This is a genomic window from Paenibacillus chitinolyticus NBRC 15660 (genome assembly GCF_000739915.1).
Taxonomy (GTDB): domain Bacteria; phylum Bacillota; class Bacilli; order Paenibacillales; family NBRC-103111; genus Paenibacillus_F; species Paenibacillus_F chitinolyticus.
Map to the genome: position 1 here is coordinate 345844 of NZ_BBJT01000007.1, position 42560 is coordinate 388403.

The following is a 42560-nucleotide window of genomic DNA, read 5'->3' on the forward strand; positions in this document are numbered from 1 at the left end:
GGACACACCCTGAGCTAGGGTAAAACCTCGCGCTTTCACCATAATCGAGGCGATTTGCTGCATTTCCTCGGCCGTGTAATCGGGAAATTCGATCTGTAGCGGGAAGCGCGAGGACAGACCCGGATTGACTTGAACAAACCTCTGCATATCTTCTGTGTATCCCGCCAAAATGACAACCAGATTGTCTTTATGAAGCTCGATAAGACGAACCAGTGAATCGATCGCTTCCTTACCGAAGCCCCCGCCCTGCACGCCATCCTGCGCAAGCGCATAGGCTTCGTCAATGAAAAGCACGCCTCCAAGAGCAGATTCGACAACCAGCTTGGTCTTGTTGGCCGTCTGGCCGACGTACTCCGCTACCAGATCAGATCGATCCACCTCAACGAGATGTCCTTTTTTCAAATAGCCCATGGACCGGAGCATCCCCGCCACCAGCCGTGCCATCGTTGTCTTGCCCGTACCGGGATTGCCCGAAAAAATCATGTTGAGAGTCTGGCCGGTATCGACATGAATCCCGGCTTCCTTCCGCCTTCGATCAACAATAAGCTGTTTCTCCAGCGTTCGGACGAATAGTTTGACTTTCTCCAATCCGACAATTCCGGCGAGCTCATTTTCGATATTAAATGCTTCCTTCTCTCCGATCCCAAAGTCTACCCCTGTCAATAACTGCAAGTCTGTATCTGCAGTTGCCCCTGACATCAGCCCTCTAAGCCGAGTCGCTTGCTTGCGGACAGCCTCCTCGAACAAATTGCGGACAAGCCGGCCGTTGCCGCTGTCATTGCGGCCAGGAATTTGCCGTTGATCGAACAGCTCGATCAAACCCTCATAAGCATCCGTTTCTATCCGGAAACCATTCTTGTTCGCCATCTGAATCATAATGTCCAGCATATCTGCCGCTTTGTAATCGGGGAATTCCACGATGAATGGAAATCTTGAACGCAAACCTGGATTCGATCGCAAAAAAGTCTCCATCTCCTGGGTATACCCCGCCAGCACAACAACCAGATGATCTCGATGATCCTCCATCGCCTTAACAATCGTGTCGATCGCTTCGATGCCGAACGTATCGTGATCGTGACGAGCGAGCGTATAGGCCTCGTCGATGAACAATACGCCTCCCAAGGCCTCATTGACTTGTGCCATCGTTTTCGGAGCGGTAGAGCCCACATATTGTCCTACAAGATCCTGTCTCGTCACTTCGATCAATTGACCTTGCGGCAGCAATCCGAGCGCCTTCAGAATACGGCCGATTAAGCGGGCGACCGTCGTTTTGCCGGTTCCGGGATTCCCGGCGAATACCATGTGAAGCGACATCGCCACAGAGCCTCCGCTTTCCCTGGCCCTCAGCTTGTTAACCTGAACCGTCTCCATGAGCTCATAGACAAACTTTTTCACGGGTTCCAGACCCGTTAACGCATTTAATTCTTTCAGAACATCGTCAATCGACTCCTGACGAACGAAAGATAGTGCTCTGATCGGAATTTCAAGAGAATTCGACTCCACAAAAAAAGAATCGTTCTTGAAACGGATACGCACGCTCTCGTTGCCACGAATCTCATTACGGGCCCGCAAACCGGACAATACGACAGTAAGCTCCTTATCAATCCAGTGCTGCACTGCCTCGCCGAACGTTTTGTTTGCTGCGGCTATATCGGCCAACGCCTCATACGTGGAAGGATGGACGGTAATCTCTGTTTGCATATCCCTTGACAGATCGTCTATCGCTTTCCCCAGCAAGATCTCGGCGATCTGCCGCATCGTCTCCTGCTCTAACGGTGAAGATATTGCCGCCGCAAGGATGGTTTGCAAGATAGAGGTAGGGAGATGCCTTGCCAGCACGGACGGAACTTGGCCATATTCGCTTTCTCTCTCTGCATGTTCATCGATATAGAAGATGATGAAATAATCGTCGGCGCTTATGCGAACTCCTTCTTTGGTTCGGAAGCTGCCTTCCGCGGCAAGCTTAGCGACCAGGCTGATAATAGCCGGGTCAGCCCCTTTGATCCCCTGAAATAACACCGTACCCTCGGAGTGCTGGAAAGCCTCCGCCATATCACTAATAAAATTTCCTGATAGTTCATCCGCCTCATAACGCTGTAAATCAATTTCTGCAAGTTGTGGCCTGGAGATTAGCCGGCGTGCATGCATCTCCCGAACCAGCCATTCCAAGGCTGTTTTTTTGCCCGTACCAGGGGCCCCAGCCAGTAAGATCACATTCCTTGGCTTATTATTCTGGCGCCCATTCATATATCCCTGTTTATATCCCGCAATCAAATCGTCTACGAAGAATGCCTGTCCGATCACTTGACTATTTACGTTCTTTTCCACTTCTCGGAACAGTTTATCCAATTGCTTGGGAGATAGAGCGCTCTGCGCTTCATTCCGGCCTTCTTCCTGCGACGTATGTGCTCGATTCTGAACAGGTCGGGAAGTCGATGAAGAAATGTTCTGCCCTGCGGCTGCCTGCTCGGAATAGCTCGGACCTGCACTTCTGGCTCCCGATCCTGCATGATATTGTTGCGTCGGCTGCTCTCGCCTCGTTGGAGCTGGAGGTTCTTCTTTTTTGGCGATAAATCCTTTTTCCCGAACCAATTCAACGAGTTGATACTCAGGAAAAAGAAATTTGAGCGCTTTCAACATACTTCTTCGGTTGATTCTCATACTTCCCGTTACCCCCTGCGGCCTGCTGTTCTTTCTTTTTTTCCTATATTATACTATGGCTCCGCTACTTTTGCTTTCAGCAGATCAGGAAAAGGTGAATGTATGGCGAATTAACACAGTCGCTTCAACTTAGAGGCTTTCCCCATTTTTCGCACAAAAAGCCACCGTAGTAATCGGCGGCTTTCTATCGATGATTCAACTATCGTTCCTCGTTAGCATATCTATTTGTCCATTGCATCATTTTTGTGCGTTTCCACTGAATGATTCGTACCGTATAACTCATTTAAATGCTCGACATGGGCTACTCCCCAATCGTTTAACGCCTGCAAAATGGTTGCCATACCTTTACCGTATTCTGTGATGGAGTATTCCACCTTGGGGGGAATTTGGCGATAGATCTCACGGTGAACAATATCGTGATACTCCAATTCCCGTAATTGTTGGGTCAGCATTTTTTTAGTTATATCCGGTATCGCTTTTTGAAGTTCGCTAAATCTCATGGTTCCGTTTGAAAAAAGGCGAAGCAGAATAACCGGCTTCCATTTCCCGACAAGGATCTCCAACGCCGTCTCGAATTTACAAAAGGTAGACATGAATATACCCTCCACTTCCCTACTCGCCTTAGGTTTCTTTTTGTATACTACGTTTATTTTAAGTAACTACTTCCTAAAGCGATTTCTATAGATTATTATGCACCTAGAGCTCAATAGACACAAGAGGAGGCGACTGAAGAAATAACAGGTTGGATTATCGTTAGTTAGGTTGGGATATCAATAGATGAAAGTGATAAGGAGTTGGCGCAATTCATGAATGTCGTTTTATGGATCGTACAAGGGATATTAGCATTAGGATTTATTTATTCCGGTTGGTTGAAGGCGTTTCAGTATGAAGCAGCAAAAGTGTCTTGGACATGGGTGAGTGACGTTCCAAAAGCTCTCGTTTTCTTTATTGGTTTAGTGGAATTGCTTGGAGTGATAGGTTTAATTTTGCCTCAAGCCACAAAAATCGTCCCTGTTTTGACGCCGACTGCCGCGGCCGGACTTGCTGCAATCGTTCTCTTCGGTGCCGTATTCCATATTATGCGAGGCGAATATAGGCAAATTGGCGTGAACATCATTTTCTTAGCCTTTGCCCTATTTGTTGCGATTGGTCGTTTAAAGTGGATGTAGCCGTAACTCGATAAATGCGGACTTATTGGCCTTAAATCAACCGCAGTTTACGCCCTTCTATCGATAACGGCCTCTCCGTCAACTAACCATAAACCGTCAGGTTTTATCATATAAGTATTAGAATGATTCGAAAATCGAAAGCAGCGGCATCCTTGGACCGGAAAATTACGTCCTAGATTGCCGCTGCTTTAACACTTCCAACATCCTATTACACCAGAGGATAATTGCCTCCTCGAAGTTTATCCCATGTGTACGCCCATTCATTTATTCTTTAACGCCTCGGCAAGTTCATACAAAACATGGGATTGTTTAATCCGATAGCTCCGCCCCTCCTTTTGCAAGTAATTATTTTCACAAAATTTTGTGAGGACATGCAATAAGTGCCGATAAGATACACCTAAATAATCACAAACCGTTACATGCTTCTCCTTATAAATCCCTTCATCGGCAGTTTGCAAAATAAAATCCGCAAGCCGGTTTTCAAGCGGGAAAGCTAGGCTTTGTGAATACTTTGCTGCCATAAATGTAGCTTTTACACTTAAAAATTTGGTCAATTCCCGCAGAAATTTTGCATCATCCAGTAACTGTGTACAATATCTGTGAACCGGAAGCGCGAAACAAATGGTTTTCGTTAATGCTTGAATCCCCTTTGTGTAATACACGTCATTTAATAACTCCATTTCCCCAATAAAATCATTAGCATTAATAAAATTAATTAGAGATACTTTCCCGTTTTGATGACTTACATATATTTTTGCTTTTCCTTCCATTACATAGAATAAGAAATCAGGTCTCATTCCTTCTCTAATAATCCATTCATCCCGCTGGTATTCGTGCACTTCCATAAAGTCTTCAACTTGGAAGGAAAATAGAGGTGCTATTGAGTTCTTCTCCAGATATAATCTTTTTTTCTCACCTTTGTAAACTTCCATATTTCACCCCCAAAATACGAGATATCTCCTATTCTCCTTATTTCACACGATGATATCATACACATAACGAGGAGGATAATAATGAACGCACACCGCTGGATGAGTACACGTTTCTTTAGTTTTTTTATGACATGGGGCATTTTCCTGCCATTTTGGTCAGGGTGGATGATTTATACAAAAGGAATTACCGTCTCACAAGCCAGCTTGATCATGAGCTTCGGTTTAATTGCAAGAGGCCTGTCCACCTTATTCGCATTTCCTTATTTATCAGCAAGGCTTAGCAGTAAAGTCCTATTAAATGTGGCCGGAATCGGCGCACTGTCTGCCATTCTATGTTATATTCCGGCAAACTCCTTTACCGGTTTACTCACAGTAACGATCCTGTTCCACCTATTTTATCCCATTTTGATGCCTGCTTTAGATAGTACGGCCAGTGTCCTTGTGCAAAGCAAACAATTAAGACACTATGGAAGAAGTCGTCAATGGGGCTCCATTGGGTTTGTCTCCATCGGCATGATTCTAACCGTTTTTACAGGAAGATTTGGAGACGAAGTGATTTATTGGGCGTTATTGCTTGGACTCATTGTGTTTGTAGGTCTCAGTTTTATGAGGGCACCTGATAGCTTAACTGAAAAGCGACAAGTAGACCAAACAAAAAAAGCAGGCATGCTGCATTTATTCCGTATTAAACACTTTGGCTTGGTCCTGCTGATTGTTATTCTGCTTCAGGCAGCCCATGCCGCTTATTACAATTATGGCTATATTTATCTGCAACATATCCATGCTCCAGTCTATCTGATTGGTCTCATTATTAATATTTCCGTAATTGCCGAAATCATCTTTTTCTCTATTGCGGATAAGAGCTTTAACAAATTCTCAGTAGGCGCTTTACTGACCCTATCAGCCATCGGTTCTTCCGTTCGTTGGATCTTAGTATTTGTTTTTCCAAATGTAATTATGTTCAGTCTCGCGCAGACTTTACATGCATTCTCGTTTGCAATGGGACATTATGCCTTTATGAAATACTTGATCAAACACATTCCACAAGATCAGATACCGAAAGCACAAGGCATATATTCAGCGCTTGCCCTTAGCTGGAGCACAGCCGTGTTTACCATGTTCGGGGGCTATTTATACGAGATTGAACCTAGATATGCCTTTATCGGAATGCTTGTTTGTACCTTGCCGGCCATGCTGATTGCGCTTGTATATCAAAAGCTTGAACGTAGAAAGAAAGCTTTACTACCTAGTTGAAGCATATAAGCTTCACTCCTTATTTGGCCAAACGCTTCCCCATCTTCTTCTTTAGCGCAAAAAAGGCAGCCGATCTTTATTCATGATGATCGACTGCCTTTATTTGTCGTCTTCGTATGCCGCCAGCATAAGCTGATATATTTTTCGTGTCGTATTTAAATTTCTGATTGTCATCTGTCGGTACAACTCCGTACCAACCAACTTTGTAAGGCTGCCTTTGTTCACGTTTATTTTGTCAATCGCCCATATAATCGCGCCTGGAGCATATTTCACCGTTTCGATCTCAGGTTTGAAGATCAGCTTATCGAGAATGGATTCGTCATTGATAGCTTTCCATAAAAAAAGGACGTCGCATCTCAATTTATCATTATTCATCCATGATTCCGGGAGGACGGATATTACTTTTTTCATGTCTTCTAAATGAAGTACCAGCACCTTGATTTGCAAAGCGAAGGTATCCATAATCGCCTTTTCGAGAATTTGCGCTAACTCATTTTTGGAGCGGCTGGTGGTTGAAAAAATGATATTACCCGAATTGATATAGGTAACGACGTTTTTCATACCCGCCTGCTCGAATGATTTTTTAAGTGTTTTCATATCTACTTTGTTGTTTCCGCCGACATTGATCCCGCGAAGCAGAGCCGTATAGACCATACCAACTTAGTCCTTACCTTCAATGACTGCAATTCCGTCTATCTCAAGAAGGCAAGAAGGACGCGATGTAAATTCCGAAACGAACAGCACGGTGACCAGTGGGGGATTATCCAATGAACCGGTCATCTCTTGGAATGCTTTGTAACCAACAAGCGGGTCGCTTCCGCTGACTAAATAGATATTGAGTTTGACCAGATCGGCGAAACTCGCATTTTCAGCAGCTAAAATGGTTTTGATATTATGAAGCGCCTGTTTTGTCTGCAACTCCAAATCACCAACCCCAATCAGCTCACCTTTTGAATTAATAGCATTCTGCCCGCCAATATAAATGGTTTTTGCCCTTCCTGTGACGGTAATCGCTTGACTAAATGCTTCTGATCTGAATAAACCTTCCGGGTTTATATGCCCCATTGTAAAAGTTGACATCGGTTTGGTTTCCTCCTTCATGATTTGATTTATGTTCTATATCTTAATAATAAACAACTTCACTGACAGTTACCGTCAGTGAAGTTTAATCGGTTCCGATATCGTAATGTTGTGCGATTGCCGCTGCCATCTCCTGGACCCGACGCTTCAGTGCAAGCGGCTCCCGAATGCGAATGGCCGTGCCGAACGTCATCAGATACATCGGAAGGTACTTGTTCATCGTCGGGACGTCGAGCAGAAACCACGCCTCCCGATCGGTTCGTTCCGTCAAATAGTGGCGCATATGCCAGTGGCCGCAAACCGCGTTCAGTGTGTCGGGCTCTCCCTCGATGCGGATGACCGTCAGCGGTCCGTCCGCCTCCCGTCCCCGCGCGGACTGGTCGCGGAAATAGGCGGACGCGGAGAAACGCTCCGGCTTTTCAAACCGTGCTTCGGTCGGCTCCAATCGCGCGATGCGATCTACGCGGAACGTCCGTACTGCCTGCGACCGATGACAGAACGCGACAGCGTACCATTCATTTCGGTCATAAGCGAGTCCGTACGGATCGACATCACGTTCATCGGCCTGCTCCGCATTCGCTTTGCGATAATCGATGCGCACCGTTCGCCCGTCATTAACCGCCTGCTCCAGGTCCCTTAGCAGCGGAACAACGGAAGGCGGACGCGCCGGGGAAATCACATCCAAGCCTCCCGTCCGGCGGGACAGATCATCGCGCTGCTCTTCGTGCAGCCCGTTCTCCACCTTCTTCAGCGCGCTTTCCAGCTCCTCCGTATACGGATAGCCCGCGCCTTGCGCAAACTTATACGCGTCCACAAGCGCTTTCAGCTCTACAGAGTTGAAGAATAAGGGTGCCTCCTGGAAGCTTTCTAGAATACGAATGCCGCCGTCATGGCCTGATTCCGCGACGACCGGCACGCCGCTGGCACATAATGCGTCAATATACCGGTACACGGTGCGGACGCTAATTTCCAAACTGTCTGCGATCTGCGCAGCAGTGAGCTTCCTTCCGGCTCGCAGCATCCAAATCATGGATAGCATGTTATCCCATTTTGCCATCTGAAATGCCCTCTTTTACTTATGAAATGAGACTGATTTTAGTGGTCACCGTATCTTTTGTAGAGCGAAATTTAAAGGGCACCAGGAGAGTAGCCGCGAATTCGATTCGCATTACGTGTATCAGTTCATAGACTCTGCCGAAATCGTCTCACACCCGTTGAATAACGCAAATTTTTGGAAACAACTGTTCAAGGCTGTCCGCAATTGCGCTGTTTGCTTCACACCGTTCTCGTACCAGATGTTTTTAACAACGAGCGTTCCGGTTTTTCGCTCCACGATTATTTCGGCTCGCCCAATGAAGCTCTCTCCATATAATAGAGGCAGCACATAATAGCCGAATTTTCGTTTGATTGCAGGCGTGTAAATCTCCCAGGTGTAATCGAAGCCAAACAATTCGTTGATGAGTTTTCTGTCCCATATTAAATTATCTAGAGGGGCAATAAGCTCGCAACGTAATTTCGGCTCCTGATTTTGCAGAACGGTCTCAATAAGCAGTAAATCCTCCGCGAGGCAGTACAGCATATCCTTTATTTGTTCCACGGCAACAGCAACAATGCGACCTTCGTACAATAGCTGGCGAAAAACCTCGTTGCGCTGCGCTGCTTTCAACCCCCATATATTCAGCCATGCATCTGACGCACGATTCCATAAGAGGCCAACAGAGCCGATTCGACGCAATACCCTCCACTTGTGATGCTCAAGCTCATCCTCCAGCGGCTCTGATGCATTCAGCAGATTTGGCTGTATGTACTTCTTGGCTATATCGTAATATTTACGCGTTCCTTTTTTATGATGAATAATCAACTCACCCGTCGAATACATCTGTTCCAGCACCGATCGAGATGAATTGTTTCCACCGCTCCAGTGGATGGCCGATCGCCAAGAGAAATCTCCATCCAATTTTAAATCATCCGAACTTAGTGCACCGTGATTTTGGATATGAGCCCGTACTTGCGTTGTCAACGCTTCCATTTCGGGATAGCGCTTGGCATGTTGTCGGGCGGCTTGCCTGTATCGCTCAAAATATGGCCAGTCCTCGACAGAGATAATGGCCAGGTTCTTGTCGGGATAATCGACAAGGCTTCTATCCTCATACAGCAGCTCGGCGAGCATTCCCTTGGTAAATCCCTTGATTCGCGACTGTAACACCAATTCGGCGTTTTTCCCACAAACATCGATGGGGTCGTATTGAATGCAACTGACCTGCCGAGCGAAGTCCAATACGCCCTGCTTCCCACTAAATTTATATTCGCCCAGAAGTCCATGCTTCAACAACAGAAATTGCCGTGCCTGGCGGTTTGTTAACTGGATCATGTTCGCACCTACCTCTAGTTTAGTACAGTATAAAAACGAAGGCGTGAAGGCGAATTTGTCCACGTACCCGCTGAGGTGTGATGGACGGCTTCGCCGACCCTATTCACCCCTACTCAAATTATTCTTTGTCAAAATAATCATCCGGCAAATTTAATTCCTTCAAACAACCCATAAATTTTTCCCTGAAATTATTATTGTTTTTATATTCCGGCCACTCAGCCTTATAATAAGGCAATAACTTCTCATGAGGGATAATGCCCCAATATATAATAGTGTTTTTCACAACTTCTTTGTCGCCACCCATTAACATCTGTTCAATGGTTTCCCAACTTTCCGATTTGTTAGTGCAATTGCGTGTGGCATAGATAGCGGCAGTTTGTATATTCGGGTCGTTGTGGCACAAAAAGGGCGCAAAGTTTTGGAGTGTAATCGCGCCGGAGGATTCTAAAACATACCCCACATGACGTAACGTTTCCGGGTCGTGAACCCTGTCAAGACTTCGCAATATCACTTGTATGAATTCCGCTAAATCAACAGATTTACCGTGCCAGTTCACAATGTTTAAAGCTTGTAAAAAATCCTCATTTCTTTCTGAATGCAACAGCTCGAGAAGAAAGTCTCTTCCCGCGTCAACAGAGGTTTTGCAGATTAGCTGAATGGCTGTAGTGCGATCATTTTGTCTTTGCTCCGCAACGCTTTTTAAAAAATCAATGGTTAGCTGCGAGGTTTTCTTAAACTTGAACATTCCCTCAAGCGCTTTTGTTTTGATTTCTTCGTTTGGGGCGTTTTGATAAACCTGTATCAACGCATTTTCATCGCCCGGCATTCTACTACCAAACCACCCGATATCATAATCCAGAATAATTTCGTCCAGCCAGCGCTCATACCAGTCCAGAAAGTTATCTTCATAGACAAAGAAAAAGGGACGATCCGGATAAAAATCCGAAGTGTAAACGATTTTTCCCCTGTTTTCCCCTTCAAGTACGAGATACATATCGTATTCGCAGCCTTGTGTGCCAATGCACAACATTCCGCCCATCACCCTATCACGGGCCGCGTCGTATTCCAGGTCGGAGATGTCCTCATCATTGATCAGGGGCTTGGTCAAATGGTTCCATTCCTCTTTTGTCATTCTGGGGTGCAGAACGCATTTTGTAGTGAGTGCACTATCGGTATAGGAAGTTGCCTTTTCAATCGAATAAATCCCGTAATACGGCCCGGCACCTCCATTTCCGACTTTCGTTAAAAACTGCGCATAAGGCTCCGGGAGTGTGACCTGATTCTTTGCTTGCCAGTCCGTAAGCTCTTTTGCTGTAAGCTTTTCATCAACCTTGTATTTGTGTGAGGATGCTCCGAACACCAAAAAAGCCGTATCTTTGCGCATGGCTTTTTCGAGTTTGTATTTTATTCGATCCAGTTGCGTTTCTTTCTTCCAAAACAACATATTGAATCCCCCTGTTGAATTATAGCCGGGCTTCCTTCGTTTGCTTATCCAGCAATTTCAGCAGATGTGGAAATCGATATTCTCCGTACATACTCTGTATATGCTCGGCAGCGACTGCTAGCTCCATGCCGATAGAGGTTATATACAAAGGCTTGGAGCTGTTGCCTCGGTAAATCTTTTTGACAAAAGCCTCATTGTCGTGAAAGGCACTTTTTGCAACACCGATCACTGGAATTTTCCCTGAAAAAGCTGTGTAAACATAATGTCCGAGCCCGGGCTTTTTCTCATTGTTTAAGTACACATAGCCATCCACAACAATGGTGTGTATTTGGTTTAGATCAGTAAGTTTCAACAGTTCCCGTATGCAAGGGAGCTCTCGTTTATAGAAAAAACCTGGTTCGTATTCGTGAGGGTTTTCCGTATAAGACACGATGACGTCGAGTGGTTTGGAATCTTCCCAGCTTTGAAAAATAACCCCCACTGATTTCGCTTGATTTTCCTCATAATACACATCGACAGCGATGATCATTAATAGCGATTCCTTCCTTTAAGTTCATTTTAAGCTGTAGATTATTTCCATTATACCACATAGTATTTTTTCCGCCGCAGGCGCAGCACAGAAGAAACCTCCACCCTTAAACCCTTGGCCGGATGAGTTTTTGCCATGCATTTCGCCGTCAGCTTAACGTCTCCATCGACGAAAAATGTGAAAGGAACTGCCGCAGCGCATCGTTACCGACAAGCCGAAAAGGAGAACACCTTGATGGTCGTTCTCCTTGAAAATTTGTCCGGGATGAGCATATTCGGTTAGAGATGCCAGCCTTACACCTAATATGAATATATTTTAATCATCCATCACTCAGGGTTTTCCAGCACTACATTGTAAATGTGCCAAGTAAAGACGGCCATACCGAGATTCTTTCACGACAGGACGGACATACGGTTTCCCCCGCTAAATAATGCAGATGCCCAGCCAATGTTCGCTCTCCAATCGCTGCCGCCCGCTCCGCTAGTGCGCGTACTTCTTCATCTGCAAATGACGCTGCCGGAACGATTGGTTGTGATTCCTGGCCAGTGTGAAAAACGGGATCATCTTCATAGGCTTGAAGAATTTCTGCATGATCTTCATTAGGCCATATGTACACATCTTCCTCGCAGGCCGGACACACGGCCACATACTCATCACCGTTACTAAACGTCATCAACATGTTGGCAGGGCGATATGAGCCCCGATAAGCAGCATCCGCAACAAGAATGTAACGCTTCTCTAGCTCATCTATGGGATGTTGGGCTGTAAAGGCGAATACTTCCTTTGTAAGCACCCTGAGCTTGCCAATTGCCTCTACATATTCACGATACAATTCCGTACAAACGGAGCTTCCTACATCCTCAGCTAGTTCTGCCCAAGATGCCGGGAATGGCGCCTCATCTCGCCCATCGCGGCTTGCCTCGATGATACCGCAATTGATAAACAGTTCTTTGCGCACTTCCTCATCCGATGTGGAACATGCTAGCTGCGCCAAAAACGGCATCACCGCGTAGGTAGCCGTATAGATCGTATTTTGATGGAACAAAAACTCCTGAAAGAGTTCGTCAAAAACCTCCTGGCTATATTCCTGCATGAGCTGCTGCAATAACACAGGTACGTTGTCCGCAGAACTGTACGGCCCTGTCAGCTTTCCCCATACATCGCTATTCCACTTAAGCAAGCTTTCCCTCCGTTCCTAATCGCCTATCATTTTTCAAATATAATTCAATAATGCTTTCATAGCTAAGTTTAGATTTCCTCGTATAATGGTCTTTTATCATTTTTTCGGTTCCATTACCAGCTTCGATGTAGTTAATTTCTTTAAGAAATTCATCACGAGCTACTAGGGGTTCCCCGCGCTATCTGTAACGGCAAGTTTTCCACATAACACTAACTTTCGAAGTGCTCTTGATTTTTTTGACCAATCGTACTAAAATTCAACCATTGGTACTAAATGTAAAGCGAAAGGATAAAAACCAAAATGAACAGCCAAAAAAAGTTGTCGTTCATCGAAGAAGCAAGGCGGAACCAAATCATGGCATGCGCAATCGAGATTATTTCCACGAAAGGTTATGCACAAGCCTCTTTGGCACAAATCGCCAAAGAAGCTGGGATCAGCAAAGGGGTGATTTCCTACCATTTCTCCAGCAAAGACGATCTAATCGAACAGATTGTGTCCGACTTATACGAATCCGGCTCTACGTTCATGACACCTTATCTTGCGGCGCAGACGACAGCATTGGATTGGATTAACACATATATCGAGAAGAATGTGTTGTTCATGAAATCGCATCGGAGGCATGTTATTGCCGTAACGGAAATTATATTTCATGCAAGGGACGAGGAGGGAAAGCCTCGCCATTTCAGGAACATCGATACGGATGCCACGATCAATGTGCTTGTGAAGATGTTGCACAGGGGCACTATGGAAGGGGATTTCCGGGAATTTACTGATTTCTCCGCTCGTGTCTTAGCCGCCACGATCCGATCAGCCATTGATGGACTCAGCTTTCAGTTAGCAGCGAGTCTTGATCTTGACCTGGACGCTTATGCTAAAGAGCTCGTTACTATATTTCAAGTAGCTGCGCGCAAGGTTTGAACCGCTTTATCCATTACCATTAAGCAAAGGGGTTGGTGAGGTTGATTAAAACATTTGTAGGCGGTATCGTCTTGATCTTGATAGGGATCGCGTGGGGTCTGCTATTGGACGAGATCGGAATGCGCGAATGGTTATTGTTGCTGTCAGGAATCGTCCTAGGGATTATTGCAGGTCTCGTTCAACGCTGGGCAGTCGCCAGACAAAGACTCGGGCTCATCACACCAGGCAAGAAGAGACTATGGATTATCGGCGTCATTGTTGTTCTTGTCACTGTAAAAGTTGCCATAAACGTCTTCATCCCATCTTATCTTGCGACGAATAATAGTGGCATCTACCTGTCCATCGTCTATGCCATCGGGGGCCTCCTCCTCGGTCATGCATTGTATCTCAGATTCAAACCCATGCCTCAGCCAGCAAAGCTAAGGGCTAATCGAACGTGATTCGCATTTCCTTTGCACGTAGCCTACACACATATCAACCCCATACGCCATAAGTAATTCCGCAAAAGACTTGCCGTCACTTATGGTACGGTTCAGCTTACACCCTATAACGGCTAAATTAAGAGGCAGCCATTAATGGGTGCCTCTTAACCTTCTAAACAATACACTATTAGACTGAAAACTTTGGAATACTTTCCTAAAGCTCTTTAGCCTGCTCAGATGCTACGTCTCCTGCCTCTAAAAATGCAACCGTATCTCTACCCATACCCGTTATCGCTAACATTTGTAAAAACCCGGGAGTAAAAACTTCCCCACCAATGATACTCAACTTCCGTTTGTTATAGATAATGAAGTTTCTATATTAATACATATTTCAATAGGCTAAATCCTATCGTGGCTGATTATCCGGGCAATCGATATAGTTGCGGACACCACTCCACCTCCAGTCCAATCTCTTATACACCATATGAAGGTAGAATAGATTTCTCGCCCGCCCTAATGCTAGCAGACCCTGCTATTCATCGGATATGCCAATCGCTTTGTTCCGTTCTTTAAACCTCTCGTTATGCGACGATACATAAGCCATTCTCGGCGCCTCGGGATCCATGTACCGTTTGGCGCTGTTAAGCGCTAAAGCCGCATCCGTGAACGCCCCTGCAATGAGGTTGAGCTTGCTTTCGTAATTGACGAAGTCGCCAGCCCCGAAGATGCCCGGCAAGTTCGTCTCAAGTCTCGGGCTGACGAATATGTTCCAGTCGTCCATATCCAGTCCCCAATCCTTGATACCTGTAAAATCGGACTTCAGCCCGTGGTTAACGATAACCTCGTCTATTTCTAGCTCGCGCGAGTCCCCTGATTCGATATGGGTAATCGTCACCCGTTCAATCGTCTTTCCGTTACCGCTGTATAACTGCGTGACTTCATATGGCGTAAGCACATCGGCAGAAGACTCCTTCATTCGAACAATGTTTTTCTCATGTCCGCCGAAGCGGTCGCGCCTATGCACGACTGTGACCTGAGCAGCGATGGGAACCAGCTCGTTCGCCCAATCGACAGCGGAATTTCCCCCACCCGAAATAAGGACTCGTTTCCCCCTAAAAGGCTCCAGTTCCTGCACCGTATAGTGCAGATTGGACACCTCATAGCGCTCAGCCCCTTCCAACTCCAGCTTTGCCATTCGCAGAATGCCGCGGCCGATAGCCAGAATGACCGTGCGTGTCCAGTGCTTCTCCCCCGTTGCCGCCTCCAGGATGTACGTCGAATCCGCTTGTTTCTCCAATCCGATAATGTGCTGGCCGAATACAATTGCCGGGTCGAACGTCTTCGCTTGCTCCGACAATTGTGCGATTAACTTCTCGCATAGGATTGGCGGAACCCCTCCAACATCCCAAATCATTTTCTCGGGATAAATAAGCATCCGCCCGCCCAGCTCGTCTTTCGCTTCTATTAGTTTCGTCTTTAAATCGCGCATTCCACTATAAAAAGCAGTATACATTCCCGCAGGACCACCGCCGATAATCGTCACATCGTATAATTCAAGCTGCTCAGTCAATTGATGTCCTCCTCCAGCCGGCTCATGTAACATTCATGCTATGATAATCATTATCAACATCATTGTAGTTTCGGCAGCGTGACAATAACAATGAACAAAATCGACGGTTGCTTTGTATAAAATGGAGGATGCAGACCTTTCAGTCGCAAGCAAAACCAAATCAAGCTAACGATCGCAGTATATCATCGATTTTTTTGCCGTTGGAAATAATTCCGTTATTCATCCAAGTTAGAAAATCAACCTCGTAAACGCGGTTATTTCGTACAGCGGGCAGATCACGCCACTCTGGCTGCTCCAGCAGTTCCCTCTCCTTTCCTTCTGCCTGGCTATGCCACTTATCGAAAGTAATGAACAGATGATCCGCGGTTAACGTACGCAGGTCCTCTACAGAGAGATTGAACATGCCCGGCCTATTCGCTTTTGAAGCTACACCTACTGCGGAGTAGGAGCGCAAGCCAACATCGCCATAGAGAACAGTCGAAACAAAGCCTTGCCCTTCTTCCGTATATTGGATGATGTGGTCCGCCGAGATACGCAAAAAAGCGACCGTTTCACCTTTCATAACCTGACTCAGCTTATGACTCGCGCTCCGTGCTTTGAAATCATATTTTGCGATAGCATCGTCGGCCAACTCCGTCCGACCGAAATAATCGGCGACGGTACGCAGCAGCGTACGCCAATTATTGGTCTGCCCACGCAGGATGCAAGTGTTGGATATGCGTCGGCACTCAGAATATTGCTGTTGCTCGTAACGATCCATAAGCAATATCAAATCCGGCTCATAACCGGAAAGTGCGTCAAAGTTGCCGTCGTTCTCGTCGAACGTCGGAATATGGTTTAAGCCTAGATAGTCTTGTTTTCCCCATTTCGCATGCCAATACTGGGCAATAGGCTGCATATCCAGCGCGACTATGAAATCCTCCAAATACGGCGCTACTACTCTAAGCTGTCCCTTGCGGCTGCGACGGTATTGTCCGGGCGATATGCCTACCGTCTGCTTGAAACGACGATTGAAATAATATTCATTGTTGAAACCCGCATTCAGCGCAATATCGAGCAACTTGTCATCGGCGCTTGCCAGCCACTTCTTGGCTTGATTAATCCGTACTTCATTCAAGTACTGGAGCGGTACTTGACCCGTAGCCTCTTTGAACAGACGGGTATACTTCCAGCGTTCAATGCCTGCGAGGGAGGCCAGCTCCTCAACGGTCAGAAGCTCACGGTAATACTGATGAATATGCCGTATGCTAAGCTCTACCCCATGCCGCTCGATATCCGTTCCCTTATCCTCGGCTGCAGGTGCATTTTGGCGGAATAAAAAGAGCAGCAGCTCTTGAAATCTCACAAATCGTTGGAACAGCTCGAGCTCGTCGCTCGCCCCGCGGAGTCCATATAACTCATCAAGCAGCTCCATCGTCTTCGCGAAGGGTACGCAAGCAAGCTCTTGCTTATGCGGCAGCAAGCTCGAGGCTGCATCATAGCCGCTCGTTACGAAGCACACTCGGTAATAGCTGCCGCCCATCATCTCTTGATCAACGGATAAAGATCTTCCAGGCCCCTGCAAATAGCATTTTCCTTGTCCCGTCCCGCTCATTATAATGAGCAGTTCAAAGCTTTCCTTATCGTTTCTATCGCTGCCTTCCAAATCCCTCATTTCCGCTTGCTCGCCCGCAACGATTAAGCGGATCGATCGCAGCACATATTGGACTGAAGGAGCAGCCCCAGCTTGTTTGCGCTGTTCAATATCCATCGTTACTTTCAACCGCCTTCTAATTGATATTCATTCTCAATGAATATAGTGTAAATCAAAAGGAGCCGCCCATCAACCTTCGTTGAAAAGCGGCTCTTTCCCAATTATGGCGATGAGTCCCGCCAATGAACTTAATCACTCTTCTTTCCTGCTAAGGAGCCAGCAATCGAAGTAAATCATCCATCTTCAATCCGTTAGCCGTAATGGCTCCCGTCTGCCAATACGATCTCTCTACAGGGTATACATGGCCGTTTTTAAATGCAGGAACGGTCTTCCATAACGGATTTGCCTTCATTTCCTCAAGTGCTTTTGCGTTGCCCTCTTCCTCCCACGTCCCGTTGGACGGAAGCAAAATAATATGGTCCGCGTCAAGCTTCGGAATGACCTCCTTCGACAAAACGATATTGCCCTCCGTCATCGCCTTGGCGAACCCCGGTGCATTCAGCCCAAGATCCTCATACAGGATTTGTCCGACAAATGTGTTATGAATGCCGAAAATATTAATCGATTTGTCTACGACGTTCATCCGCAGAACAACAAGCTTCTCATCGCCGATCGCCGCGTTCAGCTTCGCCTTCACATCGGCAATACGGGCTTCGTAATCGGCAAGAACCTGCTCCGCCTTGCCGCTGATACCAAGCAAATCGGCGATTAAGGTCAATGTTTTGCGCGAATCCGCAAGTACGTCGTCCGGCAAGCGGAATGTCGGCGCAACCTTGGAATAGAGCTCGTATTGTGCTGCATCGACCTCTCCGGTGCCGATGATCAAGTCCGGCTCGGACACAAGCAAAGCCTCGATGCTGCCGGTCACGTCGAACAACGGCACTTCCAGCTTCAAATAATCCTGCTTCCCCCACATCGGGTTATAATATTGCACAATAGGCGTTACCCCAAGCGCAACCAAATAATCTTCACGATAAAGAGCTGAGACTCGCTTCGGTTTTGTCGGAATCTTTACCTCTCCGAAGCCATCGGTTACGACGCGCGTTCCTGTCTGAGGCGGAGCTCCGCTTGGAGCTGCCGTTGCCTGTGCAGGCTGATCGGTAGTCACCGTGGCCGCAGCTTGATCGCCTGTCGAGCCGCAACCTGTCACCGTAACCATAGCTGCCGTTATAAGCGATATCCATCCTGTTTTCATAAATCCCGATCTTGCCATGATTAAATTCACTCCCATAAGTAGTATGTTTTGTAGCAAACAATTCGTTTATTTGTAATGATAATCATTATCATTTAGCTTGAGTAGATCTTACCCCATATTGGATTGCATGATCAATATACATTCTCTACGACCGGCTTTATACAAACTCGTCACTTCCGTACTAACGAAAAACAATAAAAACATTCATGACCGTCGACCGGGTCACAGGCCATAATGAAAATTATCATAGCTACTCTTACATCAAGCAACGCCGGGAGGCGATTGTAAACGAGTCCACTATAGAAATTCTACACGCGAAGGCAGACCCACTCAAAAAGGAGCTGGCAGATCAATACAGCCTGAAACGCATCCAACACGATCTGGAACTACTGGACGAAGTAATTCAAAAGGGCTTCAATACGTTGAGCAAGATGGAAGTGATTAGCCCTGTCACCGCCATCAAAGCGATGAAGATGAAACACAAGCTCATCAATGGCAGTACAGGCGGCGATACGCACTATGGGCTGAGGGAAATCAAGCTACGTGAGGCTGCGCGGGAACAGGCCATCACAGCGGCGATTCTACAGTTGTCCCGGTAGAGCAGCATGATGCTGTGATCGAGCTTATGGAATGGTGACGCGGGAGTATTACGAATCCATTGGCTTGAGTGAAACCTATGCGCAGCAATAGCAAGAGAGGCAATAGAAGATCACGCGGTACGAAAAGGAGAACGCCTGTGATGGGCGTTCTCCTTTGTTTTGACATGGTTGAGCGTATGGGGCTGTGATGACGGATGGATCATGTGTGTTTTAGTTACGTCTTTTTATTGATTAAAATCATACCACCGCGATGAGCAGTGTGACGTTATTAATTTAAGTTCTTACATCTTTATGACGCAGACTTAAAACGACTGCATTTTGCTTAACCTCACTAAGAGTGCCTCGGTCTAACCCAAGCAGTATTTCTACCTCATCTTTAATCATACTCACATTATTTTTAGAAAGTTGATGCATAAACTGATCCCCAGAAAGAACCCCGTTACTTTGTATGACATCTACAGCCTTCCTCAGAACGGTCGGTTTGGATACTTGAATAACATCATCTAATGGTTCTTTAGTACGCCAGCCCTTCTTCGATATTTGCCTCATTAAGTACTGGTACTGATTATAGTTGATTGCCTTTAACTGATAAGCCCGCACTATCATTGCAGATATTGATACTTTCCATTTCTTTTTTAACTCTATATAAAAATCTAAATTATTTGGTAAGACTAGATCCTTCAAAAAAGCTTCTTTTGGCAGTAAAAATGAAGCTGCAAACTGATGCGCTTCATTTTCCATCTGACGAAACTCTTCACGAGATACAAGTTCCAGATCAGCATTCCAATCATGCAGCATTATGTGCCCCAGCTCGTGGGCTGCATCAAATTGTCTTCTTGCTGCCGAACTCTTGTCACTTCCAAGAACAATAAATAAATATTCTTCTCCATCAACTTCTTGTCGTTGACTAAAAGCGTCAATGTTCGCATTATCTGTGCCAAATGAGGTTACAATGAATCCATTCTTTTCAAGAATGTAAACCATATTAGGTATTGGGTCAGTACCCAACTTCCAATAATCGCGCGTAGCTTGAGCAACCTTTTCAATGTCATTTATCCCTTCCCGTATTGGGGGGATATTTATTTTTGGAAATTGAACAAATTGATTTAAAGTGTGATATATCTTTGCTAGGATTTTTGTTTTCTCTTCTTGTGAAAGACGATCTTTTTTATTGGTAGATAGAAGTGCTCTAAAGTAAGTAGTACCTACTTTGATACTCTTATCGTCCTTTTCATAAAAATAATCCCTTGGAAACCCAAGGGCGCTAATTAATTTTAGTAGTGTTTCCAAACTAGGATTGGCTTTCCCATTCTCGTATTGTGAAATTGACTGTTTGCTAACTTGTACCTCATCAGCCAATTCGGCAATAGTCTTACCTCTGTAAATTCTTGCAGCCTTTAACCTGTCCCCGTTAAAAACTCTTACAACTGACATTCTTATTCCTCCTAAAGAGAAAGAATTTTAACCTTCCTTCTCCATCTCATCATTTCTAAGTTGTACAAGATCATCATGCTGATGAGAAACGACCCCTTCTCGAAGACCAACAAAAATTTCTTCCTCATGTTCAGAAGTAGTTCCTTGCAATTCAAATGCTGTGCTAAAATCGGCTGTAATAAACTCGTTCCAGTTTTCTTCGTAGGCTATTTCCAATTCAGCATTAGGCATAATGGCATTAACCGATGCTATCTCACCTTTATCTGTAGAAAAGGTAACAAGAACAAATCGCGTAACTTCACCCTCAAGCAGATGTAACATAAGCTTCAACTCATATTCAACCTGTTCATTCCAGTCAACATTTTCAGTATCAAAAAGATAAATTTGCTTGGCTGGGTTAAGATCTACGTCAGCTTCCAAGTCATTATTTTTTGAAGAAAGGGCATCTATGTAGTGCACTGTTTCTTTATAAAGTCGTTCACTCAATTGGCGAAATCTTTTTTCTTGCATAGCCGCATATAAATACTTTGTTTCTTTATCATAAATCAAGACAAGTTCCCACAAAGGACCTCTCTTAACTTTTACACATTGGAACTGATCTGACGGAAGCGTCCGAATTATATTAGTGTTGATGAAATCCCATTTCAAAAAGTGGACACTATTGAATGTCTCGACCTTTCTTTCCATTCTAAATTCCATTATGTCCTTTTTATTTGCATTCCTAATCGCATCAATAATTATAGTTTTATAATTATCAGCCATTGGTATAGATAAGGTATTATTATCCATGTGATCACCACGCTTTTGATTTTATAAAATAATTTTACCAAAAACGTTTTATTTGTCAATCAAAACTCAGTTTTATCATAAAAACCATAATAAAAATGTCGCTTGACGAGATTTATTTCAATTTTAAATTCAAATGGTTACTTTACCTCACTTGTGATACGGTTCTCCTTCAACACCATATCTACACACCAATTTTTCGCCGTCACTTATGATAAGGTTCAGCTTAACGGGTCTTTCGGCGGAAAATCCGCCGCGGCGCATAATCGCCAGCCTTTTACTCGATTCAAGGACTTCGTCTAATGAGCACGAGGTCTGCTTTTCTAAGACGCTCTCTCTTTCTCGTCGTTGACTGAAAAGATATGAAGTGGTCGATTCGGCGGAATATCGACCTCAAGGGGAATGTTCAGCTTCCTTGCGGCTATATGCAAATTTTGCAGCAGCGTGAACCATTCTGCGTCCGAGCATGCATAATTTTTCGTTTTGATGGTAAAGTTCCTGCCATTCTGCTGCCAGAATGTGATCTTTCTGCCTCCGATATTTTCCAAACTTGCATTGCAATCTACGACGATTTTCCTGATTTGGTCTGCGGGCAGTTGATTTCTTTCGGAAAAAATAATTCGGTTTTGCTCAGAATCTACGACGATCCGCTGGGTCTTTATTGTACTGTAAGTAAGTGTTAATCGAGTCGCGGGGGATATGGAAGAATCTGTACTTGCTTGTAACTGCGCCGTTGCTTCAAGTGCCTCCAATTTCCGATTATTCAGCTGTTCATTTCTTTGCAACAACCGATCCTCCACTTTATAACGGCCCTCGATAGATCTAATAGGCAGTTTGATGACCTGCTCGGGCGTATAAAGAATGTATTCTTGCAGCCAGAAAAAACTAAAACGTGCGATTCTGAATTTTTGCTCGACCCCGATCAGTTCCTCGAATGCCACATCGTAGCGGCGGCCCCATTTCGAGAATTGAATCCGATCATGCGACATTACGATGGAATACGGTGGCCGCAAGTAGCCGGATAGCGCTGTTCCGCTTATGAATAAAAAAATGCCCAGACACACAGCTGAGCCATTGATCGCCAGCATTTTCAGATCTTCCGACAGAAAGGACAACCATCCCATACGGGGAAATTTGACCGAAAGGATCAGAACCGAAAATATTCCAACTAAAAGAAGGGACACAAAAAGCGATACCACTGCAGCAAATCCAAGAGATTTAAACAACGATTCCCGCCTCAGTATTTCAGTTGGCGCTTTGTTCTCTTGCCCCCATTGCTTCTGTTTACGCTGATGTTTCGTGTTTATTTGTTTATTCATAGTTAAACTGTAACACTTCCTCTAGTACATATTAGACACATGCGCGGCGTTTAACCGCCAACCTTCTTAGCTCATTACTGAAACTGTCGTGGCCGGATGTTATTACATAGAAGGACCCACCCGAGAGCAAAACTGTAGATCCGGGGCTTAGTAGTAATCGAGCTTTTCTTGTATTGTAAAATAATGATAAAATGTTTTATAAACCTCATACACCTGAAAGGATTACCTTTGTCGAATCACCCCGAAAATAAAGGAGAAGACGAAATATGGGAATCATGGCCTGTTTCTTATCATTAAACGATGCTTTAGCGGATGAAGTTGCCCAGTTAGACAATGCCCATATCGTCGAGAAGGTCGAGGAACTTATGGGAAAACAACGCTGTCCAGTATATGAGATGGATAAATTATGGGACGGATTGCATTATCTGCTAACCGGAAACTCTGCCTCACAGCCGATCGAGGATCACCCATTAAGCGAGGCTATTGTAGGAGTCCACGTGCTGGATACGGAAGAATTCGTAAGTGCCATTGGTTCGGATGAGCTTCCCCGCATTCTCAAAGCCCTTCATTCTGTGGACAGGACCGTCTTGAAGCAACATTTCAACCCTGCCGATTTTAGATCAAAACAGATTTACCCGGATATTTGGGCGGACGATGAAGCTGAGGAACGTTTCACAGAGCTCATAACGGAACTCAACCAATTAACTCATTTTTATGAACAAAGCCTTGCCCAAGGTCATGATATATTGATCAGCATTTATTAAAACTGCCGCATGCCGCGGCGCATAGTTGCCAACCTTTCAATACCCGATCCAGGGGCCATGATCAAGCCTACATAACATGCACGGAAGGCCATCTAGACGTATCAAAATCATATCACGAATTTGGAAAACATTGTCGTGTCTGGTCACAAAAATCGCCCTAAGTGTGCCGCAGCACATGATTGCCTACGATTTTGCTCATTACATTTAAAAAGCTCAATTCAAGATAATGATCGAAATTTCATAAATACATTCAAAAGGCCACCGATGTAATTGGCGGCCTTATTATCGATGATTCATCTATTGTATCCGTTCTCTTACGCCTTCTGAACAGGGGGCGAGTAAAATACGTCACAATGCATATGCTGAATTTTATCCCAGTTGCCGGGATTGGTCGTGTCTGGGGAGCGTTGCTCCAGAATGGCCTGATATAAAGCGGTTTTTTGCTCCAAATGGGCAACGTGCTGTTTGGCTTCTTCAAGCTTAACGAGCGCCGCTTCTTTATGCTCCATCATTATTGCCCAGCGTTGCGGAATGGTCGAATCCCCTTCGAGACAGAGATCGACGTACATTTTAATGACTTCAATCGGCATCCCGGATTGCTTGAGGCATTTGACTCCATGCAGCCAGTTGATCGACTCTTCGTCGAACATCCGGATGTTGTTTTGATTGCGCTGTACGCTTGGCACCAGGCCTTTATCCGTGTAAAAGCGTACGGCGTGCTCGGTGAGTCCCGTTATCAAAGCGGCTTCTTTGACCGTATGCATTTGAAATCCTCCTTGGAAAATAAATTGTTGAAAACGGCTTGACTTCGTGTAACACGAAGGTAATAAGCTTACTGTAACGCAAATCAGCCGTGAAGGGAATCCCCGCTGCGATGCCCGATTCCCGGGATGCGTGCCGGTTGCCATTTTACATTTGAACAATGGGAGGAATTACAATGCAAACCGTAACATTGAACAACGGTGTGAAAATGCCGATCATCGGCTTCGGTGTCTACCAAGTTCCCGATGCTGAAGAATGCGAGAACGCAGTATATGAAGCGTTGATGGCCGGTTACCGCCTGATCGACACCGCTGCCGGTTATCTGAACGAGGAAGCGGTCGGACGCGCGATTAAGCGCAGTGGCGTACCGCGTGAGGAGCTGTTCATCACGACCAAGCTCTGGGTTCAGGATGCCGGCTACGAGAGTGCCAAGCTGGCGTTTGCCAAATCCTTGAAGAAGCTGCAGCTCGACTATCTCGATCTGTACCTTATTCACCAGCCGTTTGGCGATTACTACGGCGCTTGGCGTGCGATGGAAGATCTGTACCGCGAAGGCAAGATCAGGGTGATCGGTGTAAGCAACTTCCTGCCCGACCGTCTGATGGACCTCATCGTGCATAACGAAATCGTGCCCGCCGTCAACCAGATCGAAACGCACCCGTTCTACCAGCAGATCGAGAGTGCCGCTTTTATGAAAGAGCAGGGAGTGCAGCACCAGTCGTGGGCGCCGTTCGCTGAAGGACTCAACAACATGTTCGGGAACGAAGTGCTGGACTCGATCGCAGACAAACACAACAAGTCCGTCGCCCAGGTCGTGTTGCGCTGGCTTGTTCAGCGCGAAGTCGTCGTCATTCCAAAATCGGTGCGCAAAGAGCGGATCATAGAAAACTTCGATATTTTCGACTTTGAGTTAAGCGCGGACGATATGGAACAAATTTCGACCCTTGATACGCGGGAAAGTCTCTTCTTATCGTACCGCGATCCGGAAGTCGCCAAGATGATGGGCAACTGGAGAGTCGATCTGTAAACCTTAATCGAACCGAAAACTCATCACGCGTTTATCCTCATCTAGTAAGAAAGGACAGGGCGGTCGCCCCTGTCCTTCTTTACTTGAATAGCAAACGATTGCCCTATGTACCTTTCTAGCGTTTCCTTGACCCGAAACCTACCCAAAAAAACTTGCCCTTATTTAGGGTACGGTTCAGCTTAACGGGTCTATCGGCGGAAAGTGCGAAAAGCGCATGCCGCAGTGCGTATTGGCCAACCTTTCAAGAGGGCATAATCAAACCTGCTTATTAATACACGGAAGGCCACCGAAGTAATCGGCGGCCTGAACGAACTTGATTTAACTATCTTCTCCCGTTATGGAAAACCTTGTACGGCACGGCTATTTCTCCAACTCATAGCGGGCCGCGATAATGCCCGACTTGAGCGTTCGGCTGGCCAGCAGCTTGAGCCTGATTTTCTCACCGCCGCCGTCGAATACCGATTTTCCGCCGCCCAGGATGACCGGACAAATCGTCAGCATGAATTCGTCGATCAGGCCGAACTCAAGTAGCGTCTTCGCTGCCCCTGGGCTGCCGAAGATAACGAGATTTTTGCCAGGCTGCTCCTTGAGCGCCTTGATTTCCTCTGCGATATTGTCCTTGATCAGCATCGTATTGTTCCATTCAGCCTTGTCCATCGAGCCGGAAATGACGATCTTCTTAACATCCTGCACCCATTTGGCATGCTCCATATCGTGCCTCGACGCATTCGGATTTTCCAGCACCGTGGGCCAGTAGCTCTCCATCATTCGATACGTCGTGCGTCCGTATACGGGAGAGCCGACTTCGGCCACAACCTCCTCGGCGTATTTCTCTAATTCCTCGTTGTACGGAATCCAACCCAGTCCTCCGTTCGAATCCGACGCATACCCGTCCAGCGACACATGCATGAACAATACGAGTTTTCTCATGTTTGTTTCTCCCCCGATTTCGAAGTTTATTTGCTCGATTATTTTGGCCGTTGGCCCGTGTTTCATCCCGCTGTTACGTTCACTATAAATCATTACGTTACGTAACGTTCAAGTAGAAATCTGAATTTTTTTGAAGACATTAATGTTGCCAATCCTGCCCGTTAGCTTAACACAATGTATTTGAGGCGCTATGAGATTAACGCGACTGTGATGGTAAGACGAAAAAAAGGGGACGTAATTAAACGTCCCCTCAGCCTGTAGACAAAACTCCGTTCGGAGCAGGGGCAGCAGGCCGAGACACCCTGATTGGGTGTCCTTTATTGTAGTGACAAGGGTTATATCTACTGGGCAAATTGCTCAATCAGACCATCCAAGTATGCAAAACAAATTGGAAACCCAGCCATCCTGAACACGGTTTTACTCTTCATCAATCACATGAATTTGCACAAGAAATCATGTTCTCATTCATTAGTTCTTACTTGTAGCAAGCCCTAGATCCAAGTATCGTGGGCTGCTGTTATTTCGGTCTCAGGACCGCCAGTGTTTACAACGCTTTTAGGCTCCACCAACATGAGATGGCATTCTTTTTCGGCGGAAGGCTTCATCTCTATTCCCCTTGGGACAATAAACATCTCACCCTTGGAAATTTTCACTTGGCCATCACGAAAATCAAGGATCATTTCCCCTTCGAGTGCGATAAATACCTTATCGGTATCTTGATGAACATGCCATTCGTAATCCCCGGCAATCTTAATAAGCTTAAATTGATAGTCATTCATTTCACCAATGACTTTCAGAGACCAATAGTCGTTGAATTGGGATAGCTTCTCATTCAGATTAATAGCTTGGTATTGGATATTAACCCCTCCTTATTTCTACAGTGAACAGGCCTTTAATCTGTTGCATATGAAATTTCTCCAACCTAATATCTTCTTTGATTTGACACTATTATAGTAAAGTAATTTTTAAAATAGAATGGATGTTTGCTGAAATCAGCATGGATTATTGATGAACTTCTCTCGATATTTAGTGGGAGAAATACCAAATTGTTTCTTGAACACTCTACTAAAATAAAAGGGGTCGGCAATTCCGACAGCTTGCGCAATTTGTTGTACAGGCACATCACTTGTAAATAACATTCTTTGCGCCATGTTTAGACGATATTTTAATAAATACTCTGCTGGTCCCATACCTGCATGTGTTCTAAATACATAAGAAAGTCGATTTCGATTAACGTTATTTTGTTCTGCAAGCGATGCTATTGTAAGGCTTTGATCATAGTATTCTTGCATGTAATTAGATACCCGTTCGAATAATGTATGGGTTTCACAACTATTTTGCCTATTATCGACACATAATAAGGCTTCATTCAGTACATCGCGAAACAACATCTCGGTCTGAAACATCGAAATGCCTCCACGCTGATTATAAACATGCCAAAGACGCATAATTAGCTCAAGAAGACGAGGAGATTGCCCTGTTAATAATTCAAAATGCTGATGCAAAAAGCTTGACTCTTTTAGTTCTGAGTTACATATCCGGTATAAAACAAGGATGTATTCCCAGTCAGTTTTACCAAACACTTTTTGAGATAGTTTCATTTTTGCACCCCCATGTACAACTTTCCCTGGCGTAAAAATATAGGGGGTTCCATTAAATTGAAATTGTATTTTTCCTGTAAGAGGAAACACAAATCCGGGAAAAGAATCTGTATAGTCGGCGTGAGGCACACCTGGATTTCTAGCGTATCGATATACTCCTTGTACTTGAAAAGGAGTCTGTGCCAGATACTCTGCTAGCTGATTAACGTCGATTTTCACATTGCATACCCCCTTTTCAATGATTATTGACCGATACTCCCGAGATCATTCGTTGTACATCCTGTGCAGCTCTTTTCAAGGATGAACCCATTGGCATCAAGAACCTATTTTAAGGTCCGTTTCCCACCGCGTAATGTTTCCCATAAGTCAATTCTAGTAGAAGGCTGTTGCAATCTGCCGCCACCCTCCTTAATTACCTGTTTAATCCTCAGTTTATATACTTCCAATTTTCATTAAGCGTAGAAAGGCAGCCGATCGTTATCCATCATGATCGACTGCCTTTAAATTAAACTGTTATCATCCATGTCCTTCAGACACCGCGTAATTGCGTACATGCTGCGCGAGCAGACGTTGCGTCCAGACCTCATAAGAGTATCCCGGTTCTTTTGGTTTTTGGTAAGCTAGCGAAATGACCCAGACTTTAGCTTCAGGCGTTACAATGGCGGGCCTGTCCGAAGCTTGCTCTTAGCCAGTAAAGGCCTCGTTCCCGAGTGCTGACGCCTTGTCTACGCAACGGTTGAAACTGGGGACGGTTGTCCCAAACACTTTAGCAATTTACAGAGAGTACGCAATATTTCACTAATAATATAGTTACACTATTGAAGGGTTGGTCAACTAGAACGAATCTGCGGATTGTTGATGGAATAGAGATATTCCCGTTGTTCGATCATCTATATTTTGGGAAATTACCGACTTGCTGTTTCGATGATCCAGTCGGTCAATTCCTTGATTTGTCTTTTCACGGCGATCGGGTCGCGGTACCAGGATTGGTTCTCCGTCCATAAAAATACCCGATTGTTGCGAATCGGCTCTAGCGACCCCCAGATCGGATCAGCCTGCAGCGATTTCAAGCTGGCTTCCGTCGTCAGAATCAAATAATCACCCATGTACTCCGGAAGTTTCTCCAGGGAAAATTTGTAGTAGGATTCCTTCAGCATATATTCGGGAACTGCCGTCGGCGGCTTCAGCCCCATTATCTCATACATCAACCGGCCGCCCCGCCCCGACTTCGGACCAAAAAGGCTCACGTTTTTATCGTACTCTTGCATAATCGAAAGCGTCTTTCCTTCGGGAACGGTTTGTTGGACTTTCTTCCGAATGTCTGCAATTTCCTTCTCGAATTGTTCGTTCCACCTCTCCGCTTCCTTGCGTCTATCCAGCAAGTCGCCGAAATACAGCATTTCTTCCTGAATGGATGCAAACTGATTGTAAGGAACAGATACCGTAGGTGCGATCTTCTGATATTTTTCGACTATCTCAGGCCGTGGATTATGCGTTATGATTAAATCCGGATTCAATTCCAGCAGCTTCTCGAACGAGTCGCCTACATCCGTCACGACGTTCAGCATTCCCTCTAGATATGGACTCGACATCAAGAACGATTCGGATGCGATCGGCTGGACATCCAGCGCAAGCACGGTGCCGAGATAAGAAATTGCCGCTACACGCTTAGGATGTGCAGGAACCTCGACATCGCCAAAAGCAGTCGTGACGATCTTGGTCCCCGAAGATGCCGAAGCCTCTGACTCTTGGGGGATCGCGGTTGGAGAAGCGCTGACGGCAACTTGGCTGTGCGTTGCTCCCCCGTTGTTCGCCAGCCCACCGCAAGCCGTTAACATCACGGTTAAGCATAACAGCATCGCTGCATAAAAACTTCTGTTGGCTCTAGTCATTTTATTCGCCCCATCCTGTTGAGATTGATAATCAATATCACTTACATGAAAAGGATAGCGCAATGACCGGCTTGGAACAACGGACGATTGTGACGTATTTCTTGCATAATCTGAAACGGACTGGCCGTATCGTTTACGATATTGACCCGGCGTCATGCCGGTATACTTTTTGAACATACGGCTGAAATAAATGAGGTCGGGGTAACCCACATGCGATGCTATTTCCTGTTGCGTTGCCATCGTGCCGGCCAGCAGAGCCTTCGCATCTTCCATTCGGAAACGAATGACGTAGTCCAGCGGACTGAGCCCCGTCTGTTCTTTACATTTTCTCGAAATGTATTGTTGGCTATAATTCAATTGCCGCGCAAGCTCCTCAAACGAGATCGGCTGGCGGTAATTCCTGGACAAATACCGAATAACTTGCTCGGATAAGGATAGCTCGCCGGCTCCGAACAGGCGCTCCCTCAGAACAGCATGGACGAAGCGGAGAAAATCTCCCTTGGCCGACAGTCGGGTCAATCCGTCGTCGGATTTAAGCCAGCCGTCCCGTATCGTTTCAAGCAGCTCGAGCATGCCCAGGGGCTCGCCAGGCGGGAACCCCCAGCTTTCCAGAAACGGATCGGATTCCCGCATCATCATATGAAATTCGCGCGAGGCCGAGGCGGGGAGAGATGCTTTGTAGAGTACGATATATACGTTCAGCGCTCCTCGGCTCCGAACCGCCACCTGCGAGCCTTTGCCGGCGTGCAGTACATAAAAACGATCGCATAGCCACACCTCATCGTTAACCCACAACTCACCTTGTCCTTGGAAAGCGAATAAAAACGCGCTTGCGGGCAATCGGTATTGATTCAAATCATCGTCGATTCCCGCCTGCTTCAGCCGCACGTCCAGCACGCGCACCATCACCTGATTCCATATTCGTATAAGTCTCAGAACGTCCATAGCTGATTCGCAAGCTCCCTCTAAATCATCTAAAAGATAATCATTCTCAATTGAATCATGTTTCTAAACACAATAACGAATACGGCTGACACTGTCAACAAGGTGTTGCCGATGGGCAGGCCCAATAGATGCGTTCAGCCATTAAAATGAAAGAAGCTGCCCCAGAAGACATCGAAGATGACAAGGGGTGGCTCGTGCTTGCGAATAATTTCGCCGTCACTTATGGTACGGTTCAGCTTAACGGGGGCATCGGCGAAAAATACTAAAGGAGCTGTCGTGACAGCTCCTTTAGTTGCTTTAATATAGACCGTAAACGCTGTACCGGGCCTCATAGGCTATTTTGATCATTCCGCCAGATCTCCAGTTAACTGTAGTCGAGATCCATGCTTTCCTTATTCTTGTTCTACAACAATGTCTGCGCAGCGAATAATGAGTTCAGGCATCCCTTCGCCCGAAAACAGGATATGGACTTCATAGCCGCAATCCGTACGATACAGCTCATTATAAATCCAGTAGCTGCCCAATATGTGCTCGTCTTGTCTGATGATTTCGTCGACTGCATCAAATGTAACCTTATTGCTGTTCGTAAATCCGCCTTGCGTGTCTAGTCTCATGACAATCTGCTTGCCGGACGTAAGCTCCGTCACTCTGCAATCGTGAAAACGGAATTGGCTGCGGATATGTTCGGGAATGTTCTCCGCTTGTTGTGCCTGCCCATATTCATCCATGACCAACATCATGCGCTTTTTATTTTCTTTGCTAAGTTGCTTCAGCTCGCGCAATACCTCTCTCGTACAGTAACCCAGCGCAAATACCCGCATATCCGCAATACGTGAGGACAGCTCGTCCGGAAGTTTATGAAATGCCTCCTTATATCCCCATTCTTGAATCTCGCTGAATTCTTCCTTACATTTCACTTCGTCAAAAGGAGGCCGGGCATCGTAGGCGGCAATTAATTGTTGTATTCGATCCCTTTCTTCAGAAGAAATGTGATAGACCATTGTATCCTCTTCACTGATCTCATCCCCGTCCAAAGACCATTTATCAAGAGCCACCAATTGCACGCCATCCTGTTCCAGCATAAACCGGGGATCGACGTCGTAAATCCCGCGCCTCTGTCTAACTAATTCCTTTTCCTTCCTTTTGTAGAGCCGCAAATATAGTGCTTCGTCACGTACATAGGCGCTCTTGTGCACCCTCATGCCAAAATGAAGTCCTGTCCACTGGCATAATTCATACCATTCTTTTGTCAAATATTTCACAAAGCCCCTCCTTCATAGCCTCGATCGGCTCGGTAGCTTAGCGCCAATGGGTTAGCATTCGGGTAGAGTTGGAATGAAGTATAGATTTCGGGAAGCAGACAGGGTTTTCTGATTTGAATCATTTACTTGTAGGTGGTCGATTCGAAGTCACAATTATTTTATAATCATTATGTAGAACAATTATATTAGGGTGAAAAATTTATGAAGAGTCAATTAAGAAATATTACCATTGATAGTCAGGCATTTGTTTATTGGTACTCGGGTGGGAAAAGTTTCACATTAAATATTTCTCCAAAGGAAAACAAAAATATCAAAATCACACTTATTTTCGAATCCAATCCACCAGATGAAGATCCTCTTACATTCTGGGCTTTTTACAATATTACAGCACAAAAAAATGATTTAGAAACAACAATACACCTAGGCAAGCCAAAACATATAGCTGAGATTATTTCATATCTAATGAAACAAAGAAAAGAATTATTTACAAAAGGACAGCCTCATATTTTAAATAATGCATGGGATTTATTAATGGAAATGGGATATTCAAATTTTAATCCGGTTTGGGTTGGCGAATGGTAGTACATCGTCAGGAACGATGGTTTTTTAGGGGTCTGTCAATTATTTTCTGTAAACTCGTTTATCTTTTATGAACACCTCGCAAATGACCCCTTCAAATAATAGTTACAACTGCAATATCCTTTCCCGCCCAAAGATTAAAGCTATAGCCTGTTTTGAGCAATTTCCAAGGTGCTTCGTCAACTATAAAAGCAACGTCTGCATAAGTATCCCACGTTCCTTCAATATGTCTTGTTATCCTTACTAACACAGTCCATGTATCCCCATAAAATGTCTTATCCTTGATTTCGCCATAGTTTACAACTATATCACGCATCCATTCGCTTACTGGAAATTGGCTGGGATCTTTTTCCCATTTAATAAAGGCTTTTATAAACCTTCTGTTGTCCACGGCAATCCCCCCTGTTTAGACTTGCTACACTCTATCATTAACAAGGTCACTGTAAACCTCGGAAATAATCCCGGCGAAAATTATGAAAGGAGCTGGTCGCGACAGCTCAGCTTAAGCTATTCGTTAATCATGACAAGTTTAGCTTGCGATGACTTCTCTGGGCAACATATTTCCATGATACAATATATGAAAACTTGTATTTCACATGGAAAGAAGAAACTTCAGTCGGGAGCGTGATGAAATGCCAAGAGGAAACAAGAAAGTAATAACTAAATCGGTTACTTTATTCCCCGCCAAAATTAAGCAGCGTATCAGGATAGTAGCCAATGCGATATGATCTTAAAAGCGCAAGAGAGTTTGCTATTCACGTGTGTGTTGCCGCTGGTGCGAGCAAAGCAGTAGCCCTCTCTCTCGCTGAGGCAACTGTCGCTGCGGAATGTTCCGGTAGGAGTTCGGTTGGATTTGCTCATCTTCCCGACTATCTGGAAGGCTTTTTGTGTGGCCGCATTGCTGGCACAGAAGAACCTGCGCTCTGCTTTCCAGCCCCTGCTCTTATTCAAGTCGATGCTAAAGGAGGGATCGCTCAACTTGGCTTTGATCGTGCATTCGAAGAATTGCTAACACGGGTAAGCGCGTATGGTGTAACCGTATTTTCGTTACAAAACAGCTATACGGCTGGAGAGTTGGGCTATTACGTAAGGCGGCTTGCCCGTAAAGGATTGGTAGCGCTGGCTGCGACCAATGGATCCGCTTTAATGGCTGCGGGACAGAGCAGCGAGGCTGTTTATGGCACTAACCCGTTCGCATTCGCCGCGCCTGTCGACAACAGGGCACCCTTAGTTATCGACCAAGCATCTAGTGCCACGGCGTTTGTCAATATTCGGCAGGCGGCAGAACAGGGGGAGACGATCCCAGAAGGCTGGGCCATCGATGAAAAGGGACACAACACAACAGATTCGCGTGAAGCGATCAAGGGAGCTTTACTTGCATTTGGGGGTGCTCGTGGTGCCAATATCGCACTCATGGTTGAAATACTCGCGGCAGGTACGACAGGTGCGAACTGGTCACTTGATGCTCCATCCTTTGACGATGGGAGTCACTCGCCTGGTGTAGGCCTGTTCATTGTGGCCCTGAATCCCCAACTACTCGTTCCCGATTTTTCCGCTCGAATGGCATCACAGATCGAACGACTGTCCTCCAAAGGTATTCATATCCCCGGAGACAGCTATACTGAGGATAAAATTGAAATCGACCTTTCGTCTTCACTTGTTGCGACCCTTGAGAAGTATTGTTCGCATTAACGAATATTTAATTTGTCATAACGGCAGGGCTATTGGCGAAAAATCCGCCGCAATGTATTGTGTTATCAACATTTTACCCGATTCAAGGACTATGACCAAACTTTCATGACAAACTGGTACTACCCGTTAGCTCAACAAGGCTGCCGTTACATGCCGGCAACCTCGTCCGGATGACTCACGGGCTTCTCGTAGACGACCGCATTGGCTTTGGCCTTTGTCACGATGTGCATACGGGCAGCGCCCGAACGGTTCCCTTCGGCTAGCTGCTGCATGGATACGGCCTTTTCGGCCGGGAGCGGGGACGTTTATGCCGGAGCGGCGGCCATGTCCGGGAAAATAAAGGCATTAAAAATGAGCTAGCGGAAACGTACCGCCAGCTCATTTTTGTGCCGTAGATTTATTCTCGGTCTCCTGCCACATATTCGCCCGGGCTGACGTCCATCACTTCTCTGGAAGGCTGGATCAGCGCCATTTCGAACCTGCAAGGCCAATGCGCGTCCGGTGCCATCTCCCCGTTCAGCAAACCGGCGATCGTCTCACCGTCGCTTACGGGCACATCCGCTTCAAACAAGTAGGCTGCGACATTGAATGCATGCCGTGACACGTCGTTCGGATCTAATGTATGAAAGTGGTACTGGACATCCGGAAGTCCAATCGCAAAGAGTCCGAGTGAATCGATCAAGCTGTCTTCGGTCCCATGAATGGTAAAATAGCGGATATTCATGCCGAACTGCAAGAACCGCGCGGCTCCTTCGTACGGATTATCCACAATTTCGGCCGTATGCAGCAATTTCCCGCTCGATGGAATCCAGATCGCTTTGCAGGTCGGGAACAGGCTTACAGCAGTCTCCAGCCAATCCGCCAATAAGGCGCTGCGCGATTTATAGTCCAGCCCCGCTGCCATGAAGTCGCTGATCAGCAGCTTATAGCGGCATTTTTGCAGAACTTCCTCCGCATCCGGCATCGTCCAAAACTGGGTGCGCTCCAAGTCGGTAATTGTCTCCGGTTGAAAAGGAGTAACGTCTGCCATCACCACCTGAGCCGGCAGTTCCCCTTCCTGGTAGGCTACTTTATAAGCCTCTACGGCAAACGACGACAATGCGTCGGCTGCCGACACGGTATCCGTTTTCCCGCATCGGGTTACTAACGCGTTCCGAACGGCTTCCGCATTCGGCCGTTCCGCTTTCTCCTCAAACAACAGATACATTTGAAACAACCGCTGAAACTCACTTTTTTCATCTAAATTTTGCTGAAGCACGCGTTCGCTCTCCATTCTCCCCTACCACTCCGTTCGTATGTCGTTCCTTTGAAATAATTCAACAACAACTCTTCAATTCATTAACTGAAACTTTGTTTTGGGCTGTAAGAATACTTCTTGCAGCTATTACACAGGAATCACTTAAACCACCGAACCCAGAAACCGCTATGCCAACACCTTTATGAAGTTTCTGAATTTTGAGCGCCTTGTCACCCAAGGAAGTAAAAGTATGGCCAATCGTAATACGAGTACTAATCTTCTGGCATTTGCCAACCCGTTTCCTCATCCCAAATGGCATCCGTATCATCTAGATGCACATGCCAATCCCCATTAGAAATACTTCTTCTAATATCCGTCAAACAGGTCAACCAATAAAACAGCGCATGCAATGTATCTTCAAAATCATCTGAAGAGGGTAGCTTTGTTGAACCTGCAAAGATCACTGTTGGTTCATCCCGATCATAGTCATAAACACAAAATGTTTCTCCAATATCCTTCAGTTCAAAACCCGCATTGTATTTATCAATGATGGCCGTTATCTCTTGCTCCTCACTGTTGGTAAGATTATGGTTTCTCATACAAGTGTAATAAACAGAAACTCCCATGCTACATTTCTCCTTTTTCTCAGTATATCAGAACTAATGTTCTCGTGTATAATTAATCCGATGCTCACTTTTTTGATCCCGTACTATTCTACTTACATTTCATTGCTAATGCCTAACACTCACACTCCGTCACTCTTCGTCAGCGTATGCTCGACCGGATGTATTCGGCGCGGTTTTCGATGCTGCAACGCGGAAGTTCAACTAATTCGTATCCAAGAATTCTTGTTCCTCACTTATAGGAATTATCATTGTGGTACTAAATGCAATTCCTATTTTGTTTGATTGGAATTGCTTATGAGTGATGCATTCATAATCTTGGTTTTTATAAGAGGTTAGAAGCTTTAATCGTAAAAAATTATATTGTTCAAGCATGTCTTCTAATTCATTTCTATTAGATTCAATATAAGATTTAAATTCTTCGGTTGATGCACCTGTTAATTTGCAGTAATCTTCGAACTCTTTTGAATTGATATTGTTATACAATACTTTCATCCGCTTAAAATCTTCGTGCCGCTTAGTATACTCATCAGCAAATGACCTTAGAGTGATTAGAAATATATATTCCTCCATGCTACAATTCTGTTTACTATTCTCAATTGGGGCAAATACACTTGTATCGTGGTGAAGGCAGAAAACAGGACACTTGCTTGCACTCTCGATGCTTACAGGTTTAAATTTTATTTTGTATGGTTCAGAAAAATTTCTACGGAACATTATTACATGATTATTGATTGCTATTTTACTTAGAACACCATTTTGTTGAAGTAAATGCGATCCTATAGGTTTGCTATTATTAGAACATTTATCATCATTAAAGAAACACACACTATTAGCTTCAAGTTGATTTGAAATCATATTGTAAATCTTATTCTCTAGATTAAATACTTCTTTTCTAAAGTGCTTAGGATACTTTTCCTTTATTAATTGCTCTAATTTAACGTGTAACTCTAAGTTATTCATCATCATTACCCCAACCTATTTAGTACTTGACGTTATTTTTCTTATCTAAAGCGAACCACTGGTATTCAAAACCCAAACCCATTTTTCGCCGTCACTTATAATACGGTTCAGTTTAACGATACTATCGGCGAAAAATGCGAAAGGAACAGCTGCTGCACGGTGATCTGCTTGTTTCGTTCAACTAGCGTATCTGTTAGTTACTCACGCCATATTGAAATGCATGTCGACTTGGGGGTATTTACAGCGGGCAGCCTTATAGTGGTAAAATATAGATAAGAAATATTGGGGGTGTGGTGTGTATGGCTGAGTACAAAGATAATAGGAAGTTGAATTTTCTATTACGGCACCTAGAATATCATTATACCTACAATAAAACGTTCAATAATGAGGAAGAAAAGGAGAAGAAGCTCCTCCATTTTATAGTTGATCATCCTGGCCGCGTCGCGGGGAATCCCCCTTCGCCGCTCAGGGTGCGAGTAGCTTTCTCGGGAGGGCGATGCCAATGAGGGATGCTGCGGAGGGTCAGCAGAAGCACGGACAGCAAGAACATTTCGAGACGCTGCCGCTGTTCTCCACCACGGATAAGAACGGACGGATGACTATGCTCCGGCCGGGACATCGCGTCGGACGCGCGGCTCCATTGATGCCGTGGCTGCTCACAGCTGCTGCACTGTGGTCGCTGACAGGCTCCGTGCCGTTCGGCGCACTGCTCGGCATGGCGCCGACACCAGCGATCAGCATGCTCCTCGGTCATCCGGTCACAGTCGGCGTCGCCGTTTTGCTGCTGTTCGTCGCGATAGGTACGACCGGCGGAGTGTACTCGCGATCGATTGAGCAGTTCGGACAGACCAGGGTGGCCGGCCTGTTCGCGACGCTATCGATAGCAGGAGGGCTCGCAGCAGTCGCGGGAATCCTCCTGTTCTGGACACTGACAAGCGACGTGTCTCGCCCCTTTGACCTCGAGGCCATAGCGACATCGCCGACGGTCCCGCCAGAGCTCGGCGCCGTCGTCGGAGCTAGCTTCGCCCTATGGGCCGCCATTGCGTTCCTGCGGTTGCCCGGCTCTATCGCCCATGCCCGGCGGCGTCAGGCGGACATCGAGCGCCTCCGCGAGGAGGGTTTGTCATGCACCGGGACGTTGACCGCCTTGAATTTTACTAACAGTTGGCTCTTTAATTTCCCGATTTTCACGGTTGAGGTAAATTATATTGTTGACGGTGCTCCTCGTGTCGTGTCAGCACACATGCGCACCAGCGCCGACCGCGTTCCCGTCGTCGGGTCGATACTGATCGTGCTGACCGACAATCGCGGAACCACCCACGTGGAGCTGGACCTAGAGAGTGGAGCGACATTCGAGCCGGACGTGGGGAAGTACGCCCCGTCTGACGGTTGATTTGGCGGTCCTGAAGCAACATGGTTATAAGGAGTTCAATTCAACACGGAGCTAAGGCTTTTATTTTTTGCCGTCACTTATGGTACGGTTCAGCTTAAAGGGTCTATCGGCGAAAATCACGAAAAGAGCATGCCGCGGCAGCTCCTTCGGTTGTGTGTATAGAACTCTTTAACAAACTTTAAAAAATGCAATTCATTTGGCAATCGATGGGGTCATTTTGTAAACCGTAAACAGACTCATCATATTACGCTCAATCGAATAGATTTAATTATATCATGGACCTGTAGAGACATCCCGCCGTCAGACCCCAGATCGAATCTATATATCTAACTCGCTTGATGAAAATTAGTAATGCGAAACCTCACTATATTTGAATTTGATATTTCCGTGCATCTCCCCAAAATCCTCGATTTCTTTCGCCGTTTGCGTCCCGATCAAAATATCGGCCATCATGCCGTTGGAACGGAACCAGCCTAGTCTGCGTTCCCGTTCGTTATAGAAAAGAGCGCAAAACGGATGGTAATACGTGTCCAATGCCCGGAACGTATCGCTAAATTGTTGTTCCGCCAGCTTTCTCGCTTGCAACGAAGTAACCAACTCGCCCTTTAACCGGCCTTTGGCGGACTGCTTCATGTGGCTGATGGCAAAAATCGCCGCTGTAATCATGACGTTTTCACAATAAGATTCCATATTGCGTTCCCAATACCATGCTTCATCGTCCCTGAACATCATTTGTCTTTTGACCGCCGATAACGCAAAAGGTTCTTTTTTTCTCATCCGGTAGACGATATTTCCGTCCGAAACATGGATCTCGTCAAGCGGCAAGTAGCGGTCTTTCTTTTTCGAATTTCTGTCAGTCGTCAGCAGTGGATCGTTGCCGACAGTACAATAATATATGCGCAACTCGGCCGGCAATGAGACTCCTAACCTATTTTCCGCGTCTTCGATTTGTTCTTCCGTGCAGCCAAGAGAAATATCACTGCCATGTACGATGTAACTTAAGGTTTTTAACCATTGTTCCATATTCCGGATTTCCTCGTCGGAGGCTCCGTGATTTTGAACCAATTTCGGAGCTTTGTCGCCCTTACCTTCACTCAATACTTCGGATGAATAGTACGTGCCGTAAAATTCCTTTTTGCCGCAATTATCTACCGTATATGTACCGGTTAGCTTAACATCTTCCATGCCTTCCTCCTTGCATAGTTATTTTTCGCCCTACTTATGATACGGTTCAGCTTAACGGGTCTATCGGCGAAAAATGCGAAAAGGAGCTGTCGCGGCCAGCTCCCTTGTACTGTAATCAATCCAATTCGGCGCGAGAGAATAAATCCCTGATTGCTCTTGTTTGACATACGACCCGCTATAAAAATGAAACTATTGTCGCAGCTATAGCTCTTTTTTGTCTTATCCCAAGCAAATCAGGGCAAAAACATCCTGGTTACGGAAAATCCAGCTCATCATCGATGACACGGAATATCTCCCTATTCCGCACCGGATACCGGTCATCCAGTTCCTCCCACTGCCGCTTCGGTAAAATCAAAAAATCGTGCGTATCGGAAAGATACGAGGCCTCAAATAGTCGAATTTCGTATTTGTCCCGGATCAGCTCCTGAAAGCCGCGAATCGTGATATAGCGATCATTTCCGGTAAAGGTAAGCGCAATCGAATGCAGTTGTCCATTGTAGGTAACGTCCAGTCCTTTATCCGTAGACGTCACCTCGACCGTTTCATCTGGAAGCCGTTTACCGAACAATCGGACGATCTCCTCGTCATCCTCTCCCCAATCTACAGTGACGCTGTATACAAAAGCAAACACAATCGGAATTTGCTCCTTGATCGCGAGCTCGTCCGCCAATTCATTCTCATCATCCATCAATTGATAGCGCTTGAGTTTTTCATGATGCTTCTCAATAAATTGTTGAAGCTGTCGCCCATCTCCATCGAATAGCAATGTCAGCTCGCTGTCGCTTGGCATTCTCATCCCAGTATCCTCCCTGTGTTCACTCAATCAATATACTCCCGTCATACGAAGAAAGCCCGCAAAAATTGCAATATATTCGAACTGTAGACGGTAAATCGATGATATTCGCCAGAAAATCGAAACGTTTTTGTTTCTCGCAAGCATCTTTAAATCCGATTGCAAAACTTTGTAATGCCACGCTCGATTTATTTGATACCTCATTTTTCCATATGTTAGACGTAATAATTAATCAAATAGTTGCATTATCCTGCCCATTAGCTGAACGCCCTCTCGCTCTACTACCGATAACGGTTAAAGCCCAAATATTTCGCCTTATTTCTGCCTTCATAAATATACACAGAAGGCCACCGAAGTAATCGGCAGCCTTATTATCGATGATTCAACTATCGTTCCATTAGAACTATGGAGCCATTTAACGAAACGATGCCAAAAACTTTATTCGAGTTTTTTCCAACTCTGTGTGGTGGTTGATCTACCATCATCATCTTCATCATTGACTCTTCCAAGTTGTTCAATTGATAAATAGTTGTTTAATAATTTCATTTGTAGTCACACAGTCGTAATCGGTGTAGTTGCCTTCGTATTCCTGAAAATGATAATTCTCGATCTCGATCGTACGCGTGACGACCTTATCGATGAATTGCCGGTCATGCGACACCAGAATCATGGCTCCCTTGAACCGATACAGCCACTGCTCCAGCCATGCAATGCCTTCCATATCCAAGTAATTCGTAGGCTCGTCGAGCAGAACGACATCGGGCAGCTCGATTAGTAACTTCGCGAGCGCCGCACGGTTACGCCATCCCCCGGACAACTCATCGATCGGCTGATTGCGAGATCTGTCGTTGAACCCTAGCTTCGTGAGCACTGTGTTAATCTCGACGGACACGTTCCAGCCATCGAGATGATCCATTTGCTCGAATAACTCCGCCTGCCTCGCTAGCAGCCTCTCCATTTCGTTATTGTCTGTAACCAAACCCAGCTTATCTCCTACCTCTAGTAGCTCTCGTTCGATAAGGGCAACCTGCTCGAAGCACATTTCCAGTTCTTGCTGAACAGACAGGCTTCCGCTCAATTCCGAGAATTGAGAGAAATATCCGATTTTCAACTGAGGATTTATTTCTACTCTGCCGGAAGTCGGCTCCTCTTTGCCCATAATGAGCTTAAATACCGTCGACTTGCCGGCACCGTTTCGTCCGATCAGGCCGATACGTTCCCCTTGCATAACTCGAAAATAAATATCGCGAAAGATCATGGACCCTTCATACTTCTTCGTGACGTTCTCCAAACGTATTACGCTCATGGCTATCACCCTTACTTTAGCAAGATGTCGAAAATATTAAAGTTTTTATTCTACTGGCGGCAGCGAAGTTCGCAGCAGGGTCTCCATGTCGGCAATCGGTACGGCCAAACCGGCCTCTATCATTTGGTCTTGATGCTCGACATCGGCAGTGGCGAATACAACGGCGATGGCTTTGCCACGCTTGTTAATAACGGGAGAGCCGCTATTGCCGTTATAGACCGGCGCATCAAGGGCCATGACCGGCGTCTGACGGCCTTGGATCGGGACCAAGCCGATAATAGCCCCTTTGATGGCGATTTGCGTGAAATGAAGCGGATTGCCAATCACGTAGATTTGTTCATCAGGCTCCCACTGTTTGTTGTCTCGCTCGACTTCAATAAACGGCAGCCGTTGATCCCCGATGTCCGCCTTCAGTATGGCGATATCCAGATCGGGATCACTGCCCGACAGCTCCGCTTTATAACTCTGACTTTGCCCCGGGAATTTCACTATAATATAGCCGTTATCTTCGATGACGTGGTAGTTGGTCACAATATAGCCGCCGTTAATGTGAAATCCGGTGCCCTTGCCGTTGTCCGTGCTGACTGTAACAACCGCTTCTTTATAGCTTTGGATTTCAGCTTGGCTGGATAATTCCCTCGACCCGAACAAGAGCGGGAGCGTCTTCATGTTGTAGATTTGCGGCCAGAAGGCCAATATATTTCCGACTAGAGCGGCAACGAGCAGGAATATGACCGTATTTCTGATCCACTTCCGTCGGTTGGCCGATGAACCCCCGTCGTCGTCCTCCTCTTCCGACTCAAAGTCCCACTCCTCGTCTGCATATGGGTGGTCATTCTCATGTTCTTGCTTCTCTTCGGAATGAGAAAGAAAGTTCTCTTTGTTTCGACTCGGATTATTTTCCATGCGCATCCCTCCGTATTCGCCGTAATCTTGTCCCGTTATTGTATCATCAAACTGCCTATAATTGGGGGAAGATGGCGGCAACGTCCTGCGTCGCATTGAATACATTATTAGTCCAGTTGGGAATTCAAACAAACCACTTCCGGG

41 protein-coding genes and 1 pseudogene (1 of these 42 running past the window's edge) are annotated in these 42560 nt (G+C 45.8%); 11 read left to right on the plus strand and 31 right to left on the minus strand.

Features of this window, described 5'->3' with window-relative positions; translation table 11 throughout:
• Window positions 1-2661 carry the 5' portion of an AAA family ATPase gene (locus PCH01S_RS18775; protein WP_042231766.1) on the minus strand. The gene continues 1017 nt to the left of window position 1, outside the view, so only the first 2661 of its 3678 coding nucleotides appear in the window; it begins with the start codon at window positions 2659-2661; its stop codon lies beyond the left edge, outside the window.
• A 221-nt stretch (window positions 2662-2882) separates the two neighbouring features.
• Window positions 2883-3254 carry a winged helix-turn-helix transcriptional regulator gene (locus PCH01S_RS18780; RefSeq protein ID WP_042231769.1) on the minus strand — a complete coding sequence of 124 codons (372 nt, stop codon included), beginning with the start codon at window positions 3252-3254 and terminating at the stop codon, window positions 2883-2885.
• 213 nt (window positions 3255-3467) lie between these two features.
• Here PCH01S_RS18780 and PCH01S_RS18785 point away from each other — a divergent pair, with 213 nt between their 5' ends.
• Window positions 3468-3830 (plus strand): DoxX family protein, encoded by a 363-nt coding sequence (locus tag PCH01S_RS18785; protein WP_042231771.1) that lies wholly within the window; start codon window positions 3468-3470, stop codon window positions 3828-3830.
• Window positions 3831-4090: 260 nt separating this feature from the next.
• Here PCH01S_RS18785 and yeiL read toward each other — a convergent pair whose 3' ends face one another.
• On the minus strand, window positions 4091-4762 hold the full coding sequence (gene yeiL / locus PCH01S_RS18790) for a transcriptional regulator YeiL (protein ID WP_042231773.1): 672 nt from the start codon (window positions 4760-4762) through the stop codon (window positions 4091-4093).
• An 81-nt stretch (window positions 4763-4843) separates the two neighbouring features.
• On the opposite strand from yeiL, the gene PCH01S_RS18795 reads away from it, so the two are divergent.
• Window positions 4844-6016, plus strand: a complete 1173-nt coding sequence (locus PCH01S_RS18795) for an MFS transporter (protein ID WP_042231775.1) — start codon at window positions 4844-4846, stop codon at window positions 6014-6016.
• Between the two features lie 99 nt (window positions 6017-6115).
• Here PCH01S_RS18795 and PCH01S_RS18800 read toward each other — a convergent pair whose 3' ends face one another.
• The 7 genes from PCH01S_RS18800 to PCH01S_RS18830 form a co-directional block, all read right to left on the minus strand.
• Complete coding sequence (locus PCH01S_RS18800; RefSeq protein ID WP_042231777.1) at window positions 6116-6670, minus strand: DUF1697 domain-containing protein; 555 nt, start codon at window positions 6668-6670, stop codon at window positions 6116-6118.
• Between the two features lie 6 nt (window positions 6671-6676).
• Entirely contained in the window at window positions 6677-7096 is a 420-nt protein-coding gene (locus PCH01S_RS18805) for a RidA family protein (RefSeq protein ID WP_053228752.1), read from the minus strand.
• A gap of 85 nt (window positions 7097-7181) precedes the next feature.
• Window positions 7182-8153 carry a helix-turn-helix transcriptional regulator gene (locus PCH01S_RS18810; protein WP_042231781.1) on the minus strand — a complete coding sequence of 324 codons (972 nt, stop codon included), beginning with the start codon at window positions 8151-8153 and terminating at the stop codon, window positions 7182-7184.
• A gap of 120 nt (window positions 8154-8273) precedes the next feature.
• Window positions 8274-9467, minus strand: a complete 1194-nt coding sequence (locus PCH01S_RS18815) for a winged helix-turn-helix domain-containing protein (protein WP_042231782.1) — start codon at window positions 9465-9467, stop codon at window positions 8274-8276.
• 118 nt (window positions 9468-9585) lie between these two features.
• Window positions 9586-10911 carry an SMI1/KNR4 family protein gene (locus PCH01S_RS18820; RefSeq protein ID WP_042231783.1) on the minus strand — a complete coding sequence of 442 codons (1326 nt, stop codon included), beginning with the start codon at window positions 10909-10911 and terminating at the stop codon, window positions 9586-9588.
• Between the two features lie 19 nt (window positions 10912-10930).
• Window positions 10931-11440, minus strand: a complete 510-nt coding sequence (locus tag PCH01S_RS18825; RefSeq protein WP_042231785.1) for an endonuclease V — start codon at window positions 11438-11440, stop codon at window positions 10931-10933.
• Window positions 11441-11786: 346 nt separating this feature from the next.
• On the minus strand, window positions 11787-12620 hold the full coding sequence (locus PCH01S_RS18830) for a hypothetical protein (protein ID WP_042231787.1): 834 nt from the start codon (window positions 12618-12620) through the stop codon (window positions 11787-11789).
• A gap of 300 nt (window positions 12621-12920) precedes the next feature.
• Between PCH01S_RS18830 and PCH01S_RS18835 the strand changes: the two genes are divergently transcribed.
• On the plus strand, window positions 12921-13538 hold the full coding sequence (locus tag PCH01S_RS18835) for a TetR/AcrR family transcriptional regulator (RefSeq protein WP_042231789.1): 618 nt from the start codon (window positions 12921-12923) through the stop codon (window positions 13536-13538).
• A 35-nt stretch (window positions 13539-13573) separates the two neighbouring features.
• Complete coding sequence (locus PCH01S_RS18840) at window positions 13574-13978, plus strand: hypothetical protein (RefSeq protein WP_241688773.1); 405 nt, start codon at window positions 13574-13576, stop codon at window positions 13976-13978.
• 514 nt (window positions 13979-14492) lie between these two features.
• Here the strand turns inward: PCH01S_RS18840 and PCH01S_RS18845 are convergent.
• The 3 genes from PCH01S_RS18845 to PCH01S_RS18855 form a co-directional block, all read right to left on the minus strand.
• Window positions 14493-15530: an NAD(P)/FAD-dependent oxidoreductase gene (locus PCH01S_RS18845; RefSeq protein ID WP_042231793.1), complete on the minus strand. Its 1038-nt coding sequence runs from the start codon at window positions 15528-15530 to the stop codon at window positions 14493-14495.
• Between the two features lie 160 nt (window positions 15531-15690).
• Window positions 15691-17280 (minus strand): helix-turn-helix domain-containing protein, encoded by a 1590-nt coding sequence (locus PCH01S_RS18850; RefSeq protein WP_042231795.1) that lies wholly within the window; start codon window positions 17278-17280, stop codon window positions 15691-15693.
• 151 nt (window positions 17281-17431) lie between these two features.
• Window positions 17432-18436 carry an ABC transporter substrate-binding protein gene (locus PCH01S_RS18855; RefSeq protein ID WP_042231797.1) on the minus strand — a complete coding sequence of 335 codons (1005 nt, stop codon included), beginning with the start codon at window positions 18434-18436 and terminating at the stop codon, window positions 17432-17434.
• Between the two features lie 188 nt (window positions 18437-18624).
• Here PCH01S_RS18855 and PCH01S_RS18860 point away from each other — a divergent pair, with 188 nt between their 5' ends.
• Window positions 18625-19017 carry a hypothetical protein gene (locus tag PCH01S_RS18860; RefSeq protein WP_042231798.1) on the plus strand — a complete coding sequence of 131 codons (393 nt, stop codon included), beginning with the start codon at window positions 18625-18627 and terminating at the stop codon, window positions 19015-19017.
• A gap of 273 nt (window positions 19018-19290) precedes the next feature.
• Here PCH01S_RS18860 and PCH01S_RS18865 read toward each other — a convergent pair whose 3' ends face one another.
• From PCH01S_RS18865 to PCH01S_RS18875, 3 genes are all read right to left on the minus strand, one after another.
• Window positions 19291-20451: a helix-turn-helix domain-containing protein gene (locus tag PCH01S_RS18865; RefSeq protein WP_042231800.1), complete on the minus strand. Its 1161-nt coding sequence runs from the start codon at window positions 20449-20451 to the stop codon at window positions 19291-19293.
• A 27-nt stretch (window positions 20452-20478) separates the two neighbouring features.
• Window positions 20479-21240: a DUF5986 family protein gene (locus PCH01S_RS18870; protein ID WP_042231802.1), complete on the minus strand. Its 762-nt coding sequence runs from the start codon at window positions 21238-21240 to the stop codon at window positions 20479-20481.
• A 320-nt stretch (window positions 21241-21560) separates the two neighbouring features.
• A complete protein-coding gene (locus PCH01S_RS18875) occupies window positions 21561-22556 on the minus strand; it encodes a hypothetical protein (protein ID WP_241688774.1) in 996 nt (331 codons plus the stop codon).
• A gap of 266 nt (window positions 22557-22822) precedes the next feature.
• Between PCH01S_RS18875 and PCH01S_RS18880 the strand changes: the two genes are divergently transcribed.
• The gene (locus tag PCH01S_RS18880; RefSeq protein ID WP_042231805.1) at window positions 22823-23320 is read left to right on the plus strand and encodes a YfbM family protein; all 498 of its coding nucleotides are present in this window, start codon (window positions 22823-22825) and stop codon (window positions 23318-23320) included.
• Between the two features lie 314 nt (window positions 23321-23634).
• Here PCH01S_RS18880 and PCH01S_RS18885 read toward each other — a convergent pair whose 3' ends face one another.
• Complete coding sequence (locus PCH01S_RS18885; protein ID WP_042231807.1) at window positions 23635-24084, minus strand: MerR family transcriptional regulator; 450 nt, start codon at window positions 24082-24084, stop codon at window positions 23635-23637.
• Window positions 24085-24257: 173 nt separating this feature from the next.
• On the opposite strand from PCH01S_RS18885, the gene PCH01S_RS18890 reads away from it, so the two are divergent.
• Window positions 24258-25109, plus strand: coding sequence for an aldo/keto reductase (locus PCH01S_RS18890; protein WP_042231809.1), 852 nt, complete (start codon window positions 24258-24260; stop codon window positions 25107-25109).
• Window positions 25110-25469: 360 nt separating this feature from the next.
• On the opposite strand, the gene PCH01S_RS18895 is transcribed toward PCH01S_RS18890, so the two are convergent.
• The 4 genes from PCH01S_RS18895 to PCH01S_RS18910 form a co-directional block, all read right to left on the minus strand.
• Window positions 25470-26039 (minus strand): dihydrofolate reductase family protein, encoded by a 570-nt coding sequence (locus PCH01S_RS18895; protein WP_042231811.1) that lies wholly within the window; start codon window positions 26037-26039, stop codon window positions 25470-25472.
• 491 nt (window positions 26040-26530) lie between these two features.
• Complete coding sequence (locus tag PCH01S_RS18900) at window positions 26531-26896, minus strand: cupin domain-containing protein (RefSeq protein WP_042231813.1); 366 nt, start codon at window positions 26894-26896, stop codon at window positions 26531-26533.
• Window positions 26897-27031: 135 nt separating this feature from the next.
• Window positions 27032-27859 (minus strand): AraC family transcriptional regulator, encoded by an 828-nt coding sequence (locus PCH01S_RS18905; protein ID WP_042231815.1) that lies wholly within the window; start codon window positions 27857-27859, stop codon window positions 27032-27034.
• Between the two features lie 686 nt (window positions 27860-28545).
• Window positions 28546-30477, minus strand: a complete 1932-nt coding sequence (locus PCH01S_RS18910) for an AraC family transcriptional regulator (RefSeq protein WP_042231817.1) — start codon at window positions 30475-30477, stop codon at window positions 28546-28548.
• Window positions 30478-30605: 128 nt separating this feature from the next.
• Here PCH01S_RS18910 and PCH01S_RS30550 point away from each other — a divergent pair, with 128 nt between their 5' ends.
• Window positions 30606-30743 (plus strand): hypothetical protein, encoded by a 138-nt coding sequence (locus PCH01S_RS30550; protein WP_156972840.1) that lies wholly within the window; start codon window positions 30606-30608, stop codon window positions 30741-30743.
• A gap of 126 nt (window positions 30744-30869) precedes the next feature.
• On the opposite strand, the gene PCH01S_RS18915 is transcribed toward PCH01S_RS30550, so the two are convergent.
• Window positions 30870-31739 (minus strand): DUF4085 family protein, encoded by an 870-nt coding sequence (locus tag PCH01S_RS18915; RefSeq protein WP_042231818.1) that lies wholly within the window; start codon window positions 31737-31739, stop codon window positions 30870-30872.
• 201 nt (window positions 31740-31940) lie between these two features.
• Here PCH01S_RS18915 and PCH01S_RS18920 point away from each other — a divergent pair, with 201 nt between their 5' ends.
• Window positions 31941-32321, plus strand: a complete 381-nt coding sequence (locus PCH01S_RS18920; protein ID WP_042231821.1) for a hypothetical protein — start codon at window positions 31941-31943, stop codon at window positions 32319-32321.
• Between the two features lie 91 nt (window positions 32322-32412).
• Here PCH01S_RS18920 and PCH01S_RS18925 read toward each other — a convergent pair whose 3' ends face one another.
• Window positions 32413-32709 (minus strand): hypothetical protein, encoded by a 297-nt coding sequence (locus tag PCH01S_RS18925; RefSeq protein WP_042231822.1) that lies wholly within the window; start codon window positions 32707-32709, stop codon window positions 32413-32415.
• A 326-nt stretch (window positions 32710-33035) separates the two neighbouring features.
• Between PCH01S_RS18925 and PCH01S_RS18930 the strand changes: the two genes are divergently transcribed.
• Complete coding sequence (locus tag PCH01S_RS18930) at window positions 33036-34010, plus strand: Ldh family oxidoreductase (protein WP_042231824.1); 975 nt, start codon at window positions 33036-33038, stop codon at window positions 34008-34010.
• Window positions 34011-34156: 146 nt separating this feature from the next.
• Here the strand turns inward: PCH01S_RS18930 and PCH01S_RS31460 are convergent, their stop codons facing one another.
• From PCH01S_RS31460 to PCH01S_RS18945, 4 genes are all read right to left on the minus strand, one after another.
• A complete protein-coding gene (locus PCH01S_RS31460; protein ID WP_255246856.1) occupies window positions 34157-34282 on the minus strand; it encodes a hypothetical protein in 126 nt (41 codons plus the stop codon).
• Window positions 34283-34407: 125 nt separating this feature from the next.
• Window positions 34408-35283 (minus strand): DUF4261 domain-containing protein, encoded by an 876-nt coding sequence (locus tag PCH01S_RS18935; RefSeq protein WP_042231827.1) that lies wholly within the window; start codon window positions 35281-35283, stop codon window positions 34408-34410.
• 236 nt (window positions 35284-35519) lie between these two features.
• A complete protein-coding gene (locus PCH01S_RS18940; protein ID WP_042231829.1) occupies window positions 35520-35873 on the minus strand; it encodes a hypothetical protein in 354 nt (117 codons plus the stop codon).
• Window positions 35874-36074: 201 nt separating this feature from the next.
• On the minus strand, window positions 36075-36833 hold the full coding sequence (locus PCH01S_RS18945) for a hypothetical protein (protein WP_156972841.1): 759 nt from the start codon (window positions 36831-36833) through the stop codon (window positions 36075-36077).
• 502 nt (window positions 36834-37335) lie between these two features.
• Here PCH01S_RS18945 and PCH01S_RS18955 point away from each other — a divergent pair.
• Window positions 37336-38226, plus strand: a complete 891-nt coding sequence (locus PCH01S_RS18955) for a hypothetical protein (protein WP_042231836.1) — start codon at window positions 37336-37338, stop codon at window positions 38224-38226.
• 345 nt (window positions 38227-38571) lie between these two features.
• Here PCH01S_RS18955 and PCH01S_RS18960 read toward each other — a convergent pair whose 3' ends face one another.
• The 4 genes and pseudogenes from PCH01S_RS18960 to PCH01S_RS18975 form a co-directional block, all read right to left on the minus strand.
• Window positions 38572-39411 carry an SMI1/KNR4 family protein gene (locus PCH01S_RS18960; RefSeq protein ID WP_042231838.1) on the minus strand — a complete coding sequence of 280 codons (840 nt, stop codon included), beginning with the start codon at window positions 39409-39411 and terminating at the stop codon, window positions 38572-38574.
• Between the two features lie 253 nt (window positions 39412-39664).
• The gene (locus PCH01S_RS18965; protein ID WP_042231842.1) at window positions 39665-40207 is read right to left on the minus strand and encodes a hypothetical protein; all 543 of its coding nucleotides are present in this window, start codon (window positions 40205-40207) and stop codon (window positions 39665-39667) included.
• 559 nt (window positions 40208-40766) lie between these two features.
• Window positions 40767-41510 (minus strand): annotated as a pseudogene (locus tag PCH01S_RS18970) (ATP-binding cassette domain-containing protein); the annotation flags it as partial.
• Window positions 41511-41555: 45 nt separating this feature from the next.
• Complete coding sequence (locus tag PCH01S_RS18975; RefSeq protein ID WP_042231844.1) at window positions 41556-42416, minus strand: S1 family peptidase; 861 nt, start codon at window positions 42414-42416, stop codon at window positions 41556-41558.
• Between the last annotated feature and the right edge of the window lie 144 nt (window positions 42417-42560).

Bases quoted from the DNA above. Each gene is read 5' to 3' on its own strand.
- PCH01S_RS18975 (WP_042231844.1), bottom strand. From the start codon at position 42,416: ATGGAAAATAATCCGAGTCGAAACAAAGAGAACTTTCTTTCTCATTCC.
- yeiL (WP_042231773.1), bottom strand. From the start codon at position 4,762: ATGGAAGTTTACAAAGGTGAGAAAAAAAGATTATATCTGGAGAAGAAC.
- PCH01S_RS18800 (WP_042231777.1), bottom strand. From the start codon at position 6,670: ATGGTCTATACGGCTCTGCTTCGCGGGATCAATGTCGGCGGAAACAAC.
- PCH01S_RS18825 (WP_042231785.1), bottom strand. From the start codon at position 11,440: ATGATCATCGCTGTCGATGTGTATTATGAGGAAAATCAAGCGAAATCA.
- PCH01S_RS18945 (WP_156972841.1), bottom strand. From the start codon at position 36,833: ATGAATAACTTAGAGTTACACGTTAAATTAGAGCAATTAATAAAGGAA.
- PCH01S_RS18965 (WP_042231842.1), bottom strand. From the start codon at position 40,207: ATGAGAATGCCAAGCGACAGCGAGCTGACATTGCTATTCGATGGAGAT.
- PCH01S_RS18795 (WP_042231775.1), top strand. From the start codon at position 4,844: ATGAACGCACACCGCTGGATGAGTACACGTTTCTTTAGTTTTTTTATG.
- PCH01S_RS18850 (WP_042231795.1), bottom strand. From the start codon at position 17,280: ATGGATATTGAACAGCGCAAACAAGCTGGGGCTGCTCCTTCAGTCCAA.
- PCH01S_RS18960 (WP_042231838.1), bottom strand. From the start codon at position 39,411: ATGGAAGATGTTAAGCTAACCGGTACATATACGGTAGATAATTGCGGC.
- PCH01S_RS18935 (WP_042231827.1), bottom strand. From the start codon at position 35,283: ATGGAGAGCGAACGCGTGCTTCAGCAAAATTTAGATGAAAAAAGTGAG.
- PCH01S_RS18870 (WP_042231802.1), bottom strand. From the start codon at position 21,240: ATGGATAATAATACCTTATCTATACCAATGGCTGATAATTATAAAACT.
- PCH01S_RS18885 (WP_042231807.1), bottom strand. From the start codon at position 24,084: ATGCATACGGTCAAAGAAGCCGCTTTGATAACGGGACTCACCGAGCAC.
- PCH01S_RS18930 (WP_042231824.1), top strand. From the start codon at position 33,036: ATGCGATATGATCTTAAAAGCGCAAGAGAGTTTGCTATTCACGTGTGT.
- PCH01S_RS18890 (WP_042231809.1), top strand. From the start codon at position 24,258: ATGCAAACCGTAACATTGAACAACGGTGTGAAAATGCCGATCATCGGC.
- PCH01S_RS31460 (WP_255246856.1), bottom strand. From the start codon at position 34,282: ATGCAGCAGCTAGCCGAAGGGAACCGTTCGGGCGCTGCCCGTATGCAC.
- PCH01S_RS18855 (WP_042231797.1), bottom strand. From the start codon at position 18,436: ATGGCAAGATCGGGATTTATGAAAACAGGATGGATATCGCTTATAACG.
- PCH01S_RS18880 (WP_042231805.1), top strand. From the start codon at position 22,823: ATGGGAATCATGGCCTGTTTCTTATCATTAAACGATGCTTTAGCGGAT.
- PCH01S_RS18865 (WP_042231800.1), bottom strand. From the start codon at position 20,451: ATGTCAGTTGTAAGAGTTTTTAACGGGGACAGGTTAAAGGCTGCAAGA.
- PCH01S_RS18780 (WP_042231769.1), bottom strand. From the start codon at position 3,254: ATGTCTACCTTTTGTAAATTCGAGACGGCGTTGGAGATCCTTGTCGGG.
- PCH01S_RS18875 (WP_241688774.1), bottom strand. From the start codon at position 22,556: ATGAATAAACAAATAAACACGAAACATCAGCGTAAACAGAAGCAATGG.
- PCH01S_RS18940 (WP_042231829.1), bottom strand. From the start codon at position 35,873: ATGGGAGTTTCTGTTTATTACACTTGTATGAGAAACCATAATCTTACC.
- PCH01S_RS18815 (WP_042231782.1), bottom strand. From the start codon at position 9,467: ATGATCCAGTTAACAAACCGCCAGGCACGGCAATTTCTGTTGTTGAAG.
- PCH01S_RS18820 (WP_042231783.1), bottom strand. From the start codon at position 10,911: ATGTTGTTTTGGAAGAAAGAAACGCAACTGGATCGAATAAAATACAAA.
- PCH01S_RS30550 (WP_156972840.1), top strand. From the start codon at position 30,606: ATGCGTTCAGCCATTAAAATGAAAGAAGCTGCCCCAGAAGACATCGAA.
- PCH01S_RS18920 (WP_042231821.1), top strand. From the start codon at position 31,941: ATGAAGAGTCAATTAAGAAATATTACCATTGATAGTCAGGCATTTGTT.
- PCH01S_RS18805 (WP_053228752.1), bottom strand. From the start codon at position 7,096: ATGTCAACTTTTACAATGGGGCATATAAACCCGGAAGGTTTATTCAGA.
- PCH01S_RS18910 (WP_042231817.1), bottom strand. From the start codon at position 30,477: ATGGACGTTCTGAGACTTATACGAATATGGAATCAGGTGATGGTGCGC.
- PCH01S_RS18810 (WP_042231781.1), bottom strand. From the start codon at position 8,153: ATGGCAAAATGGGATAACATGCTATCCATGATTTGGATGCTGCGAGCC.
- PCH01S_RS18785 (WP_042231771.1), top strand. From the start codon at position 3,468: ATGAATGTCGTTTTATGGATCGTACAAGGGATATTAGCATTAGGATTT.
- PCH01S_RS18835 (WP_042231789.1), top strand. From the start codon at position 12,921: ATGAACAGCCAAAAAAAGTTGTCGTTCATCGAAGAAGCAAGGCGGAAC.
- PCH01S_RS18860 (WP_042231798.1), top strand. From the start codon at position 18,625: ATGACCGTCGACCGGGTCACAGGCCATAATGAAAATTATCATAGCTAC.
- PCH01S_RS18955 (WP_042231836.1), top strand. From the start codon at position 37,336: ATGAGGGATGCTGCGGAGGGTCAGCAGAAGCACGGACAGCAAGAACAT.
- PCH01S_RS18895 (WP_042231811.1), bottom strand. From the start codon at position 26,039: ATGAGAAAACTCGTATTGTTCATGCATGTGTCGCTGGACGGGTATGCG.